This is a genomic window from Bradyrhizobium betae (assembly GCF_008932115.1).
Taxonomy (GTDB): Bacteria; Pseudomonadota; Alphaproteobacteria; order Rhizobiales; family Xanthobacteraceae; genus Bradyrhizobium; species Bradyrhizobium betae.
On sequence record NZ_CP044543.1, the window covers coordinates 3380998 to 3438396 of the forward strand.

The window sequence follows — 57399 nt, forward strand, 5'->3', positions numbered from 1 at the left end:
CGGCAGGGTCGGAATGTCGAGATCGCGGCCGAGCACGGCCAGCTGCTCCATCGCCGCCGGGCGATAGATATCGAGCGAAGCCATCAGCACCTTGCGCTTGTCGCGCTGGACCAAGCGGCGGGCGAGCTTCGCGGTCGTGGTGGTTTTACCCGAGCCCTGCAGGCCGACCATCATGATCGGCACCGGCGGCACGGAATTGATGTCGATGGTCTGGCTTTCCGCGCCGAGCGTGTTGATCAGCTCGTCATGGACGATCTTGACCACCATCTGGCCGGGCGTGACCGACTTGACGACGGTGGCGCCGATCGCCTGTTCGCGGACCCGTTCAGTGAAGCTGCGGACCACTTCGAGCGCGACGTCGGCTTCCAGCAGCGCGCGGCGCACCTCGCGCATCGCGGCATCGACGTCCTTTTCGGTCAGCGCACCGCGCCCCGTCAGACGATCGAGAATGCCTCCAAGCCGTTCCGACAGATTGTCGAACAATGCCGTTTTTCCTTGTCCTGCTCGCGCAGGGTTGCCGCGTTCACCACTGTCATGCCCCGGCTTGACAGGGGCATCCAGTACGCCGCGGCACCTCGGTTCCAGCCGAACTGCCTCTGGGATACTGGATCGCCCGATCAAGTCGGGCGATGACCACCCTCTTGGCAAGCGATCTTCCAAACACCTTTGCGCCCGAGGGCGCACAGCGCTGTCGGGCGTTGGCCTCTGGCCTCCAGGGCCAGTGGGCGTGTCGAAAAGAAAGCCTTTCCGAGAAAGTGGCGGGGTTAAACGCCGCTCCCGCCTAAAAGTCAAGGAAAGTTAGGGTGCCGGGGCAAGTCTGAGAGGGCAAGGCATTGAAAATGCGGCCCTTCTGGCCGCGAGTTCCTTTTCCCCCGGCCCTCCCCATATAGCCGGTGATAAATTACCTCTGGATCTCCCGCATGAAAACCTATGACGGCCCTGTCTCCGACCATTTCGACGGCTCGAACTTCTTCGATCCGGACGGCGTGCCGCCGAAATCGCTTGGCGAGGTCCTGCGCTGGCAGTTCGGCGGCGGGCGGAAACGCGAGACCTGGCCCGAATGGGCCCCGAGCCCCCATGCCGATACCCCGCCGGAGCGCGTCGAGGGCGACAAGGTCCGTCTCTCCTTCGTCGGCCACGCCAGTTGGCTGATCCAGACCGGCGGCCTCAACATCCTGGTCGATCCCGTCTGGTCGGAGCGGGTGTCGCCGGTCCGCTTCGCCGGACCGAAGCGGCGCAACGATCCCGGCATCGCGTTCGATCGTTTGCCGAAGATCGACGTCGTCCTGGTCTCGCACGGCCATTACGATCACCTCGACATCACGACGCTGTCGCGGCTCGCCAGCAATTTTGCTCCGCGTGTCGTGACGCCGCTCGGCAATGATGTGACGATGCGCAGCGCCGACTCTTCGATCAAGGTGGAGGCCTTCGATTGGCACGATCGCGTCGAGCTCGGCGGCGGCATTGCCGTGCATCTGGTCGCGACCCGGCACTGGACCGCGCGTGGCATGTTCGACCGCAACAAGGCGCTGTGGGCGAGCTTCGTGCTGGAGACGCCGGCCGGAAAGATCTACGTCGTCTGCGATTCCGGCTATGGCGAAGGCACGCATTTTCGCCGCGTCGCGGAGAAGCACGGGCCGTTACGCCTGGCGATCCTCCCGATCGGCGCCTACGAGCCGCGCTGGTTCATGCGCGACCAGCACATGAACCCGCAAGATGCGGTGAAGGCGCTGGCCGATTGCGGCGCGCAACAAGCGCTCGGGCATCATCACGGCACGTTCCAGCTGACGGACGAGGCGATCGAAGCGCCGGCGAAGGCGCTGGTGGAGGCGCTCGATGCCGCGAAGATTCCGCAGGAGCGGTTCGTGGCGATGAAGCCGGGGCAGGTGGTGGAGATTTAGCTCTCTGCACCCACCGCTCGTGCCCCGGACGCAGCGCGGCACGTTAGTGCTGCGCTGCCGAGCCGGGGCCCATGTCGCCGTATTGTACCGTGTAGCTTTCTAGGTCCCGGTTCTGCGCAGCAGCGCTTCACGCTGCAGCGCGTCGGGGACACGAGACTTATTGCTCTTTCGATTTGATCGCCCAGCGCACAAGCACACTGACGGACAGCGTCTCCTCGCCGGGTGAAATGGAGACGGGGGCTGCGGCCATTGGTGCGGTGGCCATCCGCGGTTTTAGCAGCATACCTACTTGGCCCCCTTCTGTGACACTGAGCGGCGCGCCCAGCGTCACACCGGTCGCCTTGGCGTAAATCTCCGCCTTGCGCCGCGCGTCCGCCACTGCCTGCTCGCGGGCATCGTCGAGCAGCTTTGACGCCTGCGTCACCTCGAAGGAGATGTTGCCGATGTCATTGGCGCCGGCGCCAACCAGCGTGTCGATGATGCCGGCCACCTTGGTCATGTCGCGGATTTTCACGGTGACGCGGTTGCTCGCGCGGAAGCCGATCACGGGGGAGGCGCCGGTGGATTTGTTCTGGCCGTATTGCGGCTGCAGCGACAGGCGCGAGGTCTGGTAATCCTTCTCGGCGATCCCGGCGCCCTTCAGCGCCAGCAGCACCTTGCCCATCGCGGCGTTGTTGGCGTCGGACGCTTCCTTCGCCGTCCTGGCGTCATTGGCGACGCCGGCGTCGATCTGCGCGAGGTCGGGCGCCACGGAAACGGTGGCTTCGCCGCTGACCGAGATCGCGGCCGGAAAATCATCGGCGCGCGCCGGCGTCGCCAGCAGCGTGGCGGCGAAGGCGGCGGCGAGCATGGCGGGCTTCCTCATGTCTCTCTCACTTCAATGGCACGAAGACGTTGATCACGAGCTTGTCCTCGGCCGTCTTCAGGGGATCGGTGAGGTACTCCTCGACGAAGGTGTCCTTGGCTTCCAGTCTCTTGTCGTCGAGGTGATTGGTGATCGCCTCATAGGTGTTGTCCATGTTGTCGTAGGAACCGCGATGGACGAATTTCAGTGCCTTGCCCTCCGGCGATTTGCCGATGCTCATGTCCTTGGGCAGCTTCTGCGGATCCTGATCGACCGGAATTTCGGCGAGGAAGGTGAAGCCGGTATCGTCGGTCGAGGTGTAGACGATCATCGAATTGCCGGCGTGCTTGATGCCCTGCTTGTCCAGCAGCGTGTTCAGCGCCTTGAAGGCGTCGACCAGCGTGTCGAAGGCCGAATCCCAATTGGCGGTGCCCTTGACCATCACGACCTTTCTGGGCTCGAGCGTGGTCTCCTGGCCGAAGGGATCGGCGGTCTGCACCGGGGCGGGGGTGGCGGCCACGGCGGGCGGCGGGGCCGTCGGGCTGGGTGAGGCGCTTGCTGCGGGCGATGGCGACGCCGCCGGCGACGGGGTCGCCGTGGGGGCGGGCGAAGCGCTTGCGGCCGGGGCGGGCGATGCCGACGTAGGGTCTGTCGGAGAGGGGCTGGCCGAGGCTGCGGGCGCCGGGCTCTGCGCCAGAACCCCTGATAGCCCAAACGACAAGGCCGCTGCCGGGATCAGCGCGGCCAGAGCGAGACGACGAAAAGCATTCATTTTATTCTCCCCAGACCTTGCCCACCAAGGCCCTAACCCGGCCGCGCATCCCGGCTCGCGCGAACCGCGCCGTTCTAACACGCGAGCGCCGAATTCGTCCCATGACAGATGCGTCATGGCCTTTCATCTTGGCAGCGAGCGCCAAATCACTGGCCAAGAGGCCTAAGGATCGCCATATAAGGCGGGCGAAATTCAGGAATTTTCATGAGCGCGCTGGCCAATCACGCATTTGCCAAGATGAACGGCATCGGCAACGAGATCGTCGTTGTCGACATGCGCGATTCCGCCTCATTGGTGACGCCGGACGACGCCCGCGCGGTGGCATCCGCGCAAGGCGGCGTGCCTTACGACCAGCTCATGGTGCTGCAGAAGCCACGGCTGGACGGCACCGAAGCCTTCATCCGCATCTACAACAATGACGGCTCCGAGGCCGGCGCCTGCGGCAACGGCATGCGCTGTGTCGTGCGCCGCATCTTCGAGAAGACCGGCCAGGCCACGGCCACGTTCGAGACGGCGGCGGGCCTGCTCAATGCCTGGCAGGGTCCGGCGCCGGATCTCTACACCGTCGACATGGGCGTGCCGAAGTTCGGCTGGCAGGACATTCCGCTGGCGGAAGAGTTTCGCGACACCCGCTACATCGAATTGCAGATCGGGCCGATCGACAATCCGATCCTGCACTCGCCTTCGGTGGTGAGCATGGGCAATCCGCATGCGATCTTCTGGGTCGAGGACGTCAACGCCTACGATCTTGAGCGCTTCGGTCCGCTGCTGGAGAACCATCCGATCTTCCCGGAGCGTGCCAACATCACGCTCGCCCATATCGTCGATCGCGAGCACATCACGATGCGCACCTGGGAACGCGGCGCCGGGCTCACCAGGGCCTGCGGTTCGGCGGCCTGCGCCACTGCGGTTGCTGCGGCGCGGCTGAAGCGCACCGAGCGCAAGGTCGAGATGACGCTTCCCGGCGGCAAGCTCGGGATCGAATGGCGCGAGCGCGATGACCACGTGCTGATGACGGGCACCGCGACCTTCGAATACGAAGGCAAGTTCGATCCGGCGCTGTTCGCGCCGGTCGGCTGATGCCCGTCGACATCGTCACCTTCGGCTGCCGCCTCAACGCTTTCGAGGCCGAGGTGATCCGCCGCGAGGCCGAAGGCGCGGGGCTCGACGACACCATCGTCATCAACAGCTGCGCCGTCACCAACGAGGCGGTGGCGCAGGCGCGCCAGTCGATCCGCAAATTGAAGCGCGAACGGCCCGGTGCGCGCATCGTCGTCACCGGCTGCGCGGCGCAGACGCAGAGCGGCATGTTCGCCGAGATGGCCGAGGTCGATCGCGTCGTCGGCAATGACGACAAGATGCGTGGCAGCGCATGGCGGCAGGCGCGCGATGCCTTCGATCTCGGCGCCGGCGAGAAGGTTGCCGTCAGCGACATCATGGCTGTCAGGGAGATGGCGCCGCATCTGATCGATGGCTTTGCCAGCGGCCTGCCGCGGGTGTTCGTGCAGGTGCAGAACGGCTGCGACCATCGCTGCACCTTCTGCATCATTCCCTATGGCCGCGGCAATTCACGCTCGGTGCCGATGGGTGCGGTGGTCGAGCAGGTGCGGGCGCTGGCCGAACGCGGCCATGCCGAGATCGTGCTGACCGGCGTCGACCTCACCAGCTATGGCGCCGACCTGCCGGGCGCGCCGAAACTCGGCATGCTGACGAAGCAGATTCTGCGGCATGTGCCGGAGCTGAAGCGCCTGCGCATCTCCTCGATCGATTCGATCGAGGCCGATGCCGATCTGTTAGAGGCCATCGCCGACGATGTGCGCCTGATGCCGCATCTGCATCTGTCGCTGCAAGCCGGCGACGACATGATCCTGAAGCGCATGAAGCGGCGGCATTCGCGGCAGGACGCGATCGCGTTCTGCGACCAGGTGCGCCGCCTGCGCCCGGACATCGCCTTCGGCGCCGACATCATCGCGGGCTTCCCGACCGAGACCGAGGAAATGTTCTCGCGCTCGCTCGATCTGGTCGAGGAATGCGGTCTGACATTCCTGCACGTCTTCCCCTATTCGCCCCGCCCCGGCACGCCCGCCGCGCGGATGCCGCAAGTCGCGGGGCCCGCGATCAAGGAACGCGCGAAGCGGCTGCGTGCGGCTGGTGAAACCGCCTTGCGGCAGCGACTGCAGGCTGAGATCGGTGCGACACGCGATGTGCTGATCGAGAGCGACAGTCAGGGACGCACCGAGCACTATCTGCCGGTGGCGATTGCGGGCGAGCGGGTAGGAAGTGTGGTGCCGTTGACGATTGCCGGCAGCGATGGCGAGCGGCTGATCACATAGTCAGTGTCGTCGCCCGGCTTGACCGGGCGATCCAGTACGCCGCGGCCTCTCCGCATCCCAGCAATGTCTCTGGAATACTGGATCCCCGCTTCCGCGGGGATGACACCGTTGGTTTGGTGAAGGGCGAACCCTACGACGCCCGGACCTGCCAGAACCGCAGCGTCCGCCGCGCATTCTCCGGCGTCATGCGGGCGTAATTGCCTTGCGCCCGCGCAATATCAGCCGGCTTCATCGCGCCTGTGGCAAAACGGCTTTCGAGCACGGCTGCGGTCGTTTCCCAGCTGAGCTGCGCCGCCTTGCACGGCACCAGCAGGCCGTCTTCGCGCAGGCTCTGCATCAGCGGACGAATCACCTCGACGGTCGATCCGGACAGCGCGGCCAGCGCTGCCACGGCTTCTTCGTAGCGCCGCTGTCTGGCGAAGCCGAACAATGTGCTCTCGGTGAGCTGGCCATTGGCCTTGAGATTCGCGATAGCGCGCTTGGCGCCTTCGAAATCGCGGACGCCCGACATTTCGCGCTCGACGCCGACGGTGACGGCGGCGATCGCGCTCTGGATCTCCTCGAACAGATGCGGCGGCGCGCGCGACAGCAGGCGGGTGCGGACCGCGTCCGTCGCCGAGCGCAGCAACTGGCGGCGCAGCTCCGACGGCAGATCGACGCGGACGCCGACGCTGACGGCGAGCTCCGGATCGCTTTCGGCCTGGCCGACGATGACGGCGAAGCCCTTTGAAGAGACGCGCGCACCTGGATTGGCGGCGAGGCGCCGGCTGACGCTGGGATAGCGGCGCGCCAGCAGCGCGTCGGTGACGATCTCCTTCAGCCACCAGCGCCCGGCGACCGCGAGCAGATGCGGCTCGCCCTTGGATGCTGCGATCTTGACCAGCTCGCCATCGTCGAGGCGCGCGGATTCCTGCAGCACGGGGCCGGCGATGCGAATCTCGTCATTGTTGGCGAGGCGGCGGATCACGGACGGGGGTGCCTGGGCGATCGGCGCAAGCTGCGTGCTGATCTCGGCGAGCGCAATGCGCGCGCCCATGTCGGCGATGGCACGCAGCTCGATCGTGCCGATCAGGCGCTCGAGCACGTCGTCGAACAGCGCGATCTGCTCGTCGTCAAAACTGCCGGCGGAGGACAGGAACAGGTCGGTGACGCGCCGGGCCGTTTCCAGGCCCTTTTCCGCCGAGCCAAGCCGAATCGCGGATTCGACTTCGGCGATGATCGATAACTCGGCCGTGGACATGACGCGTTGCTCGTCCTGAGCGGATTGACGGAAGCTTGTTCTAAGCAACCGTTATCATTAGAGACGAGCCCTGAACGTTTCGTAAACCAAGGCTACCGTCGAATACGGACGCGGTTACTCCCCGTTCCAGCCGCAGGCCCTGAGCTTTTCGTGCATGTGCGGCGGAGCCGGCGCGACGACACGGACCGGCTCCTTGTTTCGCGAGATCGGCACCACGATCTCGCGGGAATGCAGGTGCAGCTTCGGCTCGCCGAAGCGGGGGCCGTTGCCGTAAATATTATCGCCGAAGATCGACCAGCCCGTGGCGGAGGAATGCACCCGCAATTGGTGGGTTCGGCCGGTCACCGGCTCCATGGCGAGCCAGGTGAAACCGTCGCCCCGGCCCATCACTTTCCAGTTGGTGATCGCCTTCTGCCCTTCCGGGTCCGGCTTCTGCCACCAGCCGCGTTCGGCGTTGAGCCGGCCGAGCGGCATGTCGATGGTGCCTTCATCTTCGGCGGGGCCGCCCTCGACCACGGTCCAGTAGGTCTTGCCGATCTTGCCGTGCTTGAACAGCAGGCCGAGCGAGGCGGTGGCCTTGCGATGGCGGCCGAGCACGAGGCAACCGGAGGTGTCCTTGTCCAGCCGGTGGGCCAGCACCGGCGGCCGGGGCAGGCCGAAACACAGCGCGCCGAAGGATGCTTCCAGATTGGCGCCACCCTTGGGGCCGCGATGCACCGGCAGGCCGGACGGCTTGTCGATGACCAGCATCAGCCCGTCGCGATGGAGCACGCGCGCCAAAATCTCCTCAGAGGTCAATTCGGGAACATCGAGCAATTGCAAGACTTTCGTTATCGGCGAGACTTTCGGTCAAGACTTTCGTTTGGGGGCGGGAACGGCTAACACACCGCCATCATGAACGATACCACGTCAGATCCCCCGAAACTGAGCTGGTGGCGCCGCCTGTCCGACGGGCTGAAGCGCACCTCGTCCTCACTCGGGACCGCGGTCGCCGACCTCGTCACCAAGCGCAAGCTCGACCGCGCGATGCTCGACGACATCGAGGACGTGCTGCTGCGCGCCGACCTCGGCACCTCGGTTGCGGTGCGGATCGCGGACGCCGTCGGCACCGGGCGTTATGACAAGGCGATCTCGGCGGACGAGGTGAAGGACGTCGTCGCCACCGAGGTCGAGAAAGTGCTGACGGCGGTGGCCAAGCCTCTGGTGATCGACACCGCCAGGAAGCCGTTCGTGATCCTCGTGGTCGGCGTCAACGGCTCCGGCAAGACCACGACCATCGGCAAACTCTCGCAGAAATTTGCCTCCGAAGGCCGCAAGGTGATGCTCGCCGCCGGCGACACGTTTCGCGCCGCCGCCATCGAGCAGCTCAAGGTCTGGGGCGAGCGCACAAGGACGCCGGTCATATCAGGCGCGCAGGGCTCGGATTCGGCGAGCCTTGCCTTCAACGCGCTGACGGCGGCGAAGGAGCAGAAAGTCGACGTGCTCCTGATCGACACCGCCGGGCGCCTGCAGAACAAGGCCGAGCTGATGAACGAGCTCGAAAAGGTCGTGCGCGTGATCCGCAAGGTGGACGACACTGCGCCGCATGCGGTGCTGCTGGTGCTGGACGCCACGGTCGGCCAGAATGCGCTGTCGCAGGTCGAAGCTTTCCATCGCACCGCCGGGGTCACCGGCCTCGTGATGACCAAGCTCGACGGCACCGCCCGCGGCGGCATCCTGGTGGCGCTCGCGGAGAAATTCAAACTGCCGGTGCATTTCATCGGCGTCGGCGAAGGCGTCGACGATCTCGCGCCGTTCACCGCGCGCGATTTCGCCCGTGCCATCGCCGGCATCGAGTCATAGGTCTCTCGTCATGCCCCGCCTAGTGCGCAATTGCGCACGGGGGGCGGGGCATCCAGTACGCCGCGGATCCTCGGTTCAAGCCGAGCCGCCTCGGATTACTGGATCCCCCGCCTTCGCGGGGGATGACAGCAACAAAGGTCAGGTAATGGACAAGACCCAGCCGCATCCGATGTTCAAGCTTGCGACCGAGCTTGGTCCGCTGCTCGTGTTCTTCTTCGTCAATGCGAAGTTCAATCTGTTCGCCGCAACCGGCGCCTTCATGGTCGCGATCGTGGCGGCGATGATCGCTTCCTATGTGGTGACGCGCCACATCCCGATCATGGCGATCGTCACCGGCGTGATCGTGCTGGTGTTCGGCACGCTGACGCTGGTGCTGCACGACGAGACCTTCATCAAGGTCAAGCCGACCATCATCTACGGCCTGTTCGCCGCGATCCTCGGTGGCGGCCTGCTGTTCGGCCGCTCCTTCATCGCCGTGATGTTCGACCAGATGTTCAACCTGACGCCCCAGGGCTGGCGCATTCTCACACTGCGCTGGGCGCTGTTCTTCGCCGGCATGGCGGTGCTGAACGAGATCGTCTGGCGCACCCAGAGCACGGATTTCTGGGTGAACTTCAAGGTGTTCGGCGTCACGCCGCTGACGATGGTGTTCGCCATCGCCCAGATGCCGCTGACCAAGCGCTATGGTGTTGAACCGGTGTCGCTTGAGGAGAGCGAGGCGGATGCGGGGGATGTGCGGAAGTAGTTCTTGTGTCCCGGACGCGCGAAGCGCGCGCCGAAGTGCAGCCACACATACAACTGTCATCGCCCGGCTTGACCGGGCGATCCAGTAAACCGAGACAGTAGTGATTGAATCGATGGGCCGCGGCGTACTGGATTCCCCGCCTTCGCGGGAAATGACAGCGGTTTGTGTGGCGAGCCTCGCTCGCATTGACGACGGGGCTAGCTTCCCGCTCCCAGCGCCTTCTCCATCTGCGGCAACAGCACCGTCCGCAAATTATCCGGTGTGATCGGCCCGACCAGCTTGTAGACGATTGTGCCTTCACGCCCGACGACGAACGTCTCCGGCACGCCATAGACGCCCCATTCGATCGAGGCGCGGCCGTTCGCGTCGGTGCCGACGCGGCCGAACGGGTTGCCGTAACGGCCCAGGAAGCGCCGCGCGTTGTCGGGCGCATCCTTGTAGTTGATGCCGACGAGCTGGAAGCGCTTGTCCTTGGCGAGCTCGGTCAGGAGCGGCGCCTCCTCGTGGCACGGCACGCACCAGGACGCCCAGACATTGACCAGGCTGACCTTGCCCTTGAACGCGGCCGGATCGAGCCCCGGCACCGGCGCGTTGTCAGCCTGCAATCCCTCGAGCGGCGGCAAGGTGGTCTGCGGCGCCGTCCGTCCGATCAGCGCGGACGGAATCCGCGAGGGATCGCCGCTGCCGAGCCGGAACCAGAACAGCAGTGCCAGCGCAATGAAGGCGATCAGCGGCAGCACCATCAAAAAGGTGCGGCGCTGCGGCGTCGCGGACGTCGATTGCTTGCTCATGGTGTATCGATTGCGCTGCGGCCCGAGCGGCGGGTGACGCCGCTGCGGTCGAGCTCGCGGAGGCGCTCGGTCTGGCTGCGATAGTCGAGCGCGATCCAGCCGATCAGGATCACGACCACGAGCGCCGCGGCTGCATAGGACGTCACGATGAAGGAGGCGTAGGGACCGAGCGACATCATCATGCGGCCCCGGCTTCCTTCGACGCGTTGCCCTGACGTGAACCGGTGTCCGAAAACGCGACGCGGCTCGCCTGCATCATCTGCAGCGAGCGGACGCGCCGGCGTAAAATCTCGTTGCGCATCGCCGCCAAATGCAGCGTGACGAACAGCAGCGTGAATGCGATCGCCATCACCAGCAGCGGAATCAGGAAGGACTTGTCGAGCGCCGAGCCGCCCATGCGCATCACCGAGGCCGGCTGGTGCAGCGTGTTCCACCAGTCGACGGAGAACTTGATGATGGGCAGGTTGATGGCGCCGACCAGCGTCAGCACCGCGGCGGCGCGGGCCGCGCGGGAGGGATCGTCGACCGCGCGCCACAGCGCCATCAGGCCGAGATACATCAAAAAGAGAATCAGCACCGAGGTCAGCCGCGCATCCCACTCCCAATAGGTGCCCCACATCGGCCGGCCCCACAGCGATCCCGTCAGCAGCGCGAGGAAGGTGAAGGCGGCGCCGATCGGCGCTGCCGCCTTCGCGGCGACGTCGGCGAGCGGATGCCGCCACACCAGCGTGCCCAATGAGGCGATGCTCATCACGCCCCACACGAACATCGACAGCCAGGCATTGGGCACGTGGATGAACATGATCTTCACCGTCGCGCCCTGCTGATAATCGTCGGGCGCGGCGGCGGATTGATAAAGGCCGATGGCGAGCAGGACGATGGTCGCGGCCGCGAGCCACGGCAACACCCGCGCCGTCAGCGCGAGGAACCGGGTCGGGTTGGCGAGGTCGATCAGCGTCATGGTATCCTGATAATCACAGGTAAGCGCTCACGCAATCAGCACGAAAGCCCGCAGCGAAAATTGATCGGGGTCAAGGTCAATCGAACCCGTGTCAGTCGAGCCCTTGCCGCAGGCTCGCCGCCGCCGCGAACGGGCCGATCACGAGGCTGACCAGCGACAGCGCGCACAGGATCGAGAACGGCGCGCCGAACGTCATGGGACCGACGATCACGGCCTGCGAGGCCGCGACCCCGAAAATCAGCACGGGAATCGACAGCGGCAGCACCAGCACCGCCATCAACAGCCCGCCGCGATGCAGCGTCACCGCCAGCGCCGCGCCGATCATGCCGGTAAAGGTCAGCGCCGGGGTGCCGGCCAGCAGCGTCAGCGCCACCGCGCCGGTCGCGACCATGTCGAGGTTGAGGAGGAGCCCCAGCACGGGGGTTGCGACAATCAGCGGCAGGCCCGCCGCCAGCCAATGCGCCAGCGCCTTGCCGGCGCAGGCGAGTTCCAGCGGGGTCCGGCTCATCGTGATCAGGTCGAGCGAGCCGTCCTCATGGTCGGCCATGAACATCCGGTCCAGCGTCAGCAGGCTCGCCAGCAGGGCCCCGAGCCACAGGATCGCCGGCCCCAGCCGCGACAGCAACGCCAGATCCGGCCCGACCGCGAACGGCATCAGCACCACCACGGTCAGGAAGAACAGCACGCCGATCAGCGCCCCGCCGCCAACGCGAAGCGCGATCCGGATGTCCCGGCGGATGAGGGCGGAGAGGGCGGTCATGGAAGGGTTCCCGCAAGGAGGGAGAGAGCGGAGGCCAGCCGCTTGGAAAACTGAGGGTCTGTCAGAATCACGCCATCCCCCCGATCCGCAACTCTCGCGAATCAATCCCCAGCGGAGCGTGGGTGGCGGCGATGATCAGGCCGCCGCGGGCCAGATGCTCCCGCATCAGGCCGCCGAACATGTCCTGCCCGGCCACGTCGAGCGCCGTGGTCGGCTCGTCCAGCAGCCAGACCGGGCGGCGGACCGTCAGCAGCCGGGCCAGCGAGAGCCGGCGGCGCTGGCCGGCGGACAGGAAGCCGGCCGGCAGGTGGGTGGCATGGTCGAGCCCGACGGTGGCGAGGTTTTCCGCGGCATCGCAGCGCTCGCCGCCGAGGAAATCGGCCCAGAACGACAGGTTTTCCGCCACGCTCAGCGCCGGCTTCAGCGCGTCGCGATGGCCGAGATAGTGGCACTGCTCCGGCAGGGTCAGCTCGGCATCGCCCCCCTGCAGCGCGATTGTCCCGCCGGCCGGAACGAGCAGGCCCGCGATCAGCCGCAGCAGCGAGGTCTTGCCCGAGCCATTGCGACCCATCACCGCCACGGCCTCGCCGGACGTGACCTCGAAATCGAGCCCGGCGAACACCTCGCGGCCGCCCCGCACGCAAACCACCCCGCGTCCGGAGAGCTGCATCCTGCCTTGGTCCGATCCTTGGTCCGATCCGCTCAAGGCAGGCCTCAGGAAATCTTGGGGTAGCGCATGGGAATTTTTGGCTCGCGAATTGCTGCGGTACGATTGTGGCTGTGGCGGCGCGGTTAGAAAGCTTCTATAAGCCCGGAACTACTTGATGCAGCAACTCAACCTGCCCCTGCAAGCGATCCAGCCGGCTTCGCTGACGGTGTTAAAATACCCCTTGCCGGGTATAACTAACAATTGGGATTTCCTACATGACCTCGCTCGACAGCTTCAAATGCAAAAAGACCCTCAAGGTCGGCGCCAAGACCTATGTCTATTACAGCCTGCCCACGGCCGAGAAGAATGGTCTGAAGGGAATTTCGAAACTCCCCTATTCGATGAAGGTGCTGCTCGAAAATCTCCTCCGCAACGAGGACGGCCGCACGGTCAAGAAGGCCGACATCGTCGCGGTCTCGAAATGGCTGCGCAAGAAGTCGCTGGAGCATGAGATCGCGTTCCGCCCGGCGCGCGTGCTGATGCAGGATTTCACCGGCGTTCCCGCGGTGGTCGACCTCGCCGCGATGCGCAACGCGATGCAGAAGCTCGGCGGCGATGCCGAGAAGATCAACCCGCTGGTGCCGGTCGATCTCGTCATCGACCACTCCGTGATCGTGAACTTCTTCGGCGACAACAAGGCCTTCGGCAAGAACGTCACCGAGGAATACAAGCAGAACCAGGAGCGCTACGAGTTCCTGAAGTGGGGCCAGAAGGCGTTCTCGAACTTCTCGGTCGTGCCGCCCGGCACCGGCATCTGCCACCAGGTCAATCTCGAATATCTCTCCCAGACGGTCTGGACCAAGAAGCAGAAGATGACGGTCGGCAAGAAGACCGGCACCTTCGAGGTCGCCTATCCCGATTCGCTGGTCGGCACCGACTCCCACACCACCATGGTCAACGGTCTGGCCGTGCTCGGCTGGGGCGTCGGCGGCATCGAGGCGGAAGCCTGCATGCTCGGCCAGCCGCTGTCGATGCTGCTGCCCACCGTCGTCGGCTTCAAGCTGAAGGGCGCGATGAAGGAAGGCGTCACCGCGACCGACCTCGTGCTCACCGTGACGCAGATGCTGCGCAAGCTCGGCGTGGTCGGCAAGTTCGTCGAGTTCTTCGGCCCCGGCCTTGACCACCTCTCCGTCGCCGACAAGGCGACCATTGCGAACATGGCGCCCGAATATGGCGCGACCTGCGGCTTCTTCCCGGTCGACGCCGCCGCGATCGATTATCTCAAGACCTCCGGCCGCGCTCCGGCGCGGGTCGCGCTGGTGCAGGCCTATGCGAAGGCGCAGGGCCTGTTCCGCACCGCCAAGTCGGCCGATCCGGTGTTCACCGAGACGCTGACGCTCGACCTCGGCGACGTCGTTCCCTCGATGGCGGGTCCGAAGCGTCCCGAGGGCCGCATCGCGCTGCCGTCGGTCGCCGAAGGCTTCTCGCTCGCGCTCGGCACCGAGTACAAGAAGGCCGACGAGCCGACGAAGCGCTTTGCCGTCGAAGGCAAGAAATTCGAGATCGGTCACGGCGACGTCGTGATCGCCGCGATCACCTCCTGCACCAACACCTCGAATCCGAGCGTCTTGATCGGCGCCGGCCTGCTCGCGCGCAATGCCGTCGCGAAGGGCCTCAAGGCAAAGCCGTGGGTCAAGACCTCGCTCGCCCCGGGCAGCCAGGTGGTCGCGGCCTATCTCGCCGATTCCGGTCTCCAGGCCGATCTCGACAAGGTCGGCTTCAACCTGGTCGGCTTCGGCTGCACCACCTGCATCGGCAATTCCGGTCCGCTGCCGGAGGAGATCTCGAAGTCGATCAACGACAACGGCATCGTCGCGGCCGCCGTGCTCTCCGGTAACCGCAACTTCGAAGGCCGCGTCTCGCCGGACGTGCAGGCGAATTATCTCGCCTCGCCGCCGCTGGTCGTCGCGCACGCACTCGCGGGCAGCGTCACCAAGAACCTCGCCGTCGAGCCGCTCGGCGAAGGCAAGGACGGCAAGCCGGTGTACCTCAAGGACATCTGGCCGACGACGAAGGAGATCAACGCCTTCATGAAGAAGTTCGTGACCGCGTCGATCTTCAAGAAGAAGTATGCCGACGTGTTCAAGGGCGACACCAACTGGCGCAAGATCAAGACGGTCGAGAGCGAGACCTATCGCTGGAACATGTCTTCGACCTATGTGCAGAACCCGCCCTATTTCGAAGGCATGAAGAAGGAGCCGGAGCCGGTTACCGACATCGTCGAGGCCCGCATCCTCGCCATGTTCGGCGACAAGATCACCACCGACCACATCTCGCCGGCCGGTTCGATCAAGCTCACCTCGCCCGCGGGCAAATATCTCAGCGAGCACCAGGTGCGCCCGGCCGACTTCAACCAGTACGGCACGCGGCGCGGCAACCATGAAGTCATGATGCGCGGCACCTTCGCCAACATCCGCATCAAGAACTTCATGCTCAAGGGCGCCGACGGCAACATTCCGGAAGGCGGTCTCACCAAGCACTGGCCCGACGGCGAGCAGATGTCGATCTACGACGCCGCGATGAAGTACCAGCAGGAGCAGGTGCCGCTGGTGGTGTTCGCCGGTGCCGAATACGGCAACGGCTCCTCGCGCGACTGGGCGGCGAAGGGCACGCGTCTGCTCGGCGTACGCGCCGTGATCTGCCAGAGCTTCGAGCGCATTCATCGCTCCAACCTGGTCGGCATGGGCGTGCTGCCGCTGACCTTCGAGGAGGGCACCTCATGGTCGTCGCTCGGCCTGAAGGGCGACGAGAAGGTCACGCTGCGCGGCCTCGTCGGCGATCTGAAGCCCCGTCAGAAGCTGACCGCGGAGATCGTCTCCGGCGACGGTTCGTTGCAGCGCGTTTCGCTGCTCTGCCGCATCGATACGCTGGACGAGCTCGATTACTACCGCAACGGCGGCATTCTGCACTACGTGCTGCGCAAGCTCGCGGCCTAAGCGCGAATTTGTGAACGGTGGCTCACTGCGACGTGAGTAGAAGGTTAAACGAGGGCGGCCTATCACAAGGCCGCCTTCGTGCGTTACGGCGCGCTGTCGATGGCTCCGCCCGGTGGAATACCTCGCCCCGGACGGTTGGATGTGCGATGCCCGTAAGACTACGGTGACCATCAGGCGATAGGATATTCCCCCACGCGTGCGAGGTGTGACGTTCGACATGACTGCAATGATGGTCTCTAATCTGGTTTCGCGCTGGTCCGGTGCACTCTGGTCGGGAGCACTCGGCATCTGCGCTATCGTCGCCGTCATTCGTCCCGCGCACGCCGATCCTCGTGCCGTTGTCGAATTGTTTACCTCGCAGGGCTGTTCGTCCTGTCCGCCGGCCGACAAGATCATCGGCGACCTCGCCAACGATCCCTCCGTCATCGCGCTGAGCATGCCGATCGACTATTGGGACTATCTCGGCTGGAAGGACACGCTGGCGGATTCGCGCTTCTCGGCGCGGCAGCGCGCCTATTCGCGCATGCGCGGCGACCGCGAGGTCTACACGCCGCAGGTCGTGGTCAACGGCTCCACGCATGTCATCGGCAGCGACCGCGCCGGCATCGAGAATGCGATCGGCAAGGCCGACAAGGGCACGGGCGTGATGAGCGTGCCGGTGACGATGTCGCTCTCGGGCAAGCAGATCAACGTCTCGGTGGCCGCGAGCAATGAGCCGGCGGTCTCGCATGGCGAAGTCTGGATCTGCTCGATCGCCAGGTCGGTGCCGATCGCGATCAGCCGCGGCGAGAATCGCGGACAGCAGGTCACCTACCACAACGTCGTGCGCAACCTGCTCAAGGTCGGCGACTGGACTGGCCGTTCGGAAAGCTGGACCGTGCCGATCGAGAACCTCACGCGCGACGGCGTCGACGGCGCGGTGGTCTACGTCCAGGACGGCAGCCGCGAGAAGCCGGGCCCGATGCTCGGCGCGGCGTACACGTCGCTGCACTGAAGCGTAGCGCGCTCAAGATCGTCCCAAGACAATTTGTCTTTCGTCATTCCGGGGCGCGCGAAGCGCGAACCCGGAATCCATCGATCCACTATCCGAGCTGAGAAATGGATTCTCAGGTGCGCAATTGCGCACCATAGCTCGCGCTACGCGCGCCCCGGAATGGCGGGAGCCAGAAACATCCCGACACAAACAAAAAAGGACCAACTTGCGTTGGCCCTCCTTGTCGTGCGTACAGACCCGATCCTGCTCGACCCCGGGGGGCTGGGGGCTGAGGAATCCGGAACCGAAAGGACCGGGTCAACGCACACAAGTCTTTTCGCAATGCAGGGCGGCGGGCGCTTGGCGGAAAAGCGGCGATACTATGATTCCTGCTAACGATCCCGTGACGGTTCGTCGCGACGGAGTTCCACTCCTGCGTGTGCTTTGATTCGCACACGATTCAATGAGTTGAGTGAGGAGCCTCTTGCGGCCGGGAACAGTTGGCGCGATCATGCAACTGTCATGATCCGCGGTTCCGGGGACGGTCTTCGCGGAGGCGATCATGCTGATGCGACAGGAGGCGTTCCATGAGTCTGTCGGAGGATGCCGATCCGAGCGAGCAGCGCGCGGCGGCGCGCCCCGCCGCTGCGAACACGCCGACCCGGGTGACGTTCAACCGGCTCGAGCTGCACCGTATTCTCAATCTCTACGGCCGCATGGTCGCCGACGGCGAGTGGCGCGACTACGCCATCGACTTCCTCAGGGATCGCGCCGTGTTCTCGGTCTACCGCCGTGCTTCGGAAGTGCCGATCTATCGTATCGAGAAGGATCCGCGGCTCGCGCGCAAGCAAGGCATGTACAGCGTGATCTCGGCGACGGGCCTGATCCTGCGCCGTGGCCACGAGCTCGATCGCGTGCTGCTGGTGATCGATCGGAAATTGGCGGTGGTGTAGCGGCATCATTCCGATGCCGTAGGGTGGGTTAGCCGAAGGCGTAACCCACCACTTCTGTTGACGTGGAAATACAGGAGGTGGGTTACGCTTCGCTAACCCACCCTACGACACTCGATTACTTCCCCGGCACCGTGCTTGCGCCTTCGCCGAGGTCGCGCTGCATCATCACGGTGTCCAGCCAGCGGCCGAATTTCAGCCCGACATTGGGATGCGTGCCGATCATCTTGAAGCCGCCTTTGGTGTGCACGCCGATCGAGCCGGCATTGGTGGAATCGCCGATCACCGCGATCATCTGGCGGAAGCCGCGCGCCTCGCATTCGGTGATCAGCCGCTCCAGCAGGAGCCCGCCGATGCCGCGGCGGTGGAAGCCGGGGTCGAGATAGATCGAGTTCTCGACCGTGAAGCGATAGGCCGGCCGCGGCCGGTAGGCGCCGGCATAGGCGTAGCCGGCGAGGCGGCCGTCGAGGATGGCGACGAAATAGGGATAGCCGCCGTCGATCAGCGCGCGATAGCGCCGCGTCATCTCGGCGAGGTCAGGCGGCTCCAGCTCGAACGTCGCGGTGCCCTCACGGACAGCCTGCTGATAGATGGCGGTGATGGCGGGGAGGTCGGCCTCAAGGGTGGGCCTGATTTCGGGTGCGGACATGAGGAAAGATTAGAGCCTTCCCGCGGCGGCTGGAAGAGGGGCAATGGCGCTTCCACCCTCTCCGCAGTCATGCCCCGCGCAGGCGGGGCATCCAGTACGTCGCGGCGGCAGTTGGTTCACGTCACGACCGCCGCGGGGTACTGGATCGCCCGCCTTCGCGGGCGATGACAGCGAGGGTATGGCTGTCATCGTGCCACAAACAAAAACCCCGGCCTCTCGGCCGGGGTTCGTGTCCGTTCTCTCAGGCTGGCGCCTAGTCGCGCTGGCCGAGCAGCTGCAGCAGCAGCGTGAACAGGTTGATGAAGTTCAGGTACAGCGACAGCGCGCCGGTGATGGCCGCACGCTCTGCGATGTCACCGCCGGCCGAGGCATAGCCGTAGATGTAGTCGTTCTTCAGCCGCTGGGTATCCCAGGCGGTGAGGCCCGCGAACACCAGCACGCCGGCCACCGACACGATGAACTGGAGCATCGAGCTTGCCAGGAACAGGTTCACCAGGCTCGCGATGATGATACCGATCAGGCCCATGAACAGGAACGAGCCCATGGCGGTCATGTCACGCTTGGTGGTGTAGCCGTACAGGCTGAGCGCGCCGAAGGTCGCCGCGGTGATGAAGAACACCCGCACGATCGAGGTGTGGGTGAACACCAGGAAGATCGACGACAGCGAGATGCCCATCAGCGCCGAGAACACCCAGAACAGGATCTGGGCGGTCGAGGGGGCGAGACGGTTGATGCCCGCGGAGATCACGAACACCATGGCGAGCGGCGCGAGCATGAACAGCCACTTCAGGGGGCTGACGAACATCGCGTAGCCGAACGGCGTCAGGAACATCTTGCCGACGCGGACGGCGTCCGCCGTCGGGACGTCGGTCACGGCGGCCATGTAGACGCCAAGCGCGGCCAGGCCGGTGATGGCGAGGCCGATGCTCATGTAGTTGTAGATGCGCAGCATGTAGGCGCGCAGGCCGGCATCGACCGTCGCGGCGTCAACACGCCCGGCGGCCCTGCCGAAAGGAGAAGCGTAGTTACGGTCTAGGTCCGACATGGTCGAATTCCCATTGGTTGGTCCGGTCCGGCACGAGGGTCGCCATGCCGCCGGTTCGTCAAATTCTATCTCGGATACCGCTGTGGGCCGACATTAAATTTGGCTCACAATCGGGGCTCCGAACCCATTCGATATGTGGGAAACTAACACATTCGCTGCAACGGTCCACGCGCGGCTGAATGTCGCCCTCTCCTGCAATCTCGACGAGCGGACGTGGTTAATCGCAGGAATCGTGCGATTTCGCTCCCGCAAGGCCCGCCGCTACCATTTGTCACAAATTGCGCAACACCGTGGCGGGCTTTTTGTTCAAAGCCAGCAGCGTGCCGGCGAGCCCGAGCCCGACCGTGACGATGAGGGCGGCCGCGACCACGCCGGCCGCGCTGCCGGCCTGCCAGACGAAGGTCAGCGTCATCAGCCGCGTCACGATCATCCAGGCCGCGACGCTGCCGGCGATCACGCCGAACACCGCGGTCGCGAGCCCGATCAGGAGATATTCGAGGGCGTAGGCGCCGAGCAGGCGCAGCCGGGTCGCGCCCAGGGTCTTGAGGATCACCGCATCATAAACCCGGTGGCGATGGCCGGCGGCGAGCGCCCCGCCCAGCACCAGGATCGCCGAGATCAGGGTCACGGCGCTGGCGCCGCGGATCGCGAGCGCCAGATTGGTCACGACCGCGCCGACCGTCTCCATCACCTCGCGCACGCGCACGCTCGTTACCATCGGATAGGCGTCGGCGACCTGCTTGATGATCTTGCCGTCGCCCGCGGCAGTGCCGCCGGCTTCCGTCAGGGTCGCAATATGGGTGTGCGGCGCGCCCTTGAAGGCGTTCGGCGAGAACACCAGCACGAAATTGATGCCGAGCCCCTGCCAGTCGATGGTGCGCAGATTGCCGATTTTGGCGGGAATGTCGCGGCCGAGCACGTTGACCACGACCTCGTCGCCGAGCTTCAGGCCGAGGCCGTCGGCGATCTTCTTCTCCATCGAGACCAGCGGCGGGCCGGAATAGTCGGCGCGCCACCATTCGCCCTCGACCACCTTGGAGCCCTTCGGCAGTTCGGCGGTATAGGTCAGGCCGCGGTCGCTCTGCAGCACCCACTCCGAATCGGTGGTCGGCTTGAGCTCTTCGGCGCGCAACCCGCGCGCTCCGACGATACGCCCGCGCAGCATCGGGACGTCCTCGACCTTCGCGCCGGGCGCGATCCGGCGCAGATAGCCGTCGAACTCGGCGGCCTGCGTGCTCGGGATGTCGATGAAGAAGAACGACGGCGCCTGATCGGGCAGGGCCGCGAGGAACTGCCGGCGCAGATTGCCGTCGATCTGGGTGATGGTGACGAGCACGGCGAGCCCGAGCCCCAGCGACAGCACGACCGAGGGCGTCAGCGCGCCCGGCCGGTGGATGTTGGCGATCGCAAGCCGCAGCATCGGCAGCCGCGTCCGCGGCAGCCGCCGCGCGATCGTCATCAGCAGCGCGGCGATGCCGCGGAGCAGAGCGAACACGACGACGGAGGAGGCCACGAACACCGCGGCGATGCGCTTGTCGAAGGAGAGGCCGATCACGACCGCGATCAGCAGCGCGACCACGACGGCCATGAAGACCAGGTAGCTCCAGCGCGGCCGGTGCCAATCCGAGCTGATGGTGTCGCGGAACAGCGCGGCCACCGGCACGTCGTGCACGCGCCCGAGCGGCCACAGGCCGAAGGCCAGCGCGGTCAGGATGCCATAGACGAAGGACAGCGCGAGCTCGTCGGCATGCACCGCCGCCACCACCGGTAGCGGCAGCAGCTTGCCGAACAATCCGACGATGGCGAACGGCATCGCCGCGCCGAGCGCCAGGCCGATCACCGAGCCGATCGCGGCGAGCAGGATGACCTGCGCCAGATAAATGCCGAACACGTCGCGCCCCGTCGCGCCGACCGCCTTGAACGCCGCGATCACCTCGAGCTTGCGGTCGATATGGCTCTTCACGGCATTGGCGACGCCGACGCCGCCGACCAGCAGCGCGGCGAGGCCAACCAGCGTCAAAAACTGCGTGAAGCGGCTGATGTTGCGTTCGAGCTGCGGCGAGGCATTGGAGCGGCTGCGGATTTCCCAGCCGGCCTGCGGCGCGGCGTTGCGCGCGTCCGCGATGAAGGCGTCGGTGGCGCGCTCGCTGTTGGCGGTATCGGGCAGTTTCACCCGGTAGACCCTGCGCACCAGGCTGCCGGGCTGGATCAGGCCGGTGGCGCGCAGGCCCGCCTCGCTGATCAGGAAGCGCGGTCCGAAGCCGATGCCGCCGGCGAGCTTGTCCGGCTCGGCCTCGACCGCGCTGCGGATCTGGAACGTCGCCGAGCCAATGGTGACGCGGTCGCCGGTCTTGAGGGACAGACGGGCAAGAAGGGTCGGATCGGCGGCCGCGCCGAACGCGCCGTCGCGCTCCGCGAGAATCTCGGACATCGGCAGTGGCGGCGCCAGCGTCAACTGTCCGAGCATCGGATAGGTGTCGTCGACGGCCTTCATCTCGACCAGCGCCAGCTGGCCGTCGGCCGCGCGCGCCATGCCGCGCAGGGTGGCGGCGGCGGAAACGGCGCCGCGGGAGCGCAGGAAGGCGACCTCCTCAGGCTTGGCCTCGCGCTGGAACAGCACGAAGGAGACGTCGCCGCCGAGCAGCGTGCGGCCTTCGCGGGCGAGACCGTCGCTGAGGCTTGCCGACACCGAGCCGACGCCGGCGATCGCCATCACGCCGAGTGCGATGCAGGCGATGAAGACATAGAAGCCGCGCAGGCCGCCGCGCAATTCGCGCAGCGCGTAACGCAGCGACAGCGCGATCCCGTTGGGTCGCGCGAACGGTTCGACAGCAGCGCTCATGCCGGCGCAGACTGCGTGTCGATGCGCCCGGAGCGCAGGCGAATCACGCGATCGCAGCGATGCGCGAGCGAGGAATCGTGCGTGACCAGCACCAGCGTCATGCCGCGCTCGGCATGCTTGCCGAACAAGAGGTCGACGATCTGTTTTCCCGTGGTCTCGTCGAGATTGCCGGTTGGCTCGTCGGCAACGAGGATGGCGGGATCGGGCGCCAGCGCGCGGGCGAGCGCGACGCGCTGCTGCTCGCCGCCGGAGAGCTGCGTCGGATAGTGATGCAGGCGATCGCCGAGCCCGACCGATTGCAGCTCCTGCGCCGCGCGCCTGGCGGCATCGGGATTGCCGGCAAGCTCGAGCGGCACGGCGACGTTCTCCAGCGCCGTCATGGTCGGGATCAGATGGAAGGACTGGAAGACGATGCCGACCTGGCGGCCGCGGAAGCGGGCGAGCGCGTCCTCGTCGAGGGCATTGAAAGGCGTGCCATTGACCACCACCTCTCCGCTATCAGGACGCTCCAGCCCCGCCATCACCATCAGCAGCGTTGATTTGCCCGAGCCTGACGGGCCGATCAGTCCGATCGTCTCGCCCGAGCCGACGCGCAAGCTGATATCCTTGAGGATGTGGACGCGTGCCGCCCCCGTTCCCAATGAGAGATTGACGTTGGAGATGGCGATGGTGTCCGGCGTGGTGCCGGCAAGCGATGAGGATTCGATGCGAGTGTCCATGGTCCGGTCATATGGCAACTCCGCTAGCGCGGTCGAGAGGCGTTACGGATTCTTCATGCACATAGCCGTGTTGATGCTCGCTTTGATGACAATTGCGACAGCGCCGTCGGCACAAGCACAGCCGGCCGCCAAGCCGATCAAGCTGGTGGTCCTCGGCGATTCCTTGAGTGCCGGCCTTGGCCTCCCAGCCCAGGAGGCATTCCCCACCAAGCTTCAAAAAGCCTTGCAGGCCAAAGGTATAGCCATCGACATGACCAATGCCGGGGTGTCCGGCGACACCTCGTCCGGCGGCCGCGACCGGCTCGATTGGTCAGTGCCTGATGGAACCGAGGGCGTAATCGTCGAGCTCGGCGCCAACGACGCGCTGCGCGGCATCGATCCCGACCTGACACGGACCGCGCTGACCGACATCGTCACGCGTCTCAAGGCGCGCAGGATTGCGGTGATGCTGTGCGGCATGCTGGCGCCGCCGAATTACGGCGCCGAATACGCTGCTCGCTTCAATTCGATTTATCCTGATCTGGCGAAAAAATTCGAGGTGCCGCTGTATCCTTTCTTCCTCGACGGCGTCGCCGCCGACGCCAAGCTCAACCAGGCCGACGGCATTCATCCGACCGCTGAAGGCGTCGACATCATCGTCGGCAACATCATGCCCACGGCGGAGGCATTCCTGCGCACCATAAGCGAGCAACCGCATTGAAAAGCGGGCAGCGCTAACCCTAACGCCAACGGTTATCCCGTGAGTTCACGGGTCATGCTTCGCAGAGTCACACAAACGCGATAGGAATCAGGGTACCGGTGATTCGTCGCCGGCTCTAAAATTTGGATATGATCCTTCCCAGGGATCATGCCCAAGCATCGGGAGTACGAAACGATGCCGCGTTTGTTCACTGGTCTGGAAATCCCGGCCGAGGTCGGCCAGACGCTTTCCAATTTGCGAGGCGGCCTCCCCGGCGCCCGCTGGATCGATCCCGAAAATTATCACGTCACCCTGCGCTTCATCGGCGATATCGACGGCATGTCCGCCAACGAGATCGCCTCGATGCTGTTTCGCGTCGACCGCAAGCCGTTCGAGGTGAAGGTGCAGGGCCTGCAAAGCTTCGGCGGCCGCAAGCCGCGTGCGGTGGTCGCCACCATTGCGCCGAGCAAGCCGCTGATGGAATTGCAGGCCGAGCTCGAACGCATGATGCAGCGGATCGGCCTCAATCCCGAAGGCCGCAAGTTCATCCCGCACGTCACGCTGGCCCGTCTGCACGACGCCACCGACCGCGACGTCGCCGACTATCTCTCGCTGCGCGGCTACTTCCCGAGCAAGGCGTTCATGGCGGAACGTTTCGTCTTGTTTTCGTCGCGCGCATCGACCGGCGGTGGTCCGTATGTGGTCGAGGACGCGTACGAGCTGTGTGAGTAGCACTGCTCTCGTGCCCCGGCTCTGCGCAGCAGCCATAGCGCGTTGAAGACGCGCGTGACCGCGCTGTTGCACGCTGCAGCGCGTCCGGGACACGGAACGCATACCCCGTCCACCAATTGACGGCTTGCAATTTCCGCCGGTCTCTGGCGGTAAAGAGCCATGCTCTCCACCCAAAATTCCTCATTCAGCGAAGCCTATCAGTCCCAGATCGCGTCCGGCGCGATCGAGGCCGATGCCGCGCAGGCAGAAGTCGCCGAGGCCTATACGGCGCTGGACCTGCGGCTTGCTAACTACAGCCCGAAGCGCAAGCAGGGCCTGTTCGCCCGTCTGTTCAGCAGCGACAAGGACGAGGCGCCGCACGGGCTCTACATCCATGGCGAGGTCGGCCGCGGCAAGACCATGCTGATGGATCTGTTCTTCCAGCACTCGACCGTCGAGCACAAGCGCCGCGCGCATTTCCACGAGTTCATGGCCGACGTGCACGAGCGCATCTACGACTATCGCCAAGGCATCGCGCGCGGCGAGATCGCCGATGGCGACGTCATCGGGCTGACCGCGAACGCGATCTTCGAGGAGAGCTGGCTGCTCTGCTTCGACGAATTCCACGTCACCGACATCGCCGACGCGATGATCCTGGGACGCCTGTTCGCCCAATTGTTCGAGCTCGGCACGGTGGTGGTCGCGACCTCCAACGTCGCACCCGACGATCTCTACAAGGGCGGCTTGAACCGTTCGCTGTTCCTGCCCTTCATCAAGCAGATCACCGACCACATGGACGTGGCGCGGCTCGATGCACGCACCGACTTCCGGCTGGAGAAGCTTCAGGGCGTGCCGATGTGGCTGACGCCGGCCGACAGCGATGCGGACGCCGCGCTCGACCGCGCCTGGTCGAGGATGTCGGGCGGCGCCAGATGCAAGTCGCGCGATATTCTGATCAAGGGCCGCATCCTGCACGTGCCGTGCTCGGCCCATGGCGTGGCGCGGTTCTCGTTCGCCGATCTCTGCGAGAAGCCGCTCGGCGCATCCGATTACCTCAGGCTGGCGCACGACTACCACACCATCCTGGTCGACCATATTCCAGTGATGGACCTCTCCCAGCGCAATTCCGCCAAGCGCTTCATCACGCTGATCGACGCGCTCTATGACAATGCCGTGAAGCTGATGGCCTCGGCCGACGCCAACCCGATCTCGCTGTACCTCGCCAACGATGGCAACGAGGCCAACGAGTTCAAGCGGACGGCCTCGCGCCTGATCGAAATGAGCTCGGAATCCTATCTGGCGCTGGCGCACGGCCGCAAGGATTCCACCGCCTCGGGCTCGACCAAGGGCCTGGTGGAGACTTAAGTCCTATTTCACCATCTTCTCCGGTGTCATTCCGGGGCGCGACAAAGTCGCGAGCCCGGAATCCATCGCGCCGCCAACTCTGCCGCCCGATGGATTCCGGGCCTGCGCCTGTCGGCGCATCCCGGAATGACGGCCAGGGTATGCTGGCTCCTATCTCGGCAAGCCCGACAATTGGGCATCCGGCGACTTGAACGGGGAAAGCGAAAGGGATAACCACCCACTCAGTTTTCCCTCCTGGATGTCTAGAGGACAGGTTCACATGGCGCGCGACAAGATTGCTTTGATTGGCTCCGGTCAGATCGGCGGAACGTTGGCTCATCTCATCGGCCTGAAGGAATTGGGCGACGTGGTGATGTTCGACATCGCCGAGGGCGTGCCGCAGGGCAAGGCGCTCGACATCGCGCAGTCCTCCCCGGTCGACGGCTTCGACGCCCACTACACCGGCGCGAACTCCTACGAGGCGCTCGACAACGCCAAGGTCTGCATCGTCACCGCCGGCGTGCCGCGCAAGCCCGGCATGAGCCGCGACGACCTCCTCTCCATCAACCTCAAGGTCATGGAGCAGGTCGGCGCCGGCATCAAGAAGTACGCCCCCGACGCCTTCGTCATCTGCATCACCAACCCGCTCGACGCGATGGTCTGGGCGCTGCAGAAGGCCTCGGGCCTGCCGCACAAGAAGGTCGTCGGCATGGCCGGCGTGCTGGATTCGGCGCGCTTCCGCTACTTCCTGGCCGACGAGTTCAACGTCTCGGTCGAAGACGTCACCGCCTTCGTGCTCGGCGGCCACGGCGACACCATGGTGCCGCTGGTGAAGTACTCCACCGTCGCCGGCATCCCGCTGCCCGACCTCGTCAAGATGGGCTGGACCTCGCAGGCGCGCCTCGACGAGATCGTCGACCGCACCCGCAACGGCGGCGCCGAGATCGTCAACCTGCTCAAGACCGGTTCGGCCTTCTACGCGCCGGCGGCCTCCGCGATCGCGATGGCCGAGAGCTATCTGCGTGACAAGAAGCGCGTGCTGCCCAGCGCCGCCTACCTCAACGGCGAATACGGCGTGAAGGACATGTATGTCGGCGTGCCCGTCGTGATCGGCTCCAAGGGCGTCGAGCGCGTCGTCGAGATCGAGCTCGCCGGCAAGGACCGCGAGGCCTTCGACAAGTCGGTCGGCGCGGTGCAGGGCCTGGTAGACGCCTGCAGGAAGATCGCACCCGATCTTCTCGGCCGCTAAGGCGCAAACAATCCCGCCGAAGATCGAAAACCGGTCTTCGGCGGTTTCATGTCCGGGGCCCGCCAAATCCTAGTTTGAGGCTGGGCGGGTTCCGGTTCGAAAGTCCAGAGATCTCGATGTCAGAGAATCCGGGTTGCAGTTCCTGTGGTATATGGTATGCCAGCCACAAAACTGAGGTGGGCCCTTGCGGACACCGCCCGCGGGTTCAGGGAGCGACCATATGAATATCCATGAATATCAGGCCAAAGCGCTGCTGAACGAGTTCGGCGTGGCGATCTCCAAGGGCGTTCCGGTCCTGAAGGCGGCCGACGCGGAAGCCGCCGCCAAGGCGCTCCCGGGCCCGGTCTGGGTGGTGAAGAGCCAGATCCACGCTGGCGGCCGCGGCAAGGGCAAGTTCAAGGAAGCCTCCGCCGGCGACAAGGGCGGCGTCCGCATCGCCAAGTCGGCCGCCGAGGTTACCGAATTCGCCAAGCAGATGCTCGGCGCCACGCTGGTGACGATCCAGACCGGCCCCGCCGGCAAGCAGGTCAACCGCCTCTACATCGAGGACGGCTCCGACATCGACAAGGAATTCTATCTCTCGATCCTGGTCGACCGCGAGACCTCGCGCGTCTCGTTCGTGGTGTCGACCGAAGGCGGCGTCAACATCGAGGACGTCGCGCACAACAGCCCTGAGAAGATCGTCACCTTCTCGATCGATCCCGCGACCGGCATCATGGGCCATCACGGCCGCACCGTCGCCAACGCGCTGAAACTCACGGGCGACCTCGCCAAGCAGGCCGAGAAGCTGACCGCGCAGCTCTATGCCGCCTTCGTCGCCAAGGACATGGCGATGCTGGAGATCAACCCGCTGGTCGTGACCAAGCAGGGCCAGCTCCGCGTGCTCGATGCCAAGGTGTCGTTCGACGACAATTCGCTGTTCCGTCATCCCGAAGTGCTCGCGCTGCGCGACGAGACCGAGGAAGACGCCAAGGAAATCGAGGCGTCGAAACACGACCTCAACTACGTCACGCTCGACGGCAATATCGGCTGCATGGTCAATGGCGCCGGTCTCGCCATGGCGACGATGGACATCATCAAGCTCTACGGCATGGCGCCGGCGAACTTTCTCGACGTCGGCGGCAGCGCCAGCAAGGAGAAGGTCGCGGCCGCGTTCAAGATCATCACCGCCGATCCCAACGTGAAGGGCATCCTGGTCAACATCTTCGGTGGTATCATGAAGTGCGACGTGATCGCCGAGGGCGTCACCGCCGCGGTGCGCGAGGTCGGCCTCAGCGTGCCGCTGGTGGTCCGCCTCGAAGGCACCAATGTCGAGCTCGGCAAGAAGATCATCAATGAATCCGGCCTGAACGTGGTGCCGGCCGACAATCTCGATGACGCCGCGCAGAAGATCGTGAAGGCCGTCAAGGGAGGCTGAGGCCATGACCCAGGACCATCTCGCCGCATCATCCCCGCTTGCAGAGCACGCGCGTCTCGCCGCGTTCGCTGGCGAGTGGGACGGCGAAGAGGTGGTCTTCCCGTCGCGCTGGGCGGAGGGTGGGCCCGCCACCTCTCACGTCCACGCGCGCATGGATCTCAACGGATTCTATCTGATCCAGGACGCGGTGCAGATGCGCGGCGGCAAGCAGAGCTTTGCCACCCATGGCCTCTTCACCTACGACCGCGATGACCGGACCTACAAATTGTTCTGGTACGATTCGCTCGGCTATACGCCGCCATCGCCCGCTTCCGGCGGGTGGGTCGGCAAGACCCTGACGCTGGTGCGCGGCTCGCTCCGCGGCAATGCGCGCCACGTCTACGAAATCATCGACGACAATTCCTATTCGTTGAAGATCCAGTTCTCGCCGGACGCGGAAGGCTGGGCCGACGTGCTCACCGGCGTCTACCGCCGCATCCACTGACCTCTCACTCGTTAGTTTCGCGAAAGCAGACCTCATGTCCATCCTGATCGACAAGAACACCAAGGTCATCTGCCAGGGCTTCACCGGCAAGAACGGCACCTTCCACTCGGAGGCCGCGATTGCCTACGGCACCAAGATGGTCGGCGGCACCTCGCCGGGCAAAGGCGGCTCGACTCATCTGGGCCTGCCGGTGTTCGACACCGTGCGCGAGGCGCGTGAGAAGACCGGCGCCGATGCGTCGGTGATCTACGTGCCGCCGCCGGGCGCGGCGGATGCGATCTGCGAGGCCATCGACGCCGAGATCCCGCTGATCGTCTGCATCACCGAAGGCATTCCGGTTCTCGACATGGTGCGCGTGAAGCGCTCGCTGGCCGGTTCCAAGTCGCGCCTGATCGGGCCGAACTGCCCGGGCGTCATGACCGCCGGCGAGTGCAAGATCGGCATCATGCCCGCCAACATCTTCAAGACCGGCTCCGTCGGCATCGTCTCCCGCTCCGGCACGCTGACCTATGAAGCGGTGTTCCAGACCTCCCAGGAGGGCCTCGGCCAGACCACCGCGGTCGGCATCGGTGGCGACCCGGTCAAGGGAACCGAGTTCATCGACGTGCTGGAAATGCTGCTCGCCGACCCCAAGACCGAATCGATCATCATGATCGGTGAGATCGGCGGTTCCGCCGAGGAAGACGCCGCCCAGTTCCTCAAGGACGAGGCCAAGCGCGGTCGCAAGAAGCCGATGGTCGGTTTCATCGCCGGCGTGACCGCACCTCCCGGCCGCCGCATGGGCCATGCCGGCGCGATCATTTCGGGCGGCAAGGGCGACGCCGGTTCCAAGACCGACGCGATGAAATCGGCAGGGATTACAGTGTCGCCGTCTCCCGCCCGCCTCGGTCACACGCTTGCCGAAAAATTGAAGGCCTAATTCACTCCTTCGTACTTTTCCGGGCGAAGTTTCGCAGCAAATAGGGTAAATGGTGCCTGTCGCGTCGAGCCTCTGCCGGGGAGCTCGACGCCAGCGCCGTTTGTTATGCGCGAACCGAAATCGCCAGGAACTCAAGTATGTCTCGCCAGGACGCGAACGCAGCCTTTGCCCTTTCCTCCTTTTTGCAGGGCACCAACGCCACCTACATCGACGAAATCTACGCTCGCTACGAGAAGGATCCGTCCTCGGTCGACGCCGAGTGGCAGGAGTTCTTCAAAAGCCTGAAGGACCAGCCGGACGACGTCCGCAAGAACGCCCAGGGCCCGTCCTGGGAGCGCGCCAACTGGCCGCTGATCCCGCAGGACGATCTCACCTCCGCCCTCGACGGCAACTGGGCCGAAGTCGAGAAGGCTGTCGGCGCCAAGATCGCCGCCAAGGCGCAGGCCAAAGGCGACAAGGGCGCTGATTTCTCTTCCGCCGACCTGCTGCAGGCCACGCGCGACTCCGTCCGCGCGCTGATGCTGATCCGCTCCTATCGCATGCGCGGCCACTTCCACGCCAAGCTCGATCCGCTCGGCATCGAAGCCCCGCGCAATCGCGAGGAGCTCGACCCGCGCACCTACGGCTTCAGCGAAGCCGATTTCGACCGCAAGATCTTCCTCGATCACGTGCTCGGTCTCGAATATGCCAGCCTGCGCGAGATCACCGCACTTTGCGAGCGCACCTACTGCCAGACGCTCGGCGTCGAGTTCATGCACATCAGCAACGCCGCGCAGAAGGCCTGGATTCAGGAGCGCATCGAGGGGCTGGACAAGGAAATCTCGTTCACCCGCGAGGGTCGCCGTGCGATCCTGATGAAGCTGGTCGAAGCCGAAGGCTTCGAAAAGTTCTGCGATACCAAGTTCACCGGCACCAAGCGCTTCGGCCTCGACGGCGGTGAATCGCTGATCCCCGCGCTCGAGCAGATCATCAAGCGCGGCGGCAATCTCGGCGTGAAGGAAGTCGTGCTCGGCATGCCGCATCGCGGCCGCCTCAACGTGCTGACGCAGGTGATGGGCAAGGCCCATCGCGCGCTGTTCCACGAATTCAAGGGCGGCTCGGCCAATCCCGATGCGGTCGAAGGCTCGGGCGACGTCAAGTACCATCTCGGCGCGTCCTCGGACCGCGAGTTCGACGGCAACCGCATCCACCTGTCGCTCACCGCCAATCCCTCGCATCTCGAGATCGTCGATCCCGTGGTGCTCGGAAAAGTCCGCGCCAAGCAGGACCAGCACGGCGATCCGCCGGACCAGCGCATCTCGGTGATGCCGCTGCTGATGCACGGCGATGCCGCGTTCGCAGGCCAAGGCGTGGTCGCGGAATGCTTCGGCCTGTCCGACCTGAAGGGCTACCGCACCGGCGGCTCCGTGCACTTCATCGTCAACAACCAGATCGGCTTCACCACCTATCCGCGCTACTCGCGCTCCTCGCCCTATCCGTCGGATGTGGCGAAGATGATCGACGCGCCGATCTTCCACGTGAACGGCGACGATCCGGAAGCCGTCGTGTTCGCGGCCAAGGTCGCGACCGAGTTCCGGCAGAAATTCCACAAGCCTGTTGTCATCGACATGTTCTGCTATCGCAGGCATGGCCACAACGAAGGCGACGAGCCGGCTTTCACCCAGCCGGTGATGTACAAGAAGATCGCGGCCCATCCGTCCACGCTCGAGCTTTATTCGCGCCGCCTCGTCAGCGAAGGCGTGATGACCCAGGGCGAGGTCGACAAGGCCAAGGCCGACTGGCGCGCCCGGCTCGATGCCGAGTTCGAGGCCGGCACCTCCTACAAGCCGAACAAGGCCGACTGGCTCGACGGCAAGTGGGCGGGCTTCAAGATAGCGGACCAGGAAGAGGACGCGCGCCGCGGCGTCACCGGCGTCGACCTGCCGATCCTGAAGGACATCGGCCGCAAGATCACCAAGGTGCCGGACGGTTTCCGCGTCCACCGCACCATCCAGCGCTTCCTCGAAAACCGCTCCAAGGCGATCGACGGCGGCACGGGTATCGACTGGGCGACCGGCGAGGCGCTGGCGTTCTGCACGCTGCTCAACGAGAACCACCACGTCCGCCTGTCGGGCCAGGATTCGGAGCGCGGCACCTTCTCGCAGCGCCACTCGGTCCTGATCGACCAGGAAGACGAGAGCCGCTACACGCCGTTCAACCATCTCGGCAACGAGCAGGGCCATTACGAGGTCATCAACTCGCTGCTGTCGGAAGAGGCCGTGCTTGGTTTCGAATACGGCTACTCGCTCGCCGAGCCGAACACGCTGACGCTGTGGGAAGCCCAGTTCGGCGACTTCGCCAACGGCGCGCAGGTCGTGTTCGACCAGTTCATCTCCTCGGGCGAGCGCAAATGGCTGCGCATGTCCGGTCTCGTCTGCCTCTTGCCGCACGGCTATGAGGGCCAGGGACCGGAGCACTCCTCGGCGCGTCTCGAGCGCTATCTGCAGATGTGCGCCGAAGACAACATGCAGGTGGTCTATCCGACCACGCCGGCGAACTACTTCCACGTGCTGCGTCGCCAGCTGCATCGCGAGATCCGCAAGCCGCTGATCGTGATGACGCCGAAGTCGCTGCTGCGTCACAAGCGGGCGGTATCGCGTCTCGAGGAGCTCGCCAAGGGAACGACGTTCCATCGCATCCTGTACGATGACGCCCAGATGCTGCCGAGCGAGGCGGTCAAGCTCGTCCCCGACGAGAAGATCCGCCGCATCGTGCTCTGCTCGGGCAAGGTCTATTACGACCTCTACGAGGAGCGCGAGAAGCGCGGCATCGACGACATCTACCTGATGCGCGTCGAGCAGCTCTATCCGGTGCCGCTGAAGGCGCTGGTCGCGGAGCTGTCCCGCTTCAAGAAGGCGGAAGTGATCTGGTGCCAGGAAGAGCCGCGCAACATGGGCGCGTGGCACTTCATCGAGCCCTATCTGGAATGGGTGCTGAACCAGGTGAACGGCGTCAGCCGGCGTCCGCGTTATGTCGGCCGCGCCGCTTCCGCCGCGACCGCCACTGGTCTGATGTCCAAGCATCAGGCGCAGTTGAAGGCGTTCCTGGACGAAGCACTGAGCTAATAAGTGTTTTAGGACGCTGTCATGCCCCGCGAAGGCGGGGCATCCAGTACTCCGCGGCGTTTGTGTTCATCACGGTCGTCACGGCGTACTGGATCGCCCGCCCCCGTGCGCAACTGCGCACAAGGCGGGCGATGACATTTATGAATCACGACCGCATTGGCGATCTCCTTAAGGAAAAGACCATGACTGAAATTCGTGTGCCGACGCTCGGCGAATCCGTCACCGAGGCCACCATCGGCCGCTGGTTCAAGAAGGCCGGTGACGCCGTCGCCGTCGACGAGCCCTTGGTGGAGCTCGAGACCGACAAGGTCACCATCGAAGTCCCCGCGCCCTCCGCCGGCACGCTGAGCGAGATCATCGCTGCCGATGGCACGACCGTCGCGGTCGGCGCGCTGCTCGGCCAGATCACCGACGGCGCCGGCGCTGCGAAGCCTGCCGCGGCGCCCGCCAAGCCCGCCGCTGCCGCTCCCGCCGCTGCTGCGGCTCCCGCGCCTGCCCCGGCCCCGGCCGCGAAGGCGCCGCCGGCCGACGCGCCGCTCGCCCCGTCCGTTCGCAAGCTCTCCGCCGAGACCGGCGTCGATGCCTCGACCGTGCCGGGCTCCGGCAAGGACGGGCGCGTCACCAAGGGCGACATGTTAGCTGCGATCGAGCGTGCGGCCTCCGCGCCGACCCCGGTCAACCAGCCCGCCGCCGCCGTGCAGGTGCGCACCGCCTCGCCGGCCGATGACGCCGCCCGCGAAGAGCGCGTCAAGATGACCCGCCTGCGCCAGACCATCGCGCGCCGCCTCAAGGACGTGCAGAACACCGCCGCGATGCTCACGACCTTCAACGAGGTCGACATGACCAACGTCATGGCGCTGCGCGCGCACTACAAGGATGCGTTCGAGAAGAAGCACGGCTCCAAGCTCGGTTTCATGGGCTTCTTCGCCAAGGCCGTCGTGCAGGCGCTGAAGGACATCCCGGCCGTCAACGCCGAGATCGACGGCACCGACCTGATCTACAAGAACTACTACCACATCGGCGTCGCCGTCGGCACCGACAAGGGCCTCGTCGTGCCTGTCGTGCGCGACTGCGACAACAAGTCGATCGCCGACATCGAGAAGGGCATCGCCGATTTCGGCCGCCGCGCCCGTGACGGCCAGCTCAAGATCGACGAGATGCAGGGCGGCACCTTCACCATCACCAATGGCGGCATCTACGGCTCGCTGATGTCGACCCCGATCCTGAACGCGCCGCAGTCCGGCATTCTCGGCATGCACAAGATCCAGGAGCGCCCGATGGTCGTCGGCGGCAAGGTCGAGGTCCGCCCGATGATGTATCTGGCGCTGTCCTACGATCACCGCGTCATCGACGGCAAGGAAGCCGTCACCTTCCTGGTGCGCGTCAAGGAGAGCCTGGAAGACCCGGCGCGTCTGGTGCTCGATCTCTGATCCCTAGTGCCTTGCGAGCGCCGTCGCCCATTGGCGCGACGGCGCGTGTCGAACCATGGAGGCTGGCGTGACGGATAAGGTCGTTGTCATCACCGGTGGCAGCCGCGGCATCGGGCGGGCGACCGCGATCGCGGCGGCCGCGCGCGGCTTCCGTGTCGTCGTCGGCTATGCCAGCAACAAGAAGGCCGCCGACGAGGTGGTCGGTCTGATCGAGGCCAGCAACGGCAAGGCCATCGCGGTGAAATGCGATGTCGCCGAGGAAAGCGACATCGTCGAGCTGTTCAAGCAAGCCGACAAGTTCGGCACGCTTGGCGCGCTCGTCAACAACGGCGGCATTGTCGGCACGAGCGGCGTGCGCGTTGACGAGATGTCGGCCGAGCGCATTCAGCGCGTCATGGCGGTCAACGTCACCGGCTCCATCCTCTGCGCGCGCGAGGCCGTGAAGCGGATGTCGACCAAGCATGGCGGCAAGGGTGGCGTCATCGTCAACCTGTCGTCGGTCGCGGCCAAGCTCGGCGCGCCCAACACCTATGTCGACTATGCCGCGTCCAAGGGCGCGATCGATTCCTTCACCACCGGCCTCGGCTATGAGGTCGCAAACGAAGGCATTCGCGTTGCGGGCATTCGCCCCGGCCTGATCGATACCGAAATTCACGCCTCGGGCGGCGAGCCCGACCGGCACCATCGTCTCGCCCATATGGTGCCGATGAAGCGCGTCGGGACCGCCGACGAGATTGCCAACGCCATCATCTGGCTGATGTCGGACGAGGCGTCCTACATCACCGCAGCCACTCTCGATGTGTCCGGCGGACGCTGACGCGCCGCGCGGACGCTGACACATCCTCATCACGCTAAACCTACGGGACTCTCTCTCATGGCTACCTACGATCTCGTCGTCATCGGCACCGGACCTGGCGGTTATGTCTGCGCGGTGCGCGCAGCCCAGCTCGGCATGAAAGTCGCGGTGGTGGAAAAGAACGCCACGCTCGGCGGCACCTGCCTCAATGTCGGCTGCATGCCGTCGAAGGCGCTGCTGCACGCCTCCGAGATGTTCGAGGAAGCCGGGCACTCCTTTGCCAAGATGGGCGTGTCGGTTTCCGCGCCGAAGCTCGAACTGCCCGCGATGATGAACTTCAAGCAGCAGGGCATCGACGGCAACGTCAAGGGCGTCGAGTTCCTGATGAAGAAGAACAAGATCGACGTGCTCAAGGGCACCGGCAAGATCCTGGGCACGGGCAAGGTCGAGATCTCCGCCGACGGCAAGTCGCAGGTCGTCGAGACCAAGAACATCGTGATTGCCACCGGCTCGGACATCGCGCGCCTCAAGGGCATCGAGATCGACGAGAAGCGCATCGTGTCGTCGACCGGCGCGCTGTCGCTCGACAAGGTCCCGGGCAAGCTCCTGATCGTCGGCGCCGGCGTGATCGGACTCGAGCTCGGCTCGGTCTGGCATCGTCTCGGCGCCGAAGTCGTCGTGGTCGAATTCCTCGATCGCATCCTGCCCGGCATGGACGGCGAGATCGCCAAGCAATTCCAGCGCATCCTCGAGAAGCAGGGCTTTGCGTTCAAGCTAGGAGCCAAGGTCACCGCCGTCGATACCTCGGGCAAGACGCTGAAGGCGACGATCGAGCCTGCTGCCGGCGGTACCGCCGAGACGTTAGAGGCCGACGTCGTGCTCGTCGCCATCGGCCGCGTGCCCTACACCGATAGCCTCGGCCTGAAGGAAGCCGGCGTCGCGCTCGATCCCCGCCGCCGCGTGCAGATTGATCCGCACTTCGCCACCAGCCTCAAGGGCGTCTATGCCATCGGCGACGTCGTTGCAGGCCCGATGCTCGCGCACAAGGCCGAGGACGAGGGCGTCGCGGTTGCGGAGATCATCGCGGGCCAGGCCGGCCATGTGAACTACGACGTTATCCCAGGCGTCGTGTATACCAGCCCGGAAGTGTCCTCCGTCGGCAAGACCGAGGAGGAACTGAAGCAGGCGGGTGTGGCTTATACGGTCGGAAAGTTTCCGTTTACCGCCAACGGCCGCTCCAAGGTCAACCAGACCACCGACGGCTTTGTGAAGATTCTCGCAGATGCGAAGACCGATCGCGTGCTCGGCGTGCACATCATCGGCATCGGGGCCGGAGAAATGATCCATGAAGCCTGCGTTCTCATGGAATTTGGCGGCAGTGCGGAGGATCTCGCGCGCACCTGCCACGCGCACCCGACCCGCTCCGAGGCCGTCAAGGAAGCCGCGCTTGCAGTCGGCAAGCGGGCCATCCATATGTAGGCCACGCGCCGAGCTGAATCGGGCGGGACAACATATGCTGCGCCGCCTTCTTCAACCGGTCTGGGTCCTGCTGGCGATCATCTTCCTGATCGAAGCCTGGCTGTGGGACCATCTCGAACCGATCGTCGCGCGGATTGTCGCACTCATTCCGCTCGCCCGCTTCAAGCAATGGCTGACGGAGCGTGTCGATGCGCTCCCGCCGGCGATGACGCTGATCGTGTTCGCGGTGCCGATCCTTCCGCTGTTTCCGCTCAAGCTGGCCGGCCTGTATCTGCTCACGCATGAATACTGGCTCACCGGCATGTCCACGTTCTTGTTCGCCAAGATGGTCGGCGTCGGCGTCACCGCCTTCGTGTTCGACGTCACGCGCGACAAGCTGCTCGAGATGCGCTGGTTCGAGCGGATCTACGATTTCGTGCTGAAGCTGCGCGCCAAGGCGTCCGAGCTGGTCGACCCGATCAAGCGGCGCATCCGGGAGCTGATCTCCGGCAACGGCGAAGGCTGGTCCTCCCGCACGCTCCGCCTGATCCAGCGCTTCCGCAAGAGCGTGCACGAAGCGCGGTGATTGCCGCGGCAATCAAGCTATCGCCGTCACTCTGAGGTGGCCGCTTCTTCAGCGGCCCTCGAAGAGTGACGGCCCGGCTGCATCTCGGCCGTTCATCCTTCGAGGCTCCCCGCGCGATGCCGTGCATCGCGCGCCTCGCACCTCAGGATGACGGGACGAACCGCCGGCCACACCCCTCAATGCAAATGCAGCAGATGCGGCCACCACAGGCCGAGCGCGGTCATGAGGATGCCGCCCAGCGTCAGGATGCCGGCGACATAGGCGAGTGCGAACATGCCGGTGATGATGGTGGCCGACGCCAGCACGATGCCGATCTGGAAGGCGGCCGACGCCAGCTCGAAGTGATGGTACTTCGCGGTCGCCTCGTCGCGCTCGTGCTCGGCATGCTTGGCCTTCTCGGCGAGCTGCTCGGTGCCTTCGCCGGTCTCGGGCTCGGAGCGGTAGCGCTGCGCGGTCTTGGTCCAGTCGTCGATCTGCTTCTGCACCGTCGCCTTCATGGCGTCGTCGGTGGTGCCGGCCAGCGTCAGCTTGCCCTGCTCTGCCGCGGTCACCACCACCGTGCGGCGGATGCTCTTGGCCTGGAAGAACGCCCAGAGATTGGCGCCCTCGACATTCTTGCTGATCGATTCGGTCTGGGCGCCCTTGCCCAGCGTCTCGGAGATCGCCAGGAACAGCGCCAGCACGGCGATCAGAAGGGCGATCTTCTTGTTCGAGCCGGACGCGTGTTCGGCGTGCTCGGCGTGCTCCATGCTTTCATGTGCGCTCATGATTTCCCTCCTGTTCGGTTCCCCACGATTGACCGAACCGCAGGCACCGCGCAAGAGGCATGCTTGTCATGACAGCTTAGTGTCAGGAATCAGCGGCGATTCACCGCCGCGGATGCGCGCTGGCATAGACTTCCAGCAGTCGCTCGGAATCGATGCCGGTATAGATCTGCGTCGTCGAGAGCGAGGAATGGCCGAGCAATTCCTGGATCGCGCGCAGGTCGCCGCCGCGTGACAACAGGTGCGTGGCAAAGGAATGCCGCAGCGCGTGCGGCGTGGCGCTGTCGGGCAATCCCAGCGCGCCGCGCAGCCGCTCCATCGCGAGCTGGATGATGCGGGGGCTGAGCGGTCCGCCGCGCGCACCGAGGAAGATCGGGCCTTCGGCGGGAAGCGGATACGGGCACATCGAAACATAGTCCTGCACCAGCGCGAGCACGTTCTGCAGCACCGGCACCATGCGAGTCTTGTTGCCTTTGCCCGTCACGATCAGCACATCGCCCTCGCCGGGACGCGGCACCTCGCGGCGCTTTAGGCCGAGCGCCTCGGAGATGCGCAGGCCCGAGCCGTACAGCAGCGCCATCACGGCGGCATCGCGCGCCAGGATCCAGCTCTCGCGATCCTCGCCGGCGCGCTCGTCGGCATCGGCAAGGCGCTTGGCCGATGCCATCGGCAGCGGCTTCGGCAAGCTCTTTCCAACCTTGGGCGCGCGGATCGCCGACAATGCGCCGACCTTGCCCTTGCCCTCGCGCTCGAGGAAGCGTCCGAACGAGCGCAGCCCCGCCAGCGCGCGCATCAGCGAGCGGCCGGCAATGTCGTCGGCGCGGCGCATCGCCATGAAGGCGCGGATATCCGTGGCTTCCAGCGCGGCGAATCGCTTCAGCGTCACGCGCTCGCCCCAATGATTGCAGAGAAAATCCAGGCACTGCCGCAAGTCGCGGGCATAGGCCTCCAGCGTTTTCGGCGACAGCCGCCGCTCGGCGCCGAGATGCCTCAGCCAGCGCGCCATCTCCTGCGCGATGTCGGGATCGGCGCTGGCGAGCTCGATTTGTGGGGCGGCCGCTTGGCTCATGCGCTCTGGACGTAATGATTCCACCCAGTATATCGCATCACACCCGTTTACTGTTCGCTAAGGCTCGCCCGTGGCGCTAGCCTCCAAACGCCAGGTTCCGATTCTCCCTCCAAAGACTGTTGATGGATCATACGTCGCGCAGCAACGCCGCCCCCACCCACGCGACTGGCATGGTCGACGTGCTGGTGCCGGTCGCGCTCGACCAGACCTATTCCTACAAGGTGCCGCGCGGCATGGAGCTGAAGGCGGGCGATCTGGTCGGCGTGCCGCTCGGGCCCCGCGAGGTGCTCGCCGTGGTCTGGGCCGAGAATGCCAACCCCGATCCGCGCCTGCACAATCGCCTCAAGGAGGTCAGCGAGAAGCTCGACCTTCCGCCCCTCAAGCCCGAGCTGCGCTCGCTGGTCGACTGGGTCGCCAATTACACGCTGAGCCCGCGCGGCATGGTGCTGCGCATGTGCCTGCGGATGGGTGAGAACCTCGGCCCCGAGCGGACCCGCGCCGGCGTGCGCCTGGTCGGCGATCCCCCGCGGCGGCTGACGCCGGCGCGGCAGCGCCTGCTCGAGGTGCTGTCGGACCGGTTGCTGCACGGCAAGTCCGAAGCCGCCAGGGAAGCCGGCGTCTCCGCCGGCGTGATCGACGGTCTCGTCGACGAAGGCACGCTCACGGTCGAACCGATGCCGCCGCCACCGCCGCCGCCCGCGCCCGATCCGGATTTCAGCCGGCCGGATTTTTCGCCGCTGCAGCGTGCCGGGGTGGATGCGATGCGCGCGCTCGCGGCCAACGGCTCGTTCCATGTCGCGCTGCTCGACGGCGTCACCGGCTCGGGCAAGACCGAGGTCTATTTCGAGGCCATTGCGGAGTGCATCCGCCGTGGCAAACAGTCGCTGATCCTGATGCCGGAAATCGCGCTCACCGGCCAGTTCCTCGATCGCTTCGCGCAACGTTTTGGCGTGCGCCCGATCGAGTGGCATTCCGAGCTGACGCCGCGCACCCGCGCGCGCAACTGGGCCGCGATCTCCGAGGGCAGTGCGCCGGTCGTGGTCGGTGCGCGCTCGGCGCTGTTCCTGCCCTACGGCAATCTCGGCCTCATCGTCGTGGATGAAGAGCACGACCAGGCCTACAAGCAGGACGAGGGCGTGCACTATCACGCCCGCGACATGGCGGTGGTGCGCGCGCATATCGCCAAGATCCCGATCGTGCTGGCGTCCGCCACGCCCTCGGTCGAATCCGAGGTCAATGCGCGCAAGAACCGCTATCAGCGCATCGCGCTGCCCTCGCGCTTCGGCGGCCAGCACATGCCGCATATCGAGGCCATCGACATGCGCCGCGAGCCGCCCGCGCGCGGCCGTTTCATCTCGCCGCGGCTGGCCTCCGAGATCAGAAAAGCGATCGAGAAGCGCGAGCAGGCGTTGCTGTTCCTCAATCGCCGCGGCTATGCGCCGCTGACGCTGTGCCGCGCCTGCGGCCATCGCTTCGCCTGCACCATCTGCGATGCCTGGCTGGTCGATCATCGTTTTCGCCAGCGGCTGGTCTGCCACCATTGCGGCTTCTCGATGCCGCGCCCGCAGACCTGCCCGCATTGCGCGGCCGAGGAATCGCTCGTGGCGGTCGGGCCCGGTGTCGAGCGTTTGCAGGAGGAGGCCGCCGCGCTGTTCCCGGATGCGCGCACCATGGTGCTGTCGAGCGATCTCATCACCTCGATCGAGACGATGCGCTCCGAGCTCAACGAGATTGCCGAGGGCCGCGTCGACGTCATCATCGGCACGCAACTGGTGGCGAAAGGCCACAATTTCCCGCGGCTCAATCTGGTCGGCGTGGTCGATGCCGATCTCGGCCTGTCCAATGGTGATCCCAGGGCGTCGGAACGCACCTGGCAATTGCTCAACCAGGTGATCGGCCGCGCCGGGCGCGAGCAGGGCCGCGGTGTCGGCTATCTCCAGACCCACCAGCCCGATCATCCCGTGATGAAGGCGCTGATCGCCTGCGACCGCGAGGCCTTCTACGACAGCGAGATCGACCTGCGCGAGCGCACGCTCTATCCGCCGTTCGGCCGTCTTGCGAGCCTGATCATCTCGGCCGGCGATCGCCCGAGCGCGGAAGGCTTTGGCAGGAGACTGGTTGCGCTCGCGCCGCGTGACGAGCGCGTGGTGGTGCTGGGGCCGGCGGAGGCCCCGCTCGCGGTCATCAAGGGCCGCTATCGCTTCCGCATCCTGGTGAAATCGGCGCGCGGTTTCGATCTGTCGGATTACTTACGCAACTGGCTGGCGGTCTGCCCGAAGCCGAAGGGCAATCAGAAGCTGGAAGTGGACGTCGATCCGCAGAGCTTTTTGTAGGCCCCACCGCCACGTACTCCGATGTCATTCCGGGGCGCGCGCAGCGCGAGCCCCGGAATGACGGCGCAAAAAAGCCCGCCGTCCCCCGAGATCACGGGCAAGACGGCGGGCTTATTTCGACGCGTCGTGTGCCTTAGGACACCACTTCGGCGGTGACGCGGCCGACGCCGGCGCCGGTGAGGCCGATGGCGCGGGCTGCGCCCGTGGAGAGGTCGAGCACCCGGCCGCGAATGAACGGGCCACGGTCATTGATGGTGACGATGACGCTCGATCCGCGATGGGTGACGCGGAGCTTGGTGCCGAACGGCAGCGAACGGTGCGCCGCGGTCATGGCGTTCTGGTTGAAGCGCTGGCCCGACGCGGTCTTGCTGCCGGACTCGTTGCCGTAGAAGGAGGCCATGCCGGAGAAGCTGTGCCCGGAGCCCGACGACGGCGTCATTGCCGCGTTGGCATTGCGCCAATCCGAGCCGGAATTGGAATCGGTCTGGGCGTGATGATGGTGATGGTGCCGATGATGCCTGGATGTGGCGGAAGCTTCGGTGGCAGTCCCACCGACGAGGAAAGTTGCGGCAACGAAAGCGATCGCCGTACGCGGCCGGGTCACAGAGCCCAGCGTCTTCAAAGACAGCATTTAGTGGTCCCTAAGCTAGTATTGCCACATATGTGGCTAGTGGAGCCCCCATCAGTTTGTGAGCGACTTGGCGTTTCCTTTCGCAATGAGGCATGAATTGGGCAGTAGTTCTGCTATGTGTCATCATGAAATATCTTGTGACCTGCGCCGATATTCAGGTGATATTCCGTAATATTTAACTTTAACGATTTCTTAACTAAGTAATTACTCATGAATACTGTAAAGCGAAGTCATCACACTCAGCGTTTAGAATTGGGTAAGTATTCGGCGGCCGGGGTGGTCAGCCGCGGTTTCACGCCTCAGCGATCCGTGTTCATGGCCGCTATGCGCTGAGGGCAGGAACGAATGGGCGTGATGCCGCCGTAAGGCTCAGGGCAATTCCGTGGCGCGGCAGGTCGGCGTCCAACTTGGTCCAGGTTGGTTCGAAGTCGGTCCAACTCGTGGTCCCAACATCGCGAGCTGCGACGAACTGGCGAAAGAACCTCGTGCCTTTAATTTGGCGTCATGTTGCACGTGCGCGCCTGCTATGTTAGCAAAGCCGCGATTTTAACGGACCCGGCACTTCCCGTGTCGGCCGAAAATCGAAGTCCCGCTTGAATTCCAAGGGCTTGGATCGCTAGGCGCCGCTTTGTGGCGACGGTTTTTCCCTTGCGAGTTTGACAGCAAAAAGAGCGCGTCTGTGGCTGCAGAAGATACGTCCGTTTCAGGTGTGTCGGGCCGTTATGCAACGGCCTTGTTTGAACTGGCCCGCGACCAGAAATTGGTCGACGAGGTCAAAGCCGATCTCGAGAGGTTCGAGGCTCTGCTGAACGAAAGCGCCGATCTGAAGCGCCTCGTCCGCAGTCCGGTATTCGCCGCCGAGACCCAGTCCAGGGCCCTTTCGGCCGTGCTGGACAAGGCCGGTATCGCCGGCATCTCCGCCAATTTCCTGAAAGTGCTGACCGCCAACCGCCGCCTGTTCGTGGTGACTGACGTCATCCGGGCCTACCGCGCCCTCGTCGCCAGGTTCAAGGGCGAGGCGACCGCGGACGTGACAGTGGCGGAAGCGCTCTCGGACAAGAATCTCGACGCCCTCAAGGTTGCCCTGAAGTCGGTGACCGGCAAGGACGTCGCGCTGAACGTGAATGTCGATCCCTCGATCATCGGTGGCCTCGTCGTGAAGCTTGGCAGCCGCATGATTGATAGTTCGCTTCGCACCAAACTCAATTCGATCAAGCACGCGATGAAAGAGGCAGGCTGATGGACATCCGCGCCGCGGAAATTTCCGCGATCCTCAAGGACCAGATCAAGAATTTCGGCCAGGAAGCTGAAGTCTCCGAAGTCGGACAGGTGCTGTCTGTCGGTGACGGCATCGCCCGCGTCTACGGTCTGGACAACGTCCAGGCCGGTGAAATGGTCGAGTTCGAGAACGGCACCCGCGGCATGGCGCTGAACCTCGAGACCGACAACGTCGGTATCGTTATTTTCGGTGCCGACCGCGAGATCAAGGAAGGCCAGACCGTCAAGCGCACCCGCGCCATCGTGGACGCGCCGGTCGGCAAGGGTCTGCTCGGCCGCGTCGTCGACGCGCTCGGCAACCCGATCGACGGCAAGGGCCCGATCCAGGCCGACAAGCGCATGCGCGTCGACGTCAAGGCGCCCGGCATCATCCCGCGCAAGTCGGTGAACGAGCCGATGGCGACCGGCCTCAAGGCGATCGACGCTCTGATCCCGATCGGCCGCGGCCAGCGCGAGCTGATCATCGGCGACCGCCAGACCGGCAAGACCGCGATCGCGCTCGACACCATCCTGAACCAGAAGCCGCTCAACGCGCAGCCGGACGAGAACATCAAGCTGTATTGCGTCTACGTCGCGGTCGGCCAGAAGCGTTCGACCGTCGCCCAGTTCGTGAAGGTGCTGGAAGAGCAGGGCGCGCTCGAGTACTCGATCATCGTCGCCGCCACCGCTTCGGATCCGGCGCCGATGCAGTACATCGCGCCCTTCACCGGCTGCACCATGGGCGAGTATTTCCGCGACAACGGCATGCACGCGGTCATCATCTATGACGATCTGTCCAAGCAGGCCGTCGCCTACCGCCAGATGTCGCTGCTGCTGCGCCGCCCGCCGGGCCGCGAAGCCTATCCGGGCGACGTGTTCTATCTGCATTCCCGCCTGCTCGAGCGCGCGGCGAAGCTTAACAAGGACCAGGGCTCGGGCTCGCTGACGGCGCTGCCGGTCATCGAAACCCAGGCCAACGACGTGTCGGCCTACATCCCGACCAACGTCATCTCGATCACCGACGGTCAGATCTTCCTGGAAACCGACCTGTTCTTCCAGGGCATCCGTCCCGCCGTGAACGTCGGTCTGTCGGTGTCGCGCGTCGGCTCGTCGGCGCAGACCAAGGCCACCAAGAAGGTCGCCGGAAAGATCAAGGGCGAGCTCGCGCAGTACCGCGAAATGGCGGCGTTCGCGCAGTTCGGCTCCGACCTCGACGCCTCGACCCAGCGCTTGCTGAACCGCGGTTCGCGCCTGACCGAGCTCCTGAAGCAGCCGCAGTTCGCGCCGCTGAAGATGGAAGAGCAGGTCTGCGTGATCTGGGCCGGCACCAACGGCTATCTCGATCCGCTTCCGGTCAGCAAGGTGCGCGCGTTCGAGGACGGTCTGCTCTCGCTGCTGCGCGGCAAGAACGTCGAGATCCTCAATTCGATCCGCGACACCCGCGACCTCACCGACGACACCGCTGCGAAGCTGAAGTCGGTGGTCGAAGGTTTTGCCAAGAGCTTTGCGTAAAGAGCTTTGCGTAAAGAGCTTCGCGTCACGGCGGGCATGGCCGGATCCGTCCGGCCGTGATCGCTTCGCGAGAGACGAGACAACAAGAAGCGTACCCGGCGCCCGGCCGGGCACCGCGATAGGGACAGGCTAGCGGTCCGACGCTTCAGTCGAACCGCCGGGGTGAACGAAGAATGGCGTCTCTTAAAGACATGCGCGTCCGCATCGCCTCCACCAAGGCGACGCAAAAGATCACCAAGGCGATGCAGATGGTTGCTGCGTCCCGGTTGCGCCGTGCCCAGCAGGCGGCAGAGGCGGCGCGGCCCTATGCCGACAAGATGGGCGCGGTGATCTCCAACATCGCCAGTGCTGCCGCGGGTTCGCCCGGCGCACCGGCGCTGCTCGCCGGTACCGGCAAGGACCAGGTCCACCTGCTGCTGGTCTGCACCGGCGAGCGCGGCCTGTCCGGCGCCTTCAACTCGTCGATCGTGCGTCTGGCGCGCGATCGCGCCCAGGCGCTGATGGCGCAGGGCAAGGAAGTGAAATTCTTCTGCGTCGGCCGCAAGGGCTACGAGCAGCTCCGCCGCCTGTTCGACAAGCAGATCGTCGAGCACCTCGACCTGCGCAGCGTTCGCCAGCTCGGCTTCGTCAACGCCGAGGACATCGCCAGGAAAGTGCTGGCCCGTTTCGACAACGGCGAGTTCGACGTCTGCACGCTGTTCTACGCGCAGTTCAAGTCGGTGATCGCCCAGGTCCCGACCGCGCAGCAGATCATTCCGCTGGCGGTGGAAGAAAAGGCGGCGAACGCGCCGGCGACCTCCTATGAATACGAGCCGGAGGAGGACGAACTCCTCTCCCGCCTGCTGCCGCGCAACATCGCGGTGCAGATCTTCCGCGCTCTGCTGGAAAACAATGCCTCGTTCTACGGCGCGCAGATGAGCTCGATGGACAACGCCACCCGCAACGCTGGCGAAATGATCCGCAAGCAAACCCAGATCTACAACCGAACCCGTCAAGCCCAGATCACCAAGGAGCTGATCGAGATCATCTCCGGCGCCGAGGCGGTCTGACGCACGAACTCACGACGGTCGTTCAAGTAAAGAATTTCGAAGGAGAGCTTCATGGCTACAGCAGCTAACCAGGTCGGTCGCGTCACCCAGGTGATGGGCGCGGTTGTCGACGTTCAGTTCGATGGCGGCCACCTCCCGGCCATTCTCAATTCGCTGGAAACCAGGAACGGTGATATCCGCCTGGTGCTTGAGGTCGCGCAGCATCTCGGTGAGTCCACCGTGCGCACGATCGCGATGGACGTGACCGAAGGTCTGGTGCGTGGCCAGCAAGTGACCGACACCGGTTCGCCGATCCGGGTTCCCGTCGGCGAAGGCACGCTCGGCCGCATCATCAACGTGATCGGCGAGCCGATCGACGAAGCCGGCCCGGTCAAGACCGAAGGTCTGCGCCCCATCCATCAGGAAGCGCCGAGCTACACCGACCAGTCGACCGAAGCTGAAATTCTCGTCACCGGCATCAAGGTCGTCGACCTGCTGGCTCCGTATGCGAAGGGCGGCAAGATCGGCCTGTTCGGCGGCGCCGGCGTCGGCAAGACCGTGCTGATTCAGGAGCTGATCAACAACGTCGCGAAGGCGCATGGTGGTTACTCCGTGTTCGCCGGCGTCGGCGAGCGTACCCGCGAGGGCAACGACCTCTATCACGAGTTCATCGAGTCCAAGGTCAACGCCGACCCGAAGAATCCGGATCCGAGCGTCAAGTCGAAGTGCGCGCTGGTGTTCGGCCAGATGAACGAGCCCCCGGGCGCCCGCGCCCGCGTCGCGCTCACCGGTCTGACCATCGCGGAAGACTTCCGCGACAAGGGCCAGGACGTGCTGTTCTTCGTCGACAACATCTTCCGCTTCACCCAGGCCGGTTCGGAAGTGTCGGCGCTCTTGGGTCGTATTCCTTCGGCGGTGGGTTATCAGCCGACGCTCGCGACCGACATGGGCGCGCTGCAGGAGCGCATCACCACCACGCAGAAGGGCTCGATCACCTCGGTGCAGGCCATCTACGTTCCGGCCGACGACTTGACCGACCCGGCGCCCGCGACCTCGTTCGCGCATTTGGACGCGACCACCACGCTGTCGCGCTCGATCGCCGAAAAGGGCATCTATCCGGCGGTGGACCCGCTCGACTCGACCTCGCGCATGCTCTCCCCGCTGGTCGTCGGCGAGGAGCACTACGCGGTCGCCCGTCAGGTCCAGCAGGTGCTGCAGCGCTACAAGGCGCTCCAGGACATCATCGCCATTCTCGGCATGGACGAGCTTTCGGAAGAGGACAAGCTGACCGTGGCCCGCGCCCGCAAGGTCGAGCGCTTCATGTCGCAGCCGTTCCACGTCGCCGAAATCTTCACGGGATCGCCGGGCAAGTTCGTCGACCTTGCCGACACCATCAAGGGCTTCAAGGGCCTGGTGGAAGGCAAGTACGATCACCTGCCGGAAGCCGCCTTCTACATGGTCGGCACCATCGAAGAGGCGGTCGAGAAGGGCAAGAAGCTGGCGGCCGAGGCCGCTTAAGGCGCGAATGGCGAATGGGGAGTAGCGAATAGTTTCGCTGCTCCTGTTCGCCACTCGCTATTCGCCATTCGCTATTCGCAAGGTTTCCCATGGCCACCTTCCACTTCGATCTCGTCTCGCCGGAAAAGCTCGCATTCTCGGGTGAGGTCGATCAGGTCGACATTCCCGGCGTCGAGGGTGATTTCGGCGTGCTGGCGGGACATGCGCCGGTCGTGGCTGCGATCCGCCCCGGCATTCTCACCGTCACCACCGGCGGCAAGCACGAGAAGATCATCGTCCTCGGCGGCATCGCCGAGGTCTCCGAAAAGGGCCTGACCGTGCTCGCCGACGTCGCGACGTCGATGGCCGAGCTCGACCGCGCCCAATTCGCCGCGACCGTCTCGGAGATGGAAGAGGGGCTGAAGGAGCACGAAGGCAACGAGCTCGACCAGGCCATCGCGCGGCTCGACCACTTCAAGAGCATCCAGCAGCAGCTCAACAGCACGGCTATGCATTAAGCCCCGGGGCACCGCTCCGGGGCTCAAGCTCAAATTCCTGAACAGGTTCAGCGCTCGTCACGGCCGTGGCGGGCGCTGAAACTTTGTTGCACCGCGCCGCCGATAGCGGCATTCTGCGCGCGCGGATTTGTTCCGGGGGCCGGTCGCAGATGAAACGCAAGATCGCGGCGATTTTCGCAGCCGATATTGCCGGTTACTCGAGACTGGTCGCGGAAGACGAAGAGGAGACGCTGCGGCGTCTGGCCTCCTATCGCGAGGTCGTCGACGATTTCATCGCCAAGGCCGGCGGACGCATCTTCAACACGGCGGGCGATGCCGTGCTCGCGGAATTTCCGAGCGCGGTCGACGCGGTGCGCTGCGCGATCGACATCCAGGAGTCGTTGCGAACCCGCAACATGGCTTATCCGCCGAGCCGGCAGATGTCGTTCCGCATCGGCATCACCATCGGCGACGTAGTCGAACGCGACGGCGACCTCTTGGGCGACGGCGTCAACATCGCAGCAAGGCTCGAAGGCCTCGCCGAGGTCGGCGGCATCTGCGTCTCCCGCGCCGTGCACGAGCAGGTCGCCAACAAGCTGTCGGTTCAGTTCGCCGATATCGGCGCGCAGGAGGTGAAGAACATCCCGACGCCGGTGCACGCCTACATGGTGGCGATGCGGCGCGAGGACGGCAGTTACGCGACGCCGCAGATCAAGAAGGTGGCGAAGGCCGCGCCCGCGCCGAACTGGATGTGGCCGCTGGTGGTCGGAATCGTCTCCATCGTCGCCATCGGCGTCGGCGGCTTCCTCTATTTCACCAAGCTCGAAACCACCAAGGCGCCTGCGATCGCGGCGACAAGTCCGGTGACAAGTCCGGCGTCAACCCCGGCGCCGACGGCTTCGCCGCCGGCCGCATCCGGCGGCAAATTCCCGGCCGAGATGGTGCCGTTCGTCGGCGAGCGCGTGCGCGGCTATCTCAGCGGCGAATATTCCGCCGCCGGTGATTACAAGGCCTTCGCGCTGAACGTCGGCGGCTTCACCGGCTCGGCGCTCAACCAGCCGAATGAGGAGGCCGCGCGCAACGCGGCGCTCGAACAGTGCCAGAAGCGCGCCGACGCCGCGCAATCGCCGCGGCGCTGCGAGCTCTATGCGGTCGGCAATGCGATCGTCTACACTCATGGCAAGCCGCCGATGCCGCCGCAGCCCTGGGTCCGCCACGACCCGATGACCGAGCGCGCGTTCGCGTCGAAAGATTTCCCGATGGTGCGGGATCCCGCAAAGGTCCGGCTCGAGAATATGTTCGCGCCGGCAGCGAAATCCCGGTCGGTCGCGCTCGGTCCGGGCGGTCAATATTTCATGGTGCTCGGCGCTTCGTCCGTCGACGAGTCGGCGCGGCGTGCGCTGGAATCGTGCGGCGCCATCGCCGGCGTCGCCTGCATGATCGTGGCGGTCGACGACAATTTCGTCGTGCCGATCCCGACCTTGCTCAAGATCACCGGTTTCTTCCACGCGGCGTCCAACGCGTCGATCCTCGCCGACCAGCGCGACGAGGTCGTGCGCAAGCTTGGTGAGGCCATGGGCTGGAACGCGGTCGCGGTCGGCACCGCGGGCCGTCCCGGCCTAGGCCTCAAAGCCGCGGACGAGCAGACCGCGGTCAATTCCGCGCTCTCCGACTGCGCCAAGCGCGACAGCGATTGCCACGTGATCGCGATCGGCCCGTTCACGGTGGGCCCGGTGAATTAGCCGAAAAAATCTCTAACGATTTCAACCCCCATCCTACTGTGCATGGGGTTGTTTTCGCAGCTTCAGGTTCCGAACGGCGCAAACTGCTGCGCCACCGCGCGGTAGACGTCGCGGCGGAACGGCACCACGAAATCGGTGACGCGGTCGAGGCGCTCCCAGCGCCATGCGTCGAATTCCGCGGGCTGGTCGTTGCGCGGCGTCAGCGGATCGATCTCGTCATCCTTGCCGGTGAAGCGTAGCGCGAACCACTTTTGGCGCTGGCCGCGGAACTTCGCCAGCCGGTGCGTTTGCGGTCCGTCATAGGGAGGGAATTCGTAGGTGAGCCAGTCGGTCTCGCCGAGAAAATCCGCGCTGACGACGCTGGTCTCTTCCCAGAGCTCGCGCATCGCGGCGTCACGCAGATTCTCGCCGTCATCGACCCCGCCCTGCGGCATCTGCCAGTCGAGGCCCGGCAGGATAATCTCGGGCCCGTCGCCCTTGAAGCGGTGCCCGATCAGAACGCGGCCATCGGCATTGAACAGGGCGATGCCCACATTGGGACGGTAGGGCTTTTCATTCGTCACGTGGGGATCTTCCGTGTCATTCCGGCGATGCATTAGCACCGAACCCGGAATGACAATTTGATTTATTCATCCGCCAGCGCGGAAAATTCCTTCACCACGCGCTCGTAGACCGGGCGCTTGAAGGGGATGATCAGCCCGGTCAAATTCTTCATCGGTTCCCAGCGCCAGCTCACGAACTCGGCCTTGTGGCCGCCGCCGGGGTGCTCGACGTTGATCTCGCTGTCCTCGCCGGTGAAGCGCACTGCGAACCATTTCTGGCGCTGGCCCCGGTAGCGGCCCTTCCAGGTGCGCCCCGCGACCGTGCGCGGAATGTCGTAAGTGAGCCAGTCCGGGACCTCGCCGAGCCGCTCGACCGAGCGCACGCTGGTCTCCTCATAGAGCTCGCGCCTGGCCGCGTCCCAGGTGTCCTCGCCGGGATCGACGCCGCCCTGCGGCATCTGCCAGACATGGCTGTCGTCGACATGCTCGATGCCGCCGGCGCGGCGGCCGATGAACACCAGTCCCTTCCGGTTGATCAGCATCACGCCGACGCAGGTCCGGTAGGGCAAATCCTCGTAACGCGCCATTCCGCCAGGCCTCTCGCGTGCTTTTGGCGGGCATGCCGGCCCCCGCGGGACCCGTGCCGTACCAATCCGTTGATTTAGCTGGATTTTGATTTCAGCATCGCGGTTGTCAATGGCACCAAAAGGATACCCCGGTCGCTCAATGTCTTGGTCCAGGCGCCGATGCGCTCGATCGAGACCGGCAGGGCCGAGGCGATGCCGACCGCCGTGCCACGCTCGCGCGCCAGCGATTCGAGCTTGTTCAGGGCGCGGTCGATCTCGGCCGGGGTCGGCACCACGTCGATCGCGATGTCGCCCTTGCCGAACGGCATCGCCGCGCTGGCAGCGGCCTGCGGCGCGATGCTGCGGGGCGAGGAGCCGTCGTCGAAGAAGCCGAGGCCGCGCTTGGCCGCCTCGCGGATGATCGGCTGCATCGCCGGCTCCGTCGCCACGAAGCGGGCGCCCATGAAATTGGTGAGGCCGGCATAGCCCTGCATGCGGCTGAGGTGCCAGTACAGGCGGTCCATGTTCTGGTCGGCGGTAAGCGAGGTCAGCAGCGTCTGCGGCCCCGGATCGTTGTCCGGGAAGTCGTAGGGCTCCATCGGGATCTGGAGGAAGATCTCGTGGCGCTGGGCGCGGGCCCGTTCGGCCAGCTTGCCGGGGTCGGCGCCGTAGGGCGTGAAGGCCAGCGTCACCGCCGGCGGCAGCCGCATGATCGCGTCGGTGGTCTTGGCGGCGCCGACGCCGAGGCCGCCGATCAGGATCGCGACCACGGGCATCTTGGCAGCCTTGGCGCGGTCGGCATCCGCGGCATAGACGTTGAACGGCTTCAGGTCTCCGGCCACCACCGGGATCATGCCGTAGCGTGACTTCTCCAGCAGTTTCGGGTCGATCCCGGCCATGACGGGCGGCGGCGCGTTCGCGGCGGCCGCTTCGCCCTTGTCCGCCGAGTCCCCGCCGCCGATCACCACGTCGTGGCGGGTACCGGTGGAACCGTCGATCATGGTGACGGTCTTCTGCTCGCCCGGCTGCTTCGGCGCTTCCTTGGCCTCGTGCTTGCCCTCTTGCTTGCTCTCCTGGCCATGGCCGGCGGCGGCGGGCTTCTCGTCGGCGGTCTTGGGCTGGATCGCGATCCGCGTCATCGGCTCGCCGCCGAGCGGATCCTTGTTGAAGATGGCAAAGCCGGCAAAGGCGGCCAGGAACAGGCCGAGCATGACAGCCAGCGCCTGCATGGCCGTGAACGGCAGCCGCAGCCGGCGCTTCCGGCGCGGCTTGTCCTGTCCGAGCGGGGCGCTCAGATCATCGGCCGTTTCAGTCATGCGAGATCCCGAATCACTCCCGCCGACGATACCACGCCGAGGTCAAGCGGCGGCAGGCCGGGATGCGCCGGGGATTGCGGCGGGCCAAGCAAAAAGGGCGGCTCCGGGAGCCGCCCTTTGACTTGGATCGCGTGATGCGCCCGACTTAGTTCGCCGCTTTGGGCTTGTCGGTGGTCGCGCCCTTGTTGTCGCCCGGCGTGGGCGCCGCGGAGGCGCTGTTCTTGATGCCGTGGAGCAGGTCGCCGGCGAGCTTGAGCGCCTTGTCGTCCTTGGCGTCCGGCGGAACATAGGACTGCGAGCCGGTCTTCTCGTCGCCGTCGTTCTTCAGATGGCCGCGCAGCGAAGCCTCGCCCTTGGTGTCGGTGCGCGACTTCAACTCGTCCGGCACGTCCTGCAGCACTTCGATGTCGGGCACGATGCCCTTGGCCTGGATCGACTTGCCCGACGGCGTGTAATAGCGCGCCGTGGTCAGACGCAGCGCGCCATTGCCCGAACCGAGCGGGATGATGGTCTGCACCGAGCCCTTGCCGAACGAGCGCGTGCCGACGATGGTCGCGCGCTTGTGGTCCTGCAGCGCGCCGGCGACGATTTCCGACGCCGAGGCCGAGCCGCCATTGACCAGCACGATGACCGGCTTGCCCTTGGTCAGATCGCCCGCATGCGCGGTGCGACGCTGGGTCTCCTCGGCATTGCGGCCGCGCGTCGAGACGATCTCGCCCTTCTCGAGGAACGAGTCGGAGACGGTGACCGCTTCCTCGAGCAGGCCGCCCGGGTTGTTGCGGAGGTCGATGATGTAGCCCTTGAGCTTGTCGCCGATCTGATTCGAGAGGTTGGCGACCTCGCGCTTCAGGCCTTCGGTGGTCTGCTCGTTGAAGGTCGTGATGCGGATATAGGCGATGTCGTCGGTCTCGACGCGCGCGCGCACCGAGCGGACGCGGATGTTGTCGCGCACCAGCGTGACGTCGATCGGATTGTCCTGGCCCTTGCGGATGATCTTCAGCTTGATCTTGGTGTTGACCGGACCGCGCATCTTCTCGACGGCCTGGTTCAGGGTCAGGCCCTGCACCGCTTCCTCGTCGAGATTGGTGATGATGTCGTTGGCCATGACGCCGGCGCGCGAGGCCGGCGTGTCGTCGATCGGCGAGACCACCTTGATCAGGCCGTCCTCCATCGTCACCTCGATGCCGAGGCCGCCGAACTCACCGCGGGTCTGCACCTGCATGTCGCGGAAGCTCTTGGCGTCCATGTAGCTCGAATGCGGATCGAGGCCTGTGAGCATGCCGCTGATGGCGGATTCGATCAGTTTGGTGTCGTCGGGCTTTTCGACATAGTCCGAGCGCACGCGCTCGAAGACGTCGCCGAAAAGGTTGAGCTGGCGATAGGTGTCCGCGGTGGCGGCCCGTGCGCTCGAGCCCATGAAGACCGCGCGCGGCTGGGTCACGAACAGCGTCAGCGCCGCACCCGTGGCCGCGCTGAGGAGGATAACTGAAGTCTTGCGCATCATCCGCGAACCTTCTCGCCTTCATTTGCGGCCCACCATGGGCCTGGATCGATTGGAGTGCCGTCCTTACGGAACTCGACATACAGCACAGGTTGACTCGCGTTCGTGGCGAGAATGGAGGCGACTTGAGAGGTCGACCCCATGGTCGCGACCGGCTCCCCCGTGAGCACAAACTGTCCGATGTTGACCGAAATGCGCTCCATCCCGGCGATGAGGACATGATACCCGCCCCCGGCATTGAGGATCAAGAGTTGTCCATAGCTGCGGAACGGACCGGCATAGACCACCCAGCCATCACACGGCGTCGTGATCTGGGAGCCGGGCTTGGTGGCCAGCGAAATGCCCTTCTGGACCCCGCCGACCCCGTCGGAACCGCCAAAATCCCTGATCTTGTTACCGTTAACCGGGAGCGGCAGCAGGCCCTTGGCCGAGGCGAAGGCGATGGCCGGGGTGGTCCGGGACCGGTCCTTGAAAGCGCCGGGGCCGGGCTTGGCGCTGGCGGACGCGTTTGCAGCCGCCTTGGCCTCGGCCTGCCTTGCGGCCTCGGCCGCCTTCTCAGCGGCCTTGGCTGCGCTCTGCAGATCCTGCTCCATCTTGGCGATCAGCCCCTGGAGATCGCCGACCTGCCTTGACAGCGCGATCGCGCGCGAACTTTCGGCGCTGAGGTCCTTTTCCCGCGACGCCTGCTGGCGCTGCCGCTCGTCGACGAGGGCCGCAAGCCGGGTCTGGTCGTTGCGAATCCTGTCGCGGTCGGTGGCGAGCTGGTCGCGCTCGGCGGCGATGTTCCTGCGCAAGGCGACGAGCTCGCCAAGCTCGCCCGCGATCTTCTCCGCGCGGCCGCGCAGTTCCGGCACCACCGCGCCGAGCAGCATGGCGGTGCGCAGCGATTGCAGCGCGTCCTCGGGCCGCACCAGCAGCGCCGGCGGCGTCCGCCGTCCGGCGCGCTGCAGGGCCGCCAGCACCTCGACGATGTCGGCGCGGCGCGAATCGAGCGAGGTGCGCATCTGCTGCTCGCGGCCGTTCAGCGACCGCAGCCGCGCTTCGGCTTCGTCGATCTTGGTCTCGACGGTGCGCACATTGGCGGCGGTGTCGATCAATTGCTGATTGAGTTGGGTGCGATCCTGGCCGAGCGAGACGATCTCGGCCTTGAGCTTGGCCTGCGCCTCTTCCGCGCTCTTCTGCCTGGCGCGCGCGGCTTCCAGCTCCTGCTCGCGCTGCTTGACCGCATCGGGCGAGACGGCCGCGGCCTGTTGTGCCGGCGTTGTCGTCTGAGCTTGCGCGAGGCTTGCGCCCAGCACATTTGCGCCCAACACGCTTGCGCTAGAGACGCTTGCGATCAGCAGCAGGTTGATGACGGGCGCTCGCATCGCTTTAAGCAAAGGTGCTCGTTGTGGCGCGCATCACGCGCGGTGATAGGGGTGGCCGGCCAGAATGGTGGCGGCCCGATAAAGCTGTTCCAGAAGCATGACGCGGACCATTTGATGCGGCCAGGTCGCCGAGCCGAACGCAATCGCGAGCTTGGCCTTACGGCGCAATTCGGGCGAAAGTCCGTCCGCCCCTCCGATCACGAAGATAGTATGACCGGCCCCCTCGTCGCGCCAGCGCCCGAGATTCCGTGCGAATACGGTGGAATCGAGATTCTGGCCGCGCTCGTCCAGCGCCACCAGGATCGACTTGTCCGGAATATGCGCGGAGATCGCAGCGGCTTCTTCGGCCATCCGGGTCGCGGTGTCGCGCGCGCGGCTCTCGGGAATTTCGTGGATGGCGAGCTCGCGGAATCCGAGCTTGCGGCCGGCCTCGTCGAACCGCTCGAAATAGCGGTCGGCAAGCTCCCGTTCGGGGCCCTGCTTCAGCCGGCCCACCGCAATGACTGCAACGCGCATGATGTTTTCAGGGTCGTGTTTTCAAGACCGCGCGCAGGTTGCGCGCGCACGACGCTAGCATGCGCGTCAGCCGATTCGAAATCGGCCTGTGGCCTCTAGATCGCCTTCGCCGCGATCGCTTTCGCCGCCCCTGGGCCCTGCGTGTACAATCGCTCGAGATTGTAGAACTCGCGGACCTCGGGTCTGAACACGTGCACGATCACATCGCCGGAATCGATCAGCACCCAGTCGCAATTGGGCAAGCCCTCGACGTGGATGTTCTTGATGCCGTTTTCCTTGAGGCCCTTGGCGACGTTTTCCGCGATCGCGCCAACGTGCCGGTTCACCCGGCCGGTGGTGACGATCATGTAGTCCGAGTACGCCGATTTGCCGCGAAGGTCGATGGTGACCGTCTCTTCCGCCTTCATGTCGTCGAGGCGGGAGAGGATCAGGCTCAGCGTCTTGTCGGCGTCGGGTTGCGCCTTCAAGGCCGCAGCTTTGGTCGATGTTTTACGCGCCGGTTTTGCGTTGGGTAAAACAGACTTCGTCGAAGCTGTCTTGGACAATACAGATGTGGTCAGGGACCATTCCTTTCACTGTATCGCGAACGCCGAATCCAGCGTCCACTGGTTACACTACATCATGTGGGGTTAAGGGTTTCAATATGCCAGAGAGCCCGAATTCCACACGCCGTCCGCATAGTCTGACTCACTTCGTACCTTTCCAGCTCCCGTCCGGGTTCCGTAAGCCCGTCGAGGAGAGATTCAGCTTCAATCCGGTCAGGAAAACCCAGGCCGGTGCCGGCTGATCCGCAAGCATTGCTGCCTTATTCTCGGGCAGGCGATAGCGCGCGAGCGCCTTGGCGGCGGGAGAGGCAAGGGCACGAAAACTCTGCGGAGGGCGATCGATGACCGCAATCGGCACCTGGCCGGCGATGCGGCGCCAGTCCTGCCAACGATGGAATTGAGCGAGATTGTCGGCGCCCATGATCCAGACAAAGCGCAGGCCGCGGAGGCGGCGGCGCAGGGTGTTGATCGTATCGATAGTGTAGCGGGTACGGATGACGGATTCGAGACAGCTCACCTCGATCCTGGGGTCGTTGGCGACCTCGCGCGCAGCCTGCATCCGCTCGCCGAGTTCATGCAGCGTACCGTTCTCTTTCAGCGGATTGCCCGGCGTCACCAGCCACCACACGCGATCGAGTTGCAATCGCTTGAGCGCGAACTGGCTGATGGCGCGATGGGCCTGGTGCGGCGGGTTGAACGAGCCGCCGAGCAGGCCGATGCGCATGCCCTCCGTATAGGGCGGGATCGCTTGCGCCGGGAAACGCGGCACGACGAAATTGTTACTCAAGGCCCGCGCCCCACGACGTTGTTTACGGCCGCGTCTGCCCGGTGCCGTGAACGCGATACTTGAAGCTGGTCAATTGTTCGGCGCCGACCGGACCCCGTGCGTGGAAGCGGCCGGTGGCGATGCCGATCTCGGCGCCGAAGCCGAACTCGCCGCCGTCGGCGAACTGCGTCGATGCATTGTGCAGCACGATCGCGGAATCGACTTCGCTGAGGAATTTCTTCGCGGCGGCCTCGTCCGCGCTCACGATCGCATCGGTGTGATGCGAGCCGTGGGTCTGGATGTGCGCGATCGCGCCGTCGACGCCGTCGACCACCTTCGCTGCGATGATCGCGTCGAGATATTCGGTGTCCCAATCGTCTTCGTTCGCGGGCTTGACGCGGCTGTCGACCTTCTGCACGGCGTCGTCGCCGCGCACCTCGCAGCCGGCCTCGATCAGCATCTCGACCAGCGGCTTCAGGTTCTTGCCGGCAGCGGCGCGATCGACCAGCAGCGTCTCAGCCGCACCGCAGACGCCGGTGCGGCGCATCTTGGCGTTGAGCACGATCGACTTCGCCATGGCGAGATCGGCGCCGGCATCGACATAGACGTGGTTGACGCCTTCGAGATGCGCGAACACCGGCACGCGTGCCTCGGCCTCGACGCGCGCGACGAGGCTCTTGCCGCCGCGCGGCACGATGACGTCGACGGCGCCGTTCAGGCCTGACAGCATCATGCCGACCGCCGCGCGGTCGCGGGTCGGC

General features: G+C 65.2%; 53 protein-coding genes (2 of these 53 cut by a window edge). 27 read left to right on the forward strand and 26 right to left on the reverse strand.

The genetic code is table 11. The features are described 5' to 3' along the window. Window positions 1-483, reverse strand: partial view of a signal recognition particle protein gene (gene ffh / locus F8237_RS16180; protein ID WP_151646140.1) — the beginning only. Its footprint begins 1065 nt before the window's first position; the window shows 483 of its 1548 coding nt (coding positions 1-483); its start codon is at window positions 481-483; its stop codon lies beyond the left edge, outside the window. A 437-nt stretch (window positions 484-920) separates the two neighbouring features. Between ffh and F8237_RS16185 the strand changes: the two genes are divergently transcribed. Then, window positions 921-1901: an MBL fold metallo-hydrolase gene (locus F8237_RS16185; protein WP_162006073.1), complete on the forward strand. Its 981-nt coding sequence runs from the start codon at window positions 921-923 to the stop codon at window positions 1899-1901. 157 nt (window positions 1902-2058) lie between these two features. Here the strand turns inward: F8237_RS16185 and F8237_RS16190 are convergent, their stop codons facing one another. After that, window positions 2059-2766 (reverse strand): SIMPL domain-containing protein, encoded by a 708-nt coding sequence (locus F8237_RS16190; protein WP_151646142.1) that lies wholly within the window; start codon window positions 2764-2766, stop codon window positions 2059-2061. 7 nt (window positions 2767-2773) lie between these two features. Beyond that, a complete protein-coding gene (locus F8237_RS16195) occupies window positions 2774-3517 on the reverse strand; it encodes a GyrI-like domain-containing protein (protein ID WP_151646144.1) in 744 nt (247 codons plus the stop codon). 204 nt (window positions 3518-3721) lie between these two features. Between F8237_RS16195 and dapF the strand changes: the two genes are divergently transcribed. Together dapF and mtaB are read left to right on the forward strand one after the other, a co-directional pair. Next, window positions 3722-4597: a diaminopimelate epimerase gene (gene dapF / locus F8237_RS16200; RefSeq protein WP_151646146.1), complete on the forward strand. Its 876-nt coding sequence runs from the start codon at window positions 3722-3724 to the stop codon at window positions 4595-4597. Continuing rightward, on the forward strand, window positions 4597-5850 hold the full coding sequence (gene mtaB / locus F8237_RS16205; RefSeq protein ID WP_151646148.1) for a tRNA (N(6)-L-threonylcarbamoyladenosine(37)-C(2))-methylthiotransferase MtaB: 1254 nt from the start codon (window positions 4597-4599) through the stop codon (window positions 5848-5850). Before dapF ends, mtaB begins: the two co-directional genes overlap by 1 nt. Before the next feature lie 130 nt (window positions 5851-5980). Here mtaB and F8237_RS16210 read toward each other — a convergent pair whose 3' ends face one another. Both F8237_RS16210 and F8237_RS16215 read right to left on the reverse strand, forming a co-directional pair. Continuing rightward, window positions 5981-7090, reverse strand: a complete 1110-nt coding sequence (locus F8237_RS16210) for a DUF2336 domain-containing protein (RefSeq protein WP_151646150.1) — start codon at window positions 7088-7090, stop codon at window positions 5981-5983. Between the two features lie 114 nt (window positions 7091-7204). Further along, complete coding sequence (locus F8237_RS16215; RefSeq protein WP_162006381.1) at window positions 7205-7906, reverse strand: RluA family pseudouridine synthase; 702 nt, start codon at window positions 7904-7906, stop codon at window positions 7205-7207. Between the two features lie 78 nt (window positions 7907-7984). On the opposite strand from F8237_RS16215, the gene ftsY reads away from it, so the two are divergent. Further along, window positions 7985-8932 (forward strand): signal recognition particle-docking protein FtsY, encoded by a 948-nt coding sequence (gene ftsY, locus F8237_RS16220; RefSeq protein WP_151646154.1) that lies wholly within the window; start codon window positions 7985-7987, stop codon window positions 8930-8932. 145 nt (window positions 8933-9077) lie between these two features. After that, window positions 9078-9677, forward strand: coding sequence for a septation protein A (locus F8237_RS16225; protein WP_151646156.1), 600 nt, complete (start codon window positions 9078-9080; stop codon window positions 9675-9677). Window positions 9678-9874: 197 nt separating this feature from the next. On the opposite strand, the gene F8237_RS16235 is transcribed toward F8237_RS16225, so the two are convergent. From F8237_RS16235 to ccmA, 5 genes are all read right to left on the reverse strand, one after another. Next, the gene (locus F8237_RS16235; RefSeq protein ID WP_151646160.1) at window positions 9875-10468 is read right to left on the reverse strand and encodes a DsbE family thiol:disulfide interchange protein; all 594 of its coding nucleotides are present in this window, start codon (window positions 10466-10468) and stop codon (window positions 9875-9877) included. Further along, window positions 10465-10650 carry a heme exporter protein CcmD gene (ccmD, locus tag F8237_RS16240; protein WP_151646162.1) on the reverse strand — a complete coding sequence of 62 codons (186 nt, stop codon included), beginning with the start codon at window positions 10648-10650 and terminating at the stop codon, window positions 10465-10467. The genes F8237_RS16235 and ccmD overlap by 4 nt, the downstream gene beginning before the upstream one ends. Further along, window positions 10647-11429: a heme ABC transporter permease gene (locus F8237_RS16245; RefSeq protein WP_151646164.1), complete on the reverse strand. Its 783-nt coding sequence runs from the start codon at window positions 11427-11429 to the stop codon at window positions 10647-10649. Before F8237_RS16245 ends, ccmD begins: the two co-directional genes overlap by 4 nt. 91 nt (window positions 11430-11520) lie before the next feature. Then, window positions 11521-12189, reverse strand: a complete 669-nt coding sequence (gene ccmB, locus F8237_RS16250; protein ID WP_014439007.1) for a heme exporter protein CcmB — start codon at window positions 12187-12189, stop codon at window positions 11521-11523. 67 nt (window positions 12190-12256) lie between these two features. Then, window positions 12257-12859 carry a heme ABC exporter ATP-binding protein CcmA gene (gene ccmA / locus F8237_RS16255; protein ID WP_151646166.1) on the reverse strand — a complete coding sequence of 201 codons (603 nt, stop codon included), beginning with the start codon at window positions 12857-12859 and terminating at the stop codon, window positions 12257-12259. 254 nt (window positions 12860-13113) lie between these two features. Here ccmA and acnA point away from each other — a divergent pair, with 254 nt between their 5' ends. From acnA to F8237_RS16270, 3 genes are all read left to right on the forward strand, one after another. Further along, a complete protein-coding gene (gene acnA / locus F8237_RS16260; protein WP_151646168.1) occupies window positions 13114-15834 on the forward strand; it encodes an aconitate hydratase AcnA in 2721 nt (906 codons plus the stop codon). A gap of 217 nt (window positions 15835-16051) precedes the next feature. Beyond that, window positions 16052-16828, forward strand: a complete 777-nt coding sequence (locus F8237_RS16265) for a DUF1223 domain-containing protein (RefSeq protein ID WP_151646170.1) — start codon at window positions 16052-16054, stop codon at window positions 16826-16828. A gap of 566 nt (window positions 16829-17394) precedes the next feature. After that, window positions 17395-17760, forward strand: a complete 366-nt coding sequence (locus F8237_RS16270) for a DUF2794 domain-containing protein (RefSeq protein ID WP_151646172.1) — start codon at window positions 17395-17397, stop codon at window positions 17758-17760. A gap of 115 nt (window positions 17761-17875) precedes the next feature. Here the strand turns inward: F8237_RS16270 and F8237_RS16275 are convergent, their stop codons facing one another. The 4 genes from F8237_RS16275 to F8237_RS16290 all read right to left on the reverse strand — a co-directional run bounded on the left by F8237_RS16275 (window position 17876) and on the right by F8237_RS16290 (window position 23012). Further along, complete coding sequence (locus tag F8237_RS16275; protein ID WP_151646174.1) at window positions 17876-18406, reverse strand: GNAT family N-acetyltransferase; 531 nt, start codon at window positions 18404-18406, stop codon at window positions 17876-17878. A gap of 253 nt (window positions 18407-18659) precedes the next feature. Continuing rightward, on the reverse strand, window positions 18660-19451 hold the full coding sequence (locus F8237_RS16280) for a Bax inhibitor-1/YccA family protein (protein ID WP_151646176.1): 792 nt from the start codon (window positions 19449-19451) through the stop codon (window positions 18660-18662). Window positions 19452-19722: 271 nt separating this feature from the next. Continuing rightward, entirely contained in the window at window positions 19723-22293 is a 2571-nt protein-coding gene (locus tag F8237_RS16285; protein ID WP_151646178.1) for an ABC transporter permease, read from the reverse strand. Continuing rightward, the gene (locus F8237_RS16290) at window positions 22290-23012 is read right to left on the reverse strand and encodes an ABC transporter ATP-binding protein (protein WP_014439015.1); all 723 of its coding nucleotides are present in this window, start codon (window positions 23010-23012) and stop codon (window positions 22290-22292) included. Before F8237_RS16290 ends, F8237_RS16285 begins: the two co-directional genes overlap by 4 nt. Window positions 23013-23067: 55 nt before the next feature. Between F8237_RS16290 and F8237_RS16295 the strand changes: the two genes are divergently transcribed. The 12 genes from F8237_RS16295 (at window position 23068) to F8237_RS16350 (ending at window position 37189) form a co-directional block, all read left to right on the forward strand. Beyond that, window positions 23068-23712 carry an arylesterase gene (locus F8237_RS16295; protein ID WP_162006382.1) on the forward strand — a complete coding sequence of 215 codons (645 nt, stop codon included), beginning with the start codon at window positions 23068-23070 and terminating at the stop codon, window positions 23710-23712. Between the two features lie 174 nt (window positions 23713-23886). Further along, window positions 23887-24423: an RNA 2',3'-cyclic phosphodiesterase gene (thpR, locus tag F8237_RS16300; RefSeq protein WP_151646182.1), complete on the forward strand. Its 537-nt coding sequence runs from the start codon at window positions 23887-23889 to the stop codon at window positions 24421-24423. Window positions 24424-24582: 159 nt separating this feature from the next. Continuing rightward, window positions 24583-25767: a cell division protein ZapE gene (gene zapE, locus F8237_RS16305; RefSeq protein ID WP_151646184.1), complete on the forward strand. Its 1185-nt coding sequence runs from the start codon at window positions 24583-24585 to the stop codon at window positions 25765-25767. A gap of 259 nt (window positions 25768-26026) precedes the next feature. Beyond that, a complete protein-coding gene (gene mdh, locus F8237_RS16310; protein ID WP_151646186.1) occupies window positions 26027-26995 on the forward strand; it encodes a malate dehydrogenase in 969 nt (322 codons plus the stop codon). A gap of 220 nt (window positions 26996-27215) precedes the next feature. Then, window positions 27216-28412: an ADP-forming succinate--CoA ligase subunit beta gene (gene sucC / locus F8237_RS16315; protein ID WP_014439021.1), complete on the forward strand. Its 1197-nt coding sequence runs from the start codon at window positions 27216-27218 to the stop codon at window positions 28410-28412. 4 nt (window positions 28413-28416) lie between these two features. Beyond that, window positions 28417-28896, forward strand: coding sequence for a DUF1579 family protein (locus F8237_RS16320; RefSeq protein WP_151646188.1), 480 nt, complete (start codon window positions 28417-28419; stop codon window positions 28894-28896). Between the two features lie 34 nt (window positions 28897-28930). Next, window positions 28931-29815 (forward strand): succinate--CoA ligase subunit alpha, encoded by an 885-nt coding sequence (sucD, locus tag F8237_RS16325; protein ID WP_151646190.1) that lies wholly within the window; start codon window positions 28931-28933, stop codon window positions 29813-29815. Between the two features lie 137 nt (window positions 29816-29952). Continuing rightward, window positions 29953-32919, forward strand: coding sequence for a 2-oxoglutarate dehydrogenase E1 component (locus tag F8237_RS16330; protein WP_151646192.1), 2967 nt, complete (start codon window positions 29953-29955; stop codon window positions 32917-32919). A gap of 182 nt (window positions 32920-33101) precedes the next feature. Continuing rightward, on the forward strand, window positions 33102-34349 hold the full coding sequence (odhB, locus tag F8237_RS16335; protein ID WP_151646194.1) for a 2-oxoglutarate dehydrogenase complex dihydrolipoyllysine-residue succinyltransferase: 1248 nt from the start codon (window positions 33102-33104) through the stop codon (window positions 34347-34349). A 55-nt stretch (window positions 34350-34404) separates the two neighbouring features. After that, window positions 34405-35166: an SDR family oxidoreductase gene (locus F8237_RS16340; RefSeq protein ID WP_151646196.1), complete on the forward strand. Its 762-nt coding sequence runs from the start codon at window positions 34405-34407 to the stop codon at window positions 35164-35166. Window positions 35167-35223: 57 nt separating this feature from the next. Continuing rightward, the gene (gene lpdA, locus F8237_RS16345; protein ID WP_151646198.1) at window positions 35224-36624 is read left to right on the forward strand and encodes a dihydrolipoyl dehydrogenase; all 1401 of its coding nucleotides are present in this window, start codon (window positions 35224-35226) and stop codon (window positions 36622-36624) included. A gap of 34 nt (window positions 36625-36658) precedes the next feature. Further along, the gene (locus F8237_RS16350) at window positions 36659-37189 is read left to right on the forward strand and encodes a hypothetical protein (RefSeq protein WP_151646200.1); all 531 of its coding nucleotides are present in this window, start codon (window positions 36659-36661) and stop codon (window positions 37187-37189) included. Window positions 37190-37365: 176 nt separating this feature from the next. Here F8237_RS16350 and F8237_RS16355 read toward each other — a convergent pair whose 3' ends face one another. Both F8237_RS16355 and F8237_RS16360 read right to left on the reverse strand, forming a co-directional pair. Further along, a complete protein-coding gene (locus F8237_RS16355; protein WP_151646202.1) occupies window positions 37366-37956 on the reverse strand; it encodes a DUF4337 domain-containing protein in 591 nt (196 codons plus the stop codon). Window positions 37957-38056: 100 nt separating this feature from the next. Continuing rightward, window positions 38057-39022: a tyrosine recombinase XerC gene (locus tag F8237_RS16360; protein WP_151646204.1), complete on the reverse strand. Its 966-nt coding sequence runs from the start codon at window positions 39020-39022 to the stop codon at window positions 38057-38059. A 122-nt stretch (window positions 39023-39144) separates the two neighbouring features. Here F8237_RS16360 and F8237_RS16365 point away from each other — a divergent pair, with 122 nt between their 5' ends. After that, window positions 39145-41355, forward strand: coding sequence for a primosomal protein N' (locus F8237_RS16365; protein WP_151646206.1), 2211 nt, complete (start codon window positions 39145-39147; stop codon window positions 41353-41355). A gap of 133 nt (window positions 41356-41488) precedes the next feature. Here F8237_RS16365 and F8237_RS16370 read toward each other — a convergent pair whose 3' ends face one another. Next, window positions 41489-41986 (reverse strand): septal ring lytic transglycosylase RlpA family protein, encoded by a 498-nt coding sequence (locus tag F8237_RS16370; protein WP_151646208.1) that lies wholly within the window; start codon window positions 41984-41986, stop codon window positions 41489-41491. Between the two features lie 679 nt (window positions 41987-42665). Here F8237_RS16370 and F8237_RS16375 point away from each other — a divergent pair. From F8237_RS16375 to F8237_RS16400, 6 genes are all read left to right on the forward strand, one after another. Beyond that, entirely contained in the window at window positions 42666-43226 is a 561-nt protein-coding gene (locus F8237_RS16375) for a F0F1 ATP synthase subunit delta (protein WP_151650569.1), read from the forward strand. Further along, window positions 43226-44755: a F0F1 ATP synthase subunit alpha gene (atpA, locus tag F8237_RS16380; protein ID WP_143842456.1), complete on the forward strand. Its 1530-nt coding sequence runs from the start codon at window positions 43226-43228 to the stop codon at window positions 44753-44755. The genes F8237_RS16375 and atpA overlap by 1 nt, the downstream gene beginning before the upstream one ends. Before the next feature lie 173 nt (window positions 44756-44928). Beyond that, the gene (locus tag F8237_RS16385) at window positions 44929-45804 is read left to right on the forward strand and encodes a F0F1 ATP synthase subunit gamma (protein WP_014439036.1); all 876 of its coding nucleotides are present in this window, start codon (window positions 44929-44931) and stop codon (window positions 45802-45804) included. A gap of 51 nt (window positions 45805-45855) precedes the next feature. Continuing rightward, window positions 45856-47301 carry a F0F1 ATP synthase subunit beta gene (gene atpD / locus F8237_RS16390; protein ID WP_151646210.1) on the forward strand — a complete coding sequence of 482 codons (1446 nt, stop codon included), beginning with the start codon at window positions 45856-45858 and terminating at the stop codon, window positions 47299-47301. 89 nt (window positions 47302-47390) lie between these two features. Continuing rightward, a complete protein-coding gene (locus F8237_RS16395) occupies window positions 47391-47798 on the forward strand; it encodes a F0F1 ATP synthase subunit epsilon (RefSeq protein WP_151646212.1) in 408 nt (135 codons plus the stop codon). A gap of 149 nt (window positions 47799-47947) precedes the next feature. Next, window positions 47948-49519, forward strand: a complete 1572-nt coding sequence (locus F8237_RS16400; RefSeq protein ID WP_151646214.1) for an adenylate/guanylate cyclase domain-containing protein — start codon at window positions 47948-47950, stop codon at window positions 49517-49519. A 62-nt stretch (window positions 49520-49581) separates the two neighbouring features. Here the strand turns inward: F8237_RS16400 and F8237_RS16405 are convergent, their stop codons facing one another. The 9 genes from F8237_RS16405 to F8237_RS16445 all read right to left on the reverse strand — a co-directional run. Next, window positions 49582-50082: an RNA pyrophosphohydrolase gene (locus tag F8237_RS16405; protein ID WP_151646216.1), complete on the reverse strand. Its 501-nt coding sequence runs from the start codon at window positions 50080-50082 to the stop codon at window positions 49582-49584. A gap of 62 nt (window positions 50083-50144) precedes the next feature. Next, window positions 50145-50648, reverse strand: a complete 504-nt coding sequence (locus tag F8237_RS16410; RefSeq protein ID WP_151646218.1) for an RNA pyrophosphohydrolase — start codon at window positions 50646-50648, stop codon at window positions 50145-50147. 74 nt (window positions 50649-50722) lie between these two features. Further along, window positions 50723-51943, reverse strand: a complete 1221-nt coding sequence (locus F8237_RS16415; RefSeq protein WP_151646220.1) for a divergent polysaccharide deacetylase family protein — start codon at window positions 51941-51943, stop codon at window positions 50723-50725. 145 nt (window positions 51944-52088) lie between these two features. Beyond that, window positions 52089-53447, reverse strand: a complete 1359-nt coding sequence (locus F8237_RS16420; protein ID WP_143842450.1) for a S41 family peptidase — start codon at window positions 53445-53447, stop codon at window positions 52089-52091. Further along, a complete protein-coding gene (locus tag F8237_RS16425) occupies window positions 53444-54811 on the reverse strand; it encodes a murein hydrolase activator EnvC family protein (protein ID WP_151646222.1) in 1368 nt (455 codons plus the stop codon). Before F8237_RS16425 ends, F8237_RS16420 begins: the two co-directional genes overlap by 4 nt. Window positions 54812-54844: 33 nt before the next feature. Beyond that, the gene (rlmH, locus tag F8237_RS16430; protein ID WP_151646224.1) at window positions 54845-55327 is read right to left on the reverse strand and encodes a 23S rRNA (pseudouridine(1915)-N(3))-methyltransferase RlmH; all 483 of its coding nucleotides are present in this window, start codon (window positions 55325-55327) and stop codon (window positions 54845-54847) included. Window positions 55328-55422: 95 nt separating this feature from the next. Next, window positions 55423-55794 (reverse strand): ribosome silencing factor, encoded by a 372-nt coding sequence (rsfS, locus tag F8237_RS16435; protein WP_028139198.1) that lies wholly within the window; start codon window positions 55792-55794, stop codon window positions 55423-55425. 220 nt (window positions 55795-56014) lie between these two features. Next, entirely contained in the window at window positions 56015-56659 is a 645-nt protein-coding gene (locus F8237_RS16440; RefSeq protein WP_162006075.1) for a nicotinate-nucleotide adenylyltransferase, read from the reverse strand. A 22-nt stretch (window positions 56660-56681) separates the two neighbouring features. Then, a protein-coding gene (locus F8237_RS16445) for a glutamate-5-semialdehyde dehydrogenase (RefSeq protein ID WP_151646226.1) crosses the window boundary here: on the reverse strand, window positions 56682-57399 show its 3' portion. It continues 590 nt past the right edge of the window; 718 of the gene's 1308 nt are visible here — the last part of the coding sequence; its start codon lies beyond the right edge, outside the window; the stop codon is at window positions 56682-56684.

Coding starts and splice junctions, on each gene's coding strand:
- F8237_RS16185 (WP_162006073.1), top strand. CDS start 921: ATGAAAACCTATGACGGCCCTGTCTCCGACCATTTCGACGGCTCGAAC.
- F8237_RS16190 (WP_151646142.1), bottom strand. CDS start 2,766: ATGAGGAAGCCCGCCATGCTCGCCGCCGCCTTCGCCGCCACGCTGCTG.
- F8237_RS16195 (WP_151646144.1), bottom strand. CDS start 3,517: ATGAATGCTTTTCGTCGTCTCGCTCTGGCCGCGCTGATCCCGGCAGCG.
- dapF (WP_151646146.1), top strand. CDS start 3,722: ATGAGCGCGCTGGCCAATCACGCATTTGCCAAGATGAACGGCATCGGC.
- mtaB (WP_151646148.1), top strand. CDS start 4,597: ATGCCCGTCGACATCGTCACCTTCGGCTGCCGCCTCAACGCTTTCGAG.
- F8237_RS16210 (WP_151646150.1), bottom strand. CDS start 7,090: ATGTCCACGGCCGAGTTATCGATCATCGCCGAAGTCGAATCCGCGATT.
- ftsY (WP_151646154.1), top strand. CDS start 7,985: ATGAACGATACCACGTCAGATCCCCCGAAACTGAGCTGGTGGCGCCGC.
- F8237_RS16225 (WP_151646156.1), top strand. CDS start 9,078: ATGGACAAGACCCAGCCGCATCCGATGTTCAAGCTTGCGACCGAGCTT.
- F8237_RS16235 (WP_151646160.1), bottom strand. CDS start 10,468: ATGAGCAAGCAATCGACGTCCGCGACGCCGCAGCGCCGCACCTTTTTG.
- ccmD (WP_151646162.1), bottom strand. CDS start 10,650: ATGATGATGTCGCTCGGTCCCTACGCCTCCTTCATCGTGACGTCCTAT.
- F8237_RS16245 (WP_151646164.1), bottom strand. CDS start 11,429: ATGACGCTGATCGACCTCGCCAACCCGACCCGGTTCCTCGCGCTGACG.
- ccmB (WP_014439007.1), bottom strand. CDS start 12,189: ATGACCGCCCTCTCCGCCCTCATCCGCCGGGACATCCGGATCGCGCTT.
- ccmA (WP_151646166.1), bottom strand. CDS start 12,859: ATGCAGCTCTCCGGACGCGGGGTGGTTTGCGTGCGGGGCGGCCGCGAG.
- acnA (WP_151646168.1), top strand. CDS start 13,114: ATGACCTCGCTCGACAGCTTCAAATGCAAAAAGACCCTCAAGGTCGGC.
- F8237_RS16265 (WP_151646170.1), top strand. CDS start 16,052: ATGACTGCAATGATGGTCTCTAATCTGGTTTCGCGCTGGTCCGGTGCA.
- F8237_RS16270 (WP_151646172.1), top strand. CDS start 17,395: ATGAGTCTGTCGGAGGATGCCGATCCGAGCGAGCAGCGCGCGGCGGCG.
- F8237_RS16275 (WP_151646174.1), bottom strand. CDS start 18,406: ATGTCCGCACCCGAAATCAGGCCCACCCTTGAGGCCGACCTCCCCGCC.
- F8237_RS16280 (WP_151646176.1), bottom strand. CDS start 19,451: ATGTCGGACCTAGACCGTAACTACGCTTCTCCTTTCGGCAGGGCCGCC.
- F8237_RS16285 (WP_151646178.1), bottom strand. CDS start 22,293: ATGAGCGCTGCTGTCGAACCGTTCGCGCGACCCAACGGGATCGCGCTG.
- F8237_RS16290 (WP_014439015.1), bottom strand. CDS start 23,012: ATGGACACTCGCATCGAATCCTCATCGCTTGCCGGCACCACGCCGGAC.
- F8237_RS16295 (WP_162006382.1), top strand. CDS start 23,068: ATGCACATAGCCGTGTTGATGCTCGCTTTGATGACAATTGCGACAGCG.
- thpR (WP_151646182.1), top strand. CDS start 23,887: ATGCCGCGTTTGTTCACTGGTCTGGAAATCCCGGCCGAGGTCGGCCAG.
- zapE (WP_151646184.1), top strand. CDS start 24,583: ATGCTCTCCACCCAAAATTCCTCATTCAGCGAAGCCTATCAGTCCCAG.
- mdh (WP_151646186.1), top strand. CDS start 26,027: ATGGCGCGCGACAAGATTGCTTTGATTGGCTCCGGTCAGATCGGCGGA.
- sucC (WP_014439021.1), top strand. CDS start 27,216: ATGAATATCCATGAATATCAGGCCAAAGCGCTGCTGAACGAGTTCGGC.
- F8237_RS16320 (WP_151646188.1), top strand. CDS start 28,417: ATGACCCAGGACCATCTCGCCGCATCATCCCCGCTTGCAGAGCACGCG.
- sucD (WP_151646190.1), top strand. CDS start 28,931: ATGTCCATCCTGATCGACAAGAACACCAAGGTCATCTGCCAGGGCTTC.
- F8237_RS16330 (WP_151646192.1), top strand. CDS start 29,953: ATGTCTCGCCAGGACGCGAACGCAGCCTTTGCCCTTTCCTCCTTTTTG.
- odhB (WP_151646194.1), top strand. CDS start 33,102: ATGACTGAAATTCGTGTGCCGACGCTCGGCGAATCCGTCACCGAGGCC.
- F8237_RS16340 (WP_151646196.1), top strand. CDS start 34,405: ATGGAGGCTGGCGTGACGGATAAGGTCGTTGTCATCACCGGTGGCAGC.
- lpdA (WP_151646198.1), top strand. CDS start 35,224: ATGGCTACCTACGATCTCGTCGTCATCGGCACCGGACCTGGCGGTTAT.
- F8237_RS16350 (WP_151646200.1), top strand. CDS start 36,659: ATGCTGCGCCGCCTTCTTCAACCGGTCTGGGTCCTGCTGGCGATCATC.
- F8237_RS16355 (WP_151646202.1), bottom strand. CDS start 37,956: ATGAGCGCACATGAAAGCATGGAGCACGCCGAGCACGCCGAACACGCG.
- F8237_RS16360 (WP_151646204.1), bottom strand. CDS start 39,022: ATGAGCCAAGCGGCCGCCCCACAAATCGAGCTCGCCAGCGCCGATCCC.
- F8237_RS16365 (WP_151646206.1), top strand. CDS start 39,145: ATGGATCATACGTCGCGCAGCAACGCCGCCCCCACCCACGCGACTGGC.
- F8237_RS16370 (WP_151646208.1), bottom strand. CDS start 41,986: ATGCTGTCTTTGAAGACGCTGGGCTCTGTGACCCGGCCGCGTACGGCG.
- atpA (WP_143842456.1), top strand. CDS start 43,226: ATGGACATCCGCGCCGCGGAAATTTCCGCGATCCTCAAGGACCAGATC.
- F8237_RS16385 (WP_014439036.1), top strand. CDS start 44,929: ATGGCGTCTCTTAAAGACATGCGCGTCCGCATCGCCTCCACCAAGGCG.
- atpD (WP_151646210.1), top strand. CDS start 45,856: ATGGCTACAGCAGCTAACCAGGTCGGTCGCGTCACCCAGGTGATGGGC.
- F8237_RS16395 (WP_151646212.1), top strand. CDS start 47,391: ATGGCCACCTTCCACTTCGATCTCGTCTCGCCGGAAAAGCTCGCATTC.
- F8237_RS16400 (WP_151646214.1), top strand. CDS start 47,948: ATGAAACGCAAGATCGCGGCGATTTTCGCAGCCGATATTGCCGGTTAC.
- F8237_RS16410 (WP_151646218.1), bottom strand. CDS start 50,648: ATGGCGCGTTACGAGGATTTGCCCTACCGGACCTGCGTCGGCGTGATG.
- F8237_RS16415 (WP_151646220.1), bottom strand. CDS start 51,943: ATGACTGAAACGGCCGATGATCTGAGCGCCCCGCTCGGACAGGACAAG.
- F8237_RS16420 (WP_143842450.1), bottom strand. CDS start 53,447: ATGATGCGCAAGACTTCAGTTATCCTCCTCAGCGCGGCCACGGGTGCG.
- F8237_RS16425 (WP_151646222.1), bottom strand. CDS start 54,811: ATGCGAGCGCCCGTCATCAACCTGCTGCTGATCGCAAGCGTCTCTAGC.
- rlmH (WP_151646224.1), bottom strand. CDS start 55,327: ATGCGCGTTGCAGTCATTGCGGTGGGCCGGCTGAAGCAGGGCCCCGAA.